The organism is Cellulomonas fimi (genome assembly GCF_028527925.1).
GTDB classification, from domain to species: Bacteria; Actinomycetota; Actinomycetes; order Actinomycetales; family Cellulomonadaceae; genus Cellulomonas; species Cellulomonas fimi_C.
In genome coordinates this window covers 1-57,671 of record NZ_JAPESW010000011.1, presented here as the reverse complement: position 1 = coordinate 57,671, position 57,671 = coordinate 1, and the positions used below count along the sequence as shown (strand labels likewise).

46 protein-coding genes, 1 tRNA gene and 1 pseudogene (1 of these 48 running past the window's edge) are annotated in these 57,671 nt (G+C 75.0%); 31 read left to right on the top strand and 17 right to left on the bottom strand.

The window, feature by feature from the left end; genetic code table 11:
* Positions 1-837, top strand: the 3' portion of a protein-coding gene (locus OMK64_RS07475) for a dihydrodipicolinate synthase family protein (protein WP_272727450.1). 48 nt of this gene lie to the left of the window's left edge; the window shows 837 of its 885 coding nt (coding positions 49-885); its start codon lies beyond the left edge, outside the window; it ends in the stop codon at positions 835-837.
* A 41-nt stretch (positions 838-878) separates the two neighbouring features.
* Here the strand turns inward: OMK64_RS07475 and OMK64_RS07470 are convergent, their stop codons facing one another.
* A complete protein-coding gene (locus OMK64_RS07470) occupies positions 879-2,102 on the bottom strand; it encodes an AI-2E family transporter (protein WP_272727449.1) in 1,224 nt (407 codons plus the stop codon).
* A 154-nt stretch (positions 2,103-2,256) separates the two neighbouring features.
* Between OMK64_RS07470 and OMK64_RS07465 the strand changes: the two genes are divergently transcribed.
* A tRNA-Leu gene (locus tag OMK64_RS07465) sits at positions 2,257-2,339 on the top strand.
* A gap of 91 nt (positions 2,340-2,430) precedes the next feature.
* Here the strand turns inward: OMK64_RS07465 and OMK64_RS07460 are convergent.
* From OMK64_RS07460 to OMK64_RS07440, 5 genes are all read right to left on the bottom strand, one after another.
* A complete protein-coding gene (locus OMK64_RS07460; RefSeq protein ID WP_272727448.1) occupies positions 2,431-4,095 on the bottom strand; it encodes a GH39 family glycosyl hydrolase in 1,665 nt (554 codons plus the stop codon).
* Between the two features lie 16 nt (positions 4,096-4,111).
* Positions 4,112-5,137 (bottom strand): alpha/beta hydrolase fold domain-containing protein, encoded by a 1,026-nt coding sequence (locus OMK64_RS07455; protein WP_272727447.1) that lies wholly within the window; start codon positions 5,135-5,137, stop codon positions 4,112-4,114.
* Entirely contained in the window at positions 5,134-6,768 is a 1,635-nt protein-coding gene (locus OMK64_RS07450; protein ID WP_272727446.1) for a glycoside hydrolase family 43 protein, read from the bottom strand. Before OMK64_RS07450 ends, OMK64_RS07455 begins: the two co-directional genes overlap by 4 nt.
* Positions 6,769-6,785: 17 nt before the next feature.
* Complete coding sequence (locus tag OMK64_RS07445) at positions 6,786-8,330, bottom strand: alpha-N-arabinofuranosidase (protein ID WP_272727445.1); 1,545 nt, start codon at positions 8,328-8,330, stop codon at positions 6,786-6,788.
* 64 nt (positions 8,331-8,394) lie between these two features.
* Entirely contained in the window at positions 8,395-9,399 is a 1,005-nt protein-coding gene (locus OMK64_RS07440; protein ID WP_272727444.1) for a LacI family DNA-binding transcriptional regulator, read from the bottom strand.
* 414 nt (positions 9,400-9,813) lie between these two features.
* Here OMK64_RS07440 and OMK64_RS07435 point away from each other — a divergent pair, with 414 nt between their 5' ends.
* From OMK64_RS07435 to OMK64_RS07400, 8 genes are all read left to right on the top strand, one after another.
* Positions 9,814-11,478 (top strand): extracellular solute-binding protein, encoded by a 1,665-nt coding sequence (locus OMK64_RS07435; RefSeq protein ID WP_272727443.1) that lies wholly within the window; start codon positions 9,814-9,816, stop codon positions 11,476-11,478.
* A gap of 87 nt (positions 11,479-11,565) precedes the next feature.
* Positions 11,566-12,618: an ABC transporter permease gene (locus OMK64_RS07430; RefSeq protein ID WP_272727442.1), complete on the top strand. Its 1,053-nt coding sequence runs from the start codon at positions 11,566-11,568 to the stop codon at positions 12,616-12,618.
* Positions 12,619-12,627: 9 nt separating this feature from the next.
* Entirely contained in the window at positions 12,628-13,590 is a 963-nt protein-coding gene (locus OMK64_RS07425; RefSeq protein WP_272727441.1) for a carbohydrate ABC transporter permease, read from the top strand.
* Positions 13,591-13,730: 140 nt separating this feature from the next.
* Entirely contained in the window at positions 13,731-14,285 is a 555-nt protein-coding gene (locus OMK64_RS07420) for a DUF624 domain-containing protein (RefSeq protein WP_272727439.1), read from the top strand.
* 79 nt (positions 14,286-14,364) lie between these two features.
* On the top strand, positions 14,365-16,404 hold the full coding sequence (locus OMK64_RS07415) for a DUF1565 domain-containing protein (protein WP_272727438.1): 2,040 nt from the start codon (positions 14,365-14,367) through the stop codon (positions 16,402-16,404).
* Positions 16,405-16,539: 135 nt separating this feature from the next.
* Entirely contained in the window at positions 16,540-17,103 is a 564-nt protein-coding gene (locus tag OMK64_RS07410; protein ID WP_272727437.1) for a hypothetical protein, read from the top strand.
* A gap of 181 nt (positions 17,104-17,284) precedes the next feature.
* Complete coding sequence (locus OMK64_RS07405) at positions 17,285-18,409, top strand: flavin-containing monooxygenase (protein ID WP_272727436.1); 1,125 nt, start codon at positions 17,285-17,287, stop codon at positions 18,407-18,409.
* A 67-nt stretch (positions 18,410-18,476) separates the two neighbouring features.
* The gene (locus tag OMK64_RS07400; protein WP_272727435.1) at positions 18,477-19,337 is read left to right on the top strand and encodes an alpha/beta fold hydrolase; all 861 of its coding nucleotides are present in this window, start codon (positions 18,477-18,479) and stop codon (positions 19,335-19,337) included.
* Positions 19,338-19,345: 8 nt separating this feature from the next.
* On the opposite strand, the gene OMK64_RS07395 is transcribed toward OMK64_RS07400, so the two are convergent.
* Positions 19,346-20,872 (bottom strand): hypothetical protein, encoded by a 1,527-nt coding sequence (locus tag OMK64_RS07395; RefSeq protein ID WP_272727434.1) that lies wholly within the window; start codon positions 20,870-20,872, stop codon positions 19,346-19,348.
* A gap of 424 nt (positions 20,873-21,296) precedes the next feature.
* Between OMK64_RS07395 and OMK64_RS07390 the strand changes: the two genes are divergently transcribed.
* From OMK64_RS07390 to OMK64_RS07325, 14 genes are all read left to right on the top strand, one after another.
* Positions 21,297-22,796, top strand: coding sequence for a DUF3375 domain-containing protein (locus OMK64_RS07390; protein ID WP_272727433.1), 1,500 nt, complete (start codon positions 21,297-21,299; stop codon positions 22,794-22,796).
* Between the two features lie 154 nt (positions 22,797-22,950).
* Positions 22,951-23,568, top strand: coding sequence for a DUF4194 domain-containing protein (locus OMK64_RS07385; protein WP_272727491.1), 618 nt, complete (start codon positions 22,951-22,953; stop codon positions 23,566-23,568).
* Entirely contained in the window at positions 23,565-26,933 is a 3,369-nt protein-coding gene (locus OMK64_RS07380; RefSeq protein ID WP_272727432.1) for an ATP-binding protein, read from the top strand. Before OMK64_RS07385 ends, OMK64_RS07380 begins: the two co-directional genes overlap by 4 nt.
* 69 nt (positions 26,934-27,002) lie before the next feature.
* Positions 27,003-27,389, top strand: a complete 387-nt coding sequence (locus OMK64_RS07375; RefSeq protein ID WP_272727431.1) for an iron chaperone — start codon at positions 27,003-27,005, stop codon at positions 27,387-27,389.
* A gap of 10 nt (positions 27,390-27,399) precedes the next feature.
* On the top strand, positions 27,400-27,795 hold the full coding sequence (locus OMK64_RS07370; protein WP_272727430.1) for an MmcQ/YjbR family DNA-binding protein: 396 nt from the start codon (positions 27,400-27,402) through the stop codon (positions 27,793-27,795).
* A 72-nt stretch (positions 27,796-27,867) separates the two neighbouring features.
* Positions 27,868-30,906, top strand: a complete 3,039-nt coding sequence (locus tag OMK64_RS07365; RefSeq protein ID WP_272727429.1) for a hypothetical protein — start codon at positions 27,868-27,870, stop codon at positions 30,904-30,906.
* Positions 30,903-33,650 carry an FtsX-like permease family protein gene (locus tag OMK64_RS07360; RefSeq protein WP_272727428.1) on the top strand — a complete coding sequence of 916 codons (2,748 nt, stop codon included), beginning with the start codon at positions 30,903-30,905 and terminating at the stop codon, positions 33,648-33,650. The genes OMK64_RS07365 and OMK64_RS07360 overlap by 4 nt, the downstream gene beginning before the upstream one ends.
* Entirely contained in the window at positions 33,647-34,603 is a 957-nt protein-coding gene (locus OMK64_RS07355; protein ID WP_272727427.1) for an ABC transporter ATP-binding protein, read from the top strand. The genes OMK64_RS07360 and OMK64_RS07355 overlap by 4 nt, the downstream gene beginning before the upstream one ends.
* Positions 34,600-35,274 carry an ABC transporter ATP-binding protein gene (locus OMK64_RS07350; protein WP_272727426.1) on the top strand — a complete coding sequence of 225 codons (675 nt, stop codon included), beginning with the start codon at positions 34,600-34,602 and terminating at the stop codon, positions 35,272-35,274. The genes OMK64_RS07355 and OMK64_RS07350 overlap by 4 nt, the downstream gene beginning before the upstream one ends.
* A gap of 114 nt (positions 35,275-35,388) precedes the next feature.
* A complete protein-coding gene (locus OMK64_RS07345; RefSeq protein ID WP_272727425.1) occupies positions 35,389-36,855 on the top strand; it encodes an APC family permease in 1,467 nt (488 codons plus the stop codon).
* Positions 36,852-37,742 (top strand): universal stress protein, encoded by an 891-nt coding sequence (locus OMK64_RS07340; RefSeq protein ID WP_272727424.1) that lies wholly within the window; start codon positions 36,852-36,854, stop codon positions 37,740-37,742. The genes OMK64_RS07345 and OMK64_RS07340 overlap by 4 nt, the downstream gene beginning before the upstream one ends.
* A gap of 124 nt (positions 37,743-37,866) precedes the next feature.
* The gene (locus tag OMK64_RS07335; protein ID WP_272727423.1) at positions 37,867-38,370 is read left to right on the top strand and encodes a hypothetical protein; all 504 of its coding nucleotides are present in this window, start codon (positions 37,867-37,869) and stop codon (positions 38,368-38,370) included.
* A 158-nt stretch (positions 38,371-38,528) separates the two neighbouring features.
* Complete coding sequence (locus tag OMK64_RS21050) at positions 38,529-40,034, top strand: sensor histidine kinase (RefSeq protein WP_272727422.1); 1,506 nt, start codon at positions 38,529-38,531, stop codon at positions 40,032-40,034.
* Positions 40,031-40,669, top strand: a complete 639-nt coding sequence (locus OMK64_RS07325) for a response regulator (protein ID WP_272727421.1) — start codon at positions 40,031-40,033, stop codon at positions 40,667-40,669. The genes OMK64_RS21050 and OMK64_RS07325 overlap by 4 nt, the downstream gene beginning before the upstream one ends.
* Positions 40,670-40,685: 16 nt before the next feature.
* Here the strand turns inward: OMK64_RS07325 and OMK64_RS07320 are convergent, their stop codons facing one another.
* The 4 genes from OMK64_RS07320 to OMK64_RS07305 form a co-directional block, all read right to left on the bottom strand.
* On the bottom strand, positions 40,686-42,218 hold the full coding sequence (locus tag OMK64_RS07320) for an ATP-dependent DNA ligase (RefSeq protein WP_272727420.1): 1,533 nt from the start codon (positions 42,216-42,218) through the stop codon (positions 40,686-40,688).
* A gap of 46 nt (positions 42,219-42,264) precedes the next feature.
* Complete coding sequence (locus OMK64_RS07315; protein WP_272727419.1) at positions 42,265-43,026, bottom strand: alpha/beta fold hydrolase; 762 nt, start codon at positions 43,024-43,026, stop codon at positions 42,265-42,267.
* Entirely contained in the window at positions 43,001-44,077 is a 1,077-nt protein-coding gene (locus OMK64_RS21045; RefSeq protein WP_272727418.1) for a matrixin family metalloprotease, read from the bottom strand. The genes OMK64_RS07315 and OMK64_RS21045 overlap by 26 nt, the downstream gene beginning before the upstream one ends.
* 139 nt (positions 44,078-44,216) lie before the next feature.
* On the bottom strand, positions 44,217-45,002 hold the full coding sequence (locus OMK64_RS07305) for a fructosamine kinase family protein (protein WP_272727417.1): 786 nt from the start codon (positions 45,000-45,002) through the stop codon (positions 44,217-44,219).
* Between the two features lie 157 nt (positions 45,003-45,159).
* Here OMK64_RS07305 and ald point away from each other — a divergent pair, with 157 nt between their 5' ends.
* The 3 genes from ald to OMK64_RS07290 are packed head-to-tail and all read left to right on the top strand — an operon-like array spanning position 45,160 to position 49,456.
* The gene (ald, locus tag OMK64_RS07300) at positions 45,160-46,281 is read left to right on the top strand and encodes an alanine dehydrogenase (protein ID WP_272727416.1); all 1,122 of its coding nucleotides are present in this window, start codon (positions 45,160-45,162) and stop codon (positions 46,279-46,281) included.
* 56 nt (positions 46,282-46,337) lie between these two features.
* Entirely contained in the window at positions 46,338-47,363 is a 1,026-nt protein-coding gene (locus OMK64_RS07295; protein WP_272727415.1) for an NAD-dependent epimerase/dehydratase family protein, read from the top strand.
* Positions 47,364-47,371: 8 nt separating this feature from the next.
* Positions 47,372-49,456 carry a M3 family metallopeptidase gene (locus OMK64_RS07290; protein WP_272727414.1) on the top strand — a complete coding sequence of 695 codons (2,085 nt, stop codon included), beginning with the start codon at positions 47,372-47,374 and terminating at the stop codon, positions 49,454-49,456.
* A gap of 78 nt (positions 49,457-49,534) precedes the next feature.
* Here the strand turns inward: OMK64_RS07290 and OMK64_RS07285 are convergent, their stop codons facing one another.
* Entirely contained in the window at positions 49,535-49,939 is a 405-nt protein-coding gene (locus OMK64_RS07285; protein WP_272727413.1) for a VOC family protein, read from the bottom strand.
* Between the two features lie 111 nt (positions 49,940-50,050).
* Here OMK64_RS07285 and OMK64_RS07280 point away from each other — a divergent pair, with 111 nt between their 5' ends.
* Positions 50,051-51,400 (top strand): M20/M25/M40 family metallo-hydrolase, encoded by a 1,350-nt coding sequence (locus tag OMK64_RS07280; RefSeq protein WP_272727412.1) that lies wholly within the window; start codon positions 50,051-50,053, stop codon positions 51,398-51,400.
* Positions 51,401-51,442: 42 nt separating this feature from the next.
* On the opposite strand, the gene OMK64_RS07275 is transcribed toward OMK64_RS07280, so the two are convergent.
* Entirely contained in the window at positions 51,443-51,691 is a 249-nt protein-coding gene (locus tag OMK64_RS07275; RefSeq protein ID WP_168678011.1) for a DUF5703 family protein, read from the bottom strand.
* 101 nt (positions 51,692-51,792) lie between these two features.
* On the opposite strand from OMK64_RS07275, the gene OMK64_RS07270 reads away from it, so the two are divergent.
* Complete coding sequence (locus OMK64_RS07270) at positions 51,793-52,104, top strand: primosomal protein (protein WP_272727411.1); 312 nt, start codon at positions 51,793-51,795, stop codon at positions 52,102-52,104.
* A gap of 54 nt (positions 52,105-52,158) precedes the next feature.
* Here the strand turns inward: OMK64_RS07270 and OMK64_RS07265 are convergent, their stop codons facing one another.
* Positions 52,159-53,121, bottom strand: a complete 963-nt coding sequence (locus OMK64_RS07265; protein WP_272727410.1) for an aldo/keto reductase — start codon at positions 53,119-53,121, stop codon at positions 52,159-52,161.
* Positions 53,122-53,198: 77 nt separating this feature from the next.
* On the opposite strand from OMK64_RS07265, the gene OMK64_RS07260 reads away from it, so the two are divergent.
* The gene (locus OMK64_RS07260; protein ID WP_272727490.1) at positions 53,199-54,086 is read left to right on the top strand and encodes an undecaprenyl-diphosphate phosphatase; all 888 of its coding nucleotides are present in this window, start codon (positions 53,199-53,201) and stop codon (positions 54,084-54,086) included.
* A gap of 3 nt (positions 54,087-54,089) precedes the next feature.
* Here the strand turns inward: OMK64_RS07260 and OMK64_RS07255 are convergent, their stop codons facing one another.
* Positions 54,090-55,100 (bottom strand): magnesium and cobalt transport protein CorA, encoded by a 1,011-nt coding sequence (locus OMK64_RS07255; RefSeq protein WP_272727409.1) that lies wholly within the window; start codon positions 55,098-55,100, stop codon positions 54,090-54,092.
* 57 nt (positions 55,101-55,157) lie between these two features.
* Between OMK64_RS07255 and mshC the strand changes: the two genes are divergently transcribed.
* A complete protein-coding gene (mshC, locus tag OMK64_RS07250; RefSeq protein ID WP_272727408.1) occupies positions 55,158-56,414 on the top strand; it encodes a cysteine--1-D-myo-inosityl 2-amino-2-deoxy-alpha-D-glucopyranoside ligase in 1,257 nt (418 codons plus the stop codon).
* An 86-nt stretch (positions 56,415-56,500) separates the two neighbouring features.
* On the opposite strand, the gene OMK64_RS07245 is transcribed toward mshC, so the two are convergent.
* Together OMK64_RS07245 and OMK64_RS21195 are read right to left on the bottom strand one after the other, a co-directional pair.
* A complete protein-coding gene (locus tag OMK64_RS07245; protein ID WP_272727407.1) occupies positions 56,501-57,358 on the bottom strand; it encodes a PAC2 family protein in 858 nt (285 codons plus the stop codon).
* Between the two features lie 25 nt (positions 57,359-57,383).
* Positions 57,384-57,671, bottom strand: a pseudogene (locus tag OMK64_RS21195) (hypothetical protein); the annotation flags it as partial.

Sequence of the window (57,671 nt, the reverse complement as noted above, 5' to 3'; positions counted from 1 at the left end):
GGCGGCGTCGCCGCCGGCGTGCTGGCCGCGCTCGCGGACCGCGCCGTCACGGCGGGCGCGGACGCCGTCGCGGTGCTCGGCTCGACGGGCGGCTTCGCCTACCTGAGTGGCGGCGACCGGGCGCGGGTCGCGCGCGCCGCGGTCGAGGCGGTCGACCGTCGGGTGCCCGTGGTGTGCGGGATCGGCGCGCTGACGACGAACGACGTGCTCGGGCATGCTGCCGCCGCGCGCGCCGCGGGCGTCGACGCCGTGCTGCTGCCGACGACGTCGTACCTGCCTCTCACCGCCGCCGAGGCGCTCGCGCTGTACCGGGACGTCGCGGCCGTCGCCGAGGTGCCCGTCTGGATCTACCACAACCCCCGCACGACGGGCCTGGAGCTCACGGTCGACGACCTCCTCGCCATCGCCGCGCTGCCCGGCATCGGCGGGCTCAAGGACCGCGGGCTCGACGCGGACGACGTCCGCACCCGCTGCTCCGCGCTCCTCGCCGGCGTCCCTGCGCACGTCGAGGTCGGCTTCAGCGGCGACGCGCTGGGCGTGCAGGCGCTGCTCGCGGGTGCCCGGACGTGGCACAGCGGCCTCGCGGGCGTCCTGCCCCGCCCGTGGGTGGCCACCGCGGCCGCGGCGACGGCCGGTGACACGGCGCTCGTCGAGACCTGGACCGAGCGGCTCGCCCCGCTCACCGCGCTCGGTGCGCGCTGGGGTGCGATGCGCCTCGCGGGTCCGGTCGCCCGGCACGTGGGCCTCGACCTCGGGCCGCTCCCGGCGCCGCTGCTCGACGTTCCTGCGGAGGTGCGCGGCGACCTCGACGCCGCCGTCGAGCGCGCCCTGGCCTGACCGCCGGGTCGTCACCCTGCGACGGCCGTGAGGACGGCGCGTCAGCCGCGCGGTGTGCCTGCCGCCTCCTCGTCGGTCGCCGGCCGCACCTCGTCGTCCGCCTCGTCCTCGTCCATCGGCGGCTCGAGCGTCCGCAGCCGGGAGAAGATCGCCCAGACGACGGACACGAGCGGCACGGCGATGACGGCGCCGAGGATGCCGGCGGTGAGCGTCCCGGCCGTCACGGCGAGGGCGACGACCACGGGGTGCAGGGACACCTGCTTGCCCATGACGAGCGGCTGCAGGATGTGCCCCTCGAACTGCCCGATCAGCGCGATGCCGATGCCGACGATCGCCGCGGACCACAGCCCGTTCGCGGCGAGCGCGACGATCATCGCGACGATCATGGCCGCGGGTGCGCCGACCAGCGGGATGAACGCACCGATCATGACGAGCACCGCGAGGGGCGCCGAGAGCGGCACCCGCAGGATCGTCAGCAGGATGAACGCGAGCAGCCCGTCGGTGACGGCGATGATGACCGTGCCGCGCGTGTAGCCGGAGAACGTGTACCAGCCTGCGCCGCCCGCGACCTTCCAGGTCTCGCGGAACCGCGTGGGCAGCTGGTTGAGGAACCACGTCCACATCTCCTGGCCGCGCGCCAGGAAGAACACCGTGCAGAAGATCGCGAGCGCCAGCGCGGTGAAGATCTCGACCACGGAGCCGGCACCGGCGGCGGCCTGCGACGCGAGGTCGCCCGCGTGGTCCTGCACCCACTGCTGCGCGTTCCCGATCCACTCGGCGATCTGGTCGTTCGTGATCGTGAACGGCAGCGCGCCGCTCTCCAGGAAGTCCGTGATCTGCGAGATGCCGTCGCTGAACTGCTTGGTGAGGTCGTTCCACTGGTTCGCGATCGAGTACCCGATGTAGGTCAGGAGCCCGACGAAGAAGAGGATGCCGCCCAGGATCGCGAGCGCGGTCGCGAGTCCGCGCCACATGAACCGCGACAGGAAGTCCACGATCGGGCGGAGCACCGCGGAGAACACGAACGCGAGGAACACCGCGATGAACAGCAGCTGCACGCGCGACGTGGCGTAGAAGACGAGCGCGACGGCCGCGAGCACGACGAGCAGCCGCCACGACACGCCCGCCATGACGCGCAGCCAGTGCGGCGCGGTGTGCTCGACCCCGTACACGCTGGGGTTGCGCCGCGCCCCTGCCACCTTGCGGGCCGCCGGGTTGCTCGGGCCGGTCAGCCCCTTGCTCCCGGTGCCGGTCGCCTCGGCCATGAACCCCCCGCCACGTCGGACTCGGTCGTGGCGCTGGTGCCCCGCGCCTGTGGCGTCAGTCTGCACCCCGGGGCCGATGCATGCCCGACCGCCGCACCGTGCTATCTTTTCTGCCGCACCTGAGGGAGCCCACGGGCCCCCGGACGGTCCACCTGTCCGGGTGGCGGAATGGCAGACGCGCTAGCTTGAGGTGCTAGTGCCCGAAAGGGCGTGGGGGTTCAAGTCCCCCTCCGGACACTCGTTGAGACAGCGAACACGAACGGCTCCGGGCTTCGGCTCGGAGCCGTTCGTGTGTCTGCGGTGGTTCGGACTGCCCGAGGTCGACGCGTCAGCGTGAGGCGACCTCGGCCGCGGGGGAGAGCTGGGCGACGGAGGCGACGGCCCAGGCCGGGAGGTCGAGGTCGATCTCGAGGACGCCGGACTCCGGGACCGTGACGGTCCACCGGTGCAGGTCGTCCGCGACGGACTTCAGCGCGGCTGTCTGGGCGCGGGTGAGGTTGAGCGGCTCGCCCATCTGGTGCCACGCCTCGGCGGCGTTGCCGTGCTCCCAGTCGAGCACCTCGACCTGGAAGACGGTCCCCGGCTCGAGACCCGCGACGGTGTGGTGGACCCGGCGGGACGTCCCGATCTCCCGGTACGCGCGCGTCGCGGCGTAGGAGTCGTGCTGCTCGACGCCGCGCGTCCCCATCTCGGCGGGGTAGTGGAGGAACACCGCGGACACGCGGCCGTCGGAAGACGAGCGCGTGATGATGCCCTGGTCGTCCTGGTGCACGACGCGGTCGCCCAGGCGGTTCAGCATCGCGACGGCGTGGAACGTGGGCTTGTGGATGCCCTGCTCGTTGACGAACCCGAAGCCGCCGTGGAACGGGCCGAGCCCGGCGCCGCCCTCCTCGAAGATGTCGGTGAACGTCCAGTAGGAGATCGAGTCCGCGAGCGCGGCGCCCTTGAGGAACGCGCGCGTGATGTACGTGGCGGCGAAGAGCGTGTCGTGCGTGCGGTCGCGGCTCGACGGCGAGCTCGACCACTCGGTGATGTGCAGCTCGGCGTCGGGGTACGGGCTCGCGGCGATGAGGTCCTGCATGAGGCGCAGGTCCTGCTCGGTGGCGTCCACGTGGCGGTGGATGGCCGTGAACCCGCTGCCGGTCCCGTCGGCCGCGTAGTCCGTCGGGTAGAGGTGGGTGGAGAGGAAGTCGAGCGGGAGGTCCCGCTCGGCGCAGTACTCGACGAGCTCGCGGACCCAGACCGGCTGCCAGTCGAGCGCGTCGGGGTCGGGCGCCTGGCCGGTGGCGAACTCGGCCGCGCGGTCGTAGGTCTCGCCGGCGTAGCGGGCGTCGGGCACGAAGACGGAGGTCGACGGTCCGCCGACCTTGAGCTGCGGGTCGATCGCCTTCAGGGCGCGCGCGGTGGCCTCGTAGAGCTCGAAGTACTGGGTGCGGGTGCCGGTCCAGAAGTGGGGCACCAGGTTGGGCTCGTTCCACACCTCGAACCGCCACTCCCGCACCTCGTCGAGGCCGTACCGCTCGATCCAGTGCCGGACCGTCTCGGTCACGAGGCGGACCCACTCCGCCATGTCGGTGGGCGGGCTGCAGTGCGCCTTCCACCAGAACAGCGTCTCGGTCTGCGTGGCCAGCTCGCGGGGCATGAACCCGAGCTCGACGAACGGGCGCGCGCCCGCGTCGAGGATCGCGTCGAACACCATGTCGACGTAGCTGAAGGTGATCGGCGGCTCGGGCAGGACCTCGGGCGGCGCGAAGCCGCCGCCGTAGGTGGCGCGGTACACGAACATGTCGTCGTGGAACAGGCCGTGGAAGCGCACGGAGCGCACTCCGAGCACGTCCACGGCCTCGCGGAGGTGCGCTTGCCAGTCGGCGCGCAGCGCCTCGTTGGCCCGGCCGGCACCCACGCACCGGTTCCAGACGTGATGCAGCGGCGCGTCCGACGGGGGCGCGCCATCGACCTGCAGCTCGTCGAGCGCGTGCGCGTCGTGCGGCATGGAGATCTCCTTCGGTTCAGGGGTTCGACGGCCGCGGCCCCGCGGGGACGTGCGTGCGCAGCCGCTGAGCGAGGGCGTCGAGGGTGTCCCGCGCGGGCTCGAACCCCACCCAGTCGAGATGGCCGTGCGGCACGCCCGCCCGCGTCACCTCGACGACGTCGACGCCCGCCGCGCGCAGCCGCGTGCTGAACTGCTCGCCGCTCGCCCGGAACGCGTCGAACTCGGCGTTCTCGACGTAGGTCGGGGGGAAGCCCTCGAGCCGGGCCGCGAGGCCGGGGAAAGCCTCGTCGTCGGACGGCTCCGGGTCGCGGCCGAGCACCGTGCGGTTCGTGGCGTCGATCATCCACGCCGGGAGCTGGAGCGCGTGCGGGGCGGCCTCGAGGGCCTCGGCGACCTCGGCCGAGAGCGCCGGAACCCGGGGATGCAGCATCGGGTACACCAGCAGGGTCTGCCACGGCGGCCCGCCGTCCGCGACGGTGCGCAGGGTCACGGCCGCCGCGAGGAAGGCGCCCGCGCTCGCACCGCCGATCGCGACCCGGGCCGCGTCGGCCCCGAAGCGGGCCGGGTCCGCGCGCACGGCGTCGAGCACGGCGAGGCAGTCGTCCTGCGGGACGGGGAACCGGACCGGGTCGCCGCGCTCGTCGACGCGGTCGCCGACGGTGCCGCCGAGCTCCGGCATCACCGGGCAGAGGCGGTAGTCGACCGACACGACGACGGCGTCCGCGCGGCCGGCGATGCCGCGGGCGGCCTCGTGCGCCTCCGCCATGTCGAGGTCGCCCCACGCGAACGCGCCGCCGTGCATCCACACCAGGCAGGCTCGGCCGCCGTCGGGCGGCGTGCCCACGGGCGTGTAGACGCGCACGGGCACGAGGCCGTGCGGACCGGTGACCTCCTGGTCGACCACGGTCAGGTCCCAGTCCTCGGGCGGCCCGAACGGGGCCTTCCACCGCGCGACGACCGCCTCGGGGATCTGCGTGAAGTCCGCGTGGCCCTCGACGAGGTGGCGACGCGCCTCGAGCTCGGGGACGAGTCGTCGCGTCATGGCTGCATCCCTCCGATGTCGTCGCCGACCCGGAACCAGTCGACGTCCACGTGGCCGCCGGTCTCGGCCGTGGCGTAGCAGAAGATCGCGAACCGGTACCCCGTGAAGTGGTCGAGGCTGTACTCCATCGCCAGGTCGTCGCCGATCGGCGTCCAGGCGGCGCCGTCGAGCGAGTACGCGAACGAGGCGCGGTCGGCGGCGTCGCGGAAGTCCACGTCGACGCGGAGCAGGACGGTCGCGGCCGTCAGCGGCACCGGGGCGCTGGTGAAGGCGACGTCCCCGTCCCGGTCGGCACGGCGCATCACGAGCCGGCGGGCGCCGTCGGCCATCTCGACGCCCACGTACCCGTACTTCTGCTGGTACGCGGACAACCCGGCGACGTCGCCGTCCAACATGGCGGACACGTCGAGCGAGATCGCGGCGGCGCTCGCGGGCCCGCACGTGCGCTGGGTGAGCGTGTTGCGGGCGTCGAGGATGCCCGACGCGATGCTGCCCGTCGTCAGCCGCAGGTGGCCGGGCCGGTCGGTGAGCGACCAGAACCGGTTGTCCGGGTTGTGGTTCCACTGCCACGTCAGCCCGAGGCTCGACCCGTTCCAGGCGTTCTCCTCCGACGTCGTCAGGGCACCGGCGTCCGCCGTGCTCCAGTAGCCGGCCCGCGTCGGCTGGTTGTCGAAGTCGTCGGAGACGAGGAGGTCCGTCGCTCCCGCCGACGCCGCGCCGGCGGGCACCGTCGGCGCGGCGCCGAGCGCGTACACCGGCCACCCGTCCGCGTCCCAGGTGACGCGCGCGAGCTGCGGTGAGCGCCCGAGCGGCCCCTCGTCCTGGAAGAGCATCGCGTACCACTGCCCGTCCGCCGCCTGGACGACGCCACCCTGAGCGACGCCGCCACCCGGGCGCCCCGCGACCGGCACCGCCTGGCTGAGCACGACCCTGCCCTCCCAGGTCCCGCCCTGGGACTGCGGCGTCAGCGAAGGGGATCGCCACACGACCTCCTGGCGGATCCCGCCCGTCGGCCACTGGATCATGAAGACGTAGTAGTGGTCGCCGATCCTGTAGGCGTGCGCGCCCTCCGCGGGGAGCCCGCTGGTCTGGTCGACGCCGGCGTCCTCGACGAGCCGTGTCGGCGGGCCGTCCCAGACGAACGTCCCGTGGTCGTCCCGGGCGAGCCGGCGCAGGTCGATCACCCCGGCGCCGTAGACGACCCACACGGCCCCGTCGTCGAACAGGAGCGACTGGTCGTGGGCGTAGCCGTCGAGCACCGACCTCGTCCACGGGCCGTGCTCGATGCTTGGCGTCGCGTAGACGTACGTCTTCTGCGTGGTCAGGCTCCCGACCGAGACGTAGAAGGTGCCCTCGTGGTGCCGGATGCTCGCGGCCCAGGTGCCCTGCCCGTAGGCGTCCTGCCCGTGGCGCAGGGCGAGCGCGTCAGTGTCGTCGAGGATCGGGGCGGTGTAGCCGGCGATCGACCAGTGCACCAGGTCGCTCGAGCGCATGATCGGCACGCTCGGCGCGAAGTACATGGTCGTGCTGACCATGTAGTAGTGCCGCCCGTCGAAGACGACGTCCGGGTCGGGGACGTCCGCGAAGATGACCGGCTCGGCGCCGGTGAGCGCCTGCTGGCCAGGTGCCATCAACTGACCAGGTGCCATCAACGAAGCCCGAGACCGACGGTGACGTAGGAGTGCGCGGGGAGGTCGACCTCGAGCCCGCGCGCGTGGGGTCGCACGCCGTCGTGCGCGGCCGGTGTGACGGCGTCGAGGTGCTCGGGCGTGTTGTGCGCGTCCAGGGCCGGCGCGGTGAGTACCCGCGCCTCGTGCCCGACGACGTCCCGGCCGCGCAGGTCGAGCACGACCGTGCGGTCGGTCTCGGTGTCGAGGTTCGACAGCGAGACCAGCGCGGTGTCGCCCTTGACAGACGCCGACGCCGAGACCAGCGGCAGCTCGGTCCCGTCGACGGTCCGGGTTTCCACGTCGCGCAGGTGCACGGCGAGCGCGGCGGCGTCGTGGTGCCCGCGGTTCATCGCGAACACGTGGTACGTCGGGGTGAGCACGAGCGCGCCCGTGTCGGGATCGGTCAGGATCATCGCCTGGAGCACGTTGACGGTCTGCGCGATGTTCGCCATCACGACCCGCTCGGCGTGCCGGTGGAACGCGTCGAGGTGCACGGACGCGACCAGCGCGTCGCGCAGCGTGTTCTGCTGGTACAGGAACCCCGGGTTCGTGCCCTTCTCGACGTTCCACCAGGTGCCCCACTCGTCGACGACCAGGCCGACCTTGCGGTGCGGGTCGTACCGGTCCATCACCGTCGAATGGCGCGTGAGCAGCTCCTCCATGCGGCGGGCCCGGGCCATCGTCGTGTACCACTCGTCCGTGCTGAAGCCGGTGGCGTCACCCTTGTCGCCCCACGATCCGGACATCGTGTAGTAGTGCAGCGACACGGCCTGGAACGGCCGGGGCGGCTCGGTCGGGTCGGCGGCCAGGTCGTCGAACGAGCGCATCAGCGTCTCGGTCCAGTGCAGGTCCGACTCGTTCGCGCCGGCCGCGATCCGGTAGAGCGCGTTGCCGCCGTGGTCGCGCGAGTACGTGGCGTACTGCCGGGCCAACGACGCGAACTGCTCCGCACGCAGGTGCCCGCCGCACCCCCACGCCTCGTTCCCCAGCCCCCAGAACGGCACGCGCCACGGCTCGTCGCGACCGTTCGCCCGGCGCAGGGCCGCCATCGGGGAGTCGTCGGCCCGGGTGAGGTACTCGACCCAGTCCGACATCTCCGCCACGCTGCCGGACCCGACGTTCCCGGACACGTACGGGTCGGCCCCGAGCAGCTCGCACAGGTCCATGAACTCGTGGGTGCCGAACGCGTTGTCCTCGACGACGTCGCCCCAGTGCGAGTTGACCATCCGGGGCCGCTGGTCGCGCGGGCCGATCCCGTCCCGCCAGTGGTAGTCGTCGGCGAAGCAGCCCCCCGGCCAGCGCAGGTTCGGGATGCGCAGGTCCCGCAGCGCCGCCACGACGTCGGACCGGATGCCGCGCACGTTCGGCACGGGCGAGTCCTCGCCCACCCAGAACCCGCCGTAGATGCATCGGCCCAGGTGCTCCGCGAAGTGCCCGTACACGTGCCGGCTGATCGTCGCACCGGGCAGGTCGAGGTCGATGATCGCGGTCGTGCGGGCGGGCGCAGGCGCAGGGGTGCTCACAGGTGGGTCTCCTTTGACCGGGTGGCGACGTGGGTGACGCGGAGGGCCGCTCGCGCGGGTGCGGCTAGGCGCCGGCGCGGGTGGATCCCCGCACCACGAGGCGGACGGGTGCGACGACGTGCTCGGCGGGGCCGGTCCAGCCCGCCATCTGGCGGTGCAGCAGGCCGACCGCCGCCTCGGCCACGCCCTCGTGGTTGGCGTCGACCGACGTGATGCCCGGCGGGATGAAGCGGGACATGTCGAGGTTGTCGAACCCGGCGAGCTGGACGTCGCCGGGGACCTGCAGCCCACGGTCGGCGAGGGCTGACAGCGCCCCGAGGGCGACGATGTCGGTGACGGCGAAGACCCCGTCGAAGGGCAGCCCCGAGTCGATGAACTCGAGCATCGCGTCGCGACCACCGAGCGACGTGTAGTCGCTGACGGGCACGACGTAGGCCGGGTCGGCGGCGAGGCCGGCGTCGTGGCACGCGTGCTCCCACCCGACGCGGCGGTCCGTGGTCATCATGTGGGCGCCGTCGAACGAGCACCCGAGCGCGAGGATGCGGCGAGATCCGCGCTCGATCATGTGGGCCGTGGCCAGGCGTGCGCCCGACTCGTTCGCCAGGCGCACGTGGTTGAGGTGGTCGGGGACGTCGCGCTCGCCCAGCAGCACGATGGGCTTGGAGGTCCGCACGCGCGCCAGCTGCTCCAGGTCGAGACCGGCGACGGACAGCAGCACGCCGTCGTACATCTGGAGCCGCGCGACGCTCAGCGCCTCCATCTCCTGCTCCGCGTTGGCGCTCGTCCGCTCGAGCACGAGGTGACGCCCCTCGGCCTCGACGAGCGGGGCCAGGTGGTCGGCGAGCTCCCCGAAGTAGTCGTGGAAGCTCGGGACGACGAAGGCGACGGTGTCGGTCCGGCCGGCCCGCAGGTGCCGCGCGGTCAGGTTGACCTCGTACCCGAGGGCTTCGACGGCCGCCATGACGCGGGCGCGCGTCGGCTCGCCGACGGGGAGGCGCTCGTTGAGGACGTTCGACACGGTCATGACCGAGACGCCGGCCGCGCGGGCCACGTCCGCCATGCGCACCATGGGCATCCTCCTGTCCGCGACGTTGCCAGTCCAGCGTGCCCCTCATCGGACCCGGAGGGCCCGGCCACGCCGCCGAGCGCGCTCAATATATCGATAAAAGCGGTGACCGCAAGGCCCGCTTCCCGAGGCCGCGGACGGGCAGGACGGGGGAGGGGGTCGCCGTCCCGCGTCGACGCGCGCAGCTCCGCACACCGGACGCGGCCGTGACCATCTCGAGATGTTCGAGGTCTTGACGGCTCGGGACCGCGTCTCTACTTTAACGCTAAAATCCCGCTCGGGATGAGGACGCCAAGCCCGAACACCGCGTCCGATGTGCACGCGTTCCAGTCAAGGACGACCGGAACTGTTCTCAAGGGAGAGACCTCGGTGCGTACCGCTAGAACGAAGTTGTCAGCTCTTGTCCTGGTCGCCGCAGTGTCAGCAGGACTGGTCGGATGTACCTCGGGCGACGCCCCCGAAGAGGACCCGAAGGACGTCGTCATCCCCGAGGGCGAGCTCGCGGACCAGTCGGGGACGCTCACCCCCAGCAACCCGACGACGCTCACGACGTGGATCACGACGGCCTCGCAGGCCCCGGCCCCCGACAACAAGATCACCAAGCTGCTCGAGGAGAACCTCGGCGTCACCCTCAAGTACGAGATCGTCACGCCGGACGCCGTGGACCAGAAGATCGGCGTCATGCTCGCGGGCGGCGAGTACCCCGACCTCATCGGGACCACCGACCTCAAGATGCGTCTCCTCGAGGGCGGCGCCCTCCTGCGGCTGGACGACATGCTGGAGAGCGGCGACTACCCGAACCTCGCCACGCACGTCGAGGACGACATCAAGAAGATGAGCTACTCGGGCGAGGAGGTGGACCCGGGCCTGTACATCTTCCCGAACTACAACCGCTTCTACGGCGAGGTCACGGGCGGCACCTACTACGGTCCCGCGTTCTGGATCCAGAAGCGTGTGCTCGAGGACGCCGGCTGGCCGGACCTCAGCAACATGACGCTCGAGCGCTACTTCGAGCTCATCGCGAACTACAAGGCGAAGAACCCGCAGACCGACGGCGCCCCGACCGTCGGCTTCGAGGTGCTCGCGTCGACGGGCCGTGAGTGGGGCATGACCAACCCGCCGGCGCTGCTGGCAGGGTCGCCGAACAACGGTGGCGTCATCGTCGACGAGAACGACAAGGCGGAGATCTACGCCGACAAGGACATCGCCAAGGACTTCTACAAGGTCCTCAACGAGCAGTACGACGCGGGTCTCGTCGACCGCGAGTCCTTCACGCTGACGTTCGACCAGTACACCGCGAAGCTCGCCACCGGCGCGGTCCTCGGCATGCACGACCAGGGCTGGAACTTCCAGACCGCGACCGACTCGCTGCGGAGCGCCGGCAAGGACGAGTACACGTACGTGCCGCTCATGCCCGTCTACGACGGGGCCGAGCCGTGGTACGCCGACCGCCCCGTGATGAACACCAACCAGGGCTTCGGCATCTCCGTCTCCAGCAAGCAGCCGGAGAAGGCGATGAAGTTCCTCGACCTCATGCTCAGCGAGCCCTGGCAGAAGGTGCTCTCGTGGGGCGTCGAGGGCGAGGACTACCAGGTGGGCGAGGACGGCATGTTCACACGCACCGAGGAGCAGCGGGCCAACGCCCGCGACCTCACCTGGCGTGCCTCCAACCGTCTCGAGGCGCTGCTCGACGTGCTGCCCAAGCACAACGGCCAGTTCTCCGACGGCAACGCCTACAGCCCCGACGACCAGCCCGCCGAGTTCTTCGCGACGCTGACCGAGTACGACCGCAACGTCATGGAGCAGTACGGCAAGAAGACCTGGCTCGAGTTCATGAACCCGCAGCCGGAGAACCCCAAGTACTACCCGGCGTGGAACATCACGCTCTCCGACGAGGCCAACGAGGTCAACCAGCAGCTGACCGACGCCAACGTGCAGAACCTGCCGAAGATCATCGCCGGTGCCCCTGCCGACTTCGAGGCGAGCTGGAAGGCCTACGTCGACGCCATCAAGAAGATCGACGTCAAGGTGTACGAGGACGCCATCAACGCCGGCATCCAGGACCGTCTGGAGAACTGGTAACAGTCCGCGAGGACGCGTGGTGGGGGTTCGCCCCCACCACGCGTCCTCGACGACGACCCACCGCTCCGCGACGACGAGGTTGGACAGATGACGGACACCACGGTCACCACGCTTGTGGCCGCCACCGGGCGCGAACCGGCCCCGGAGCCCGCGAGCGGCTCGCGTGGTCCACGCCGCAAGGCCCGGACGCGAGCAGCCAAGGAGCCCCGGCGCAAGATCACCTGGGACAGGATCTGGGCGCAGCGGGTCCTGCTCGCGATGGCCGTCCCGCTGCTGATGTACCAGATCCTCTTCAAGTACGTCCCGGTCTACGGCTGGGCGATCGCCTTCCAGGACTACAAGCCGGGTCGCGGCAGCATCTGGAACCAGGAGTGGGTCGGCTTCGAGAACTTCGTCGACCTGTTCACCGGTGTCAACGGCGAACGGTTCCGCCGGGTCGTGATCAACACGGTGGGGCAGTCCGTCCTGACGCTGGTCGTCGGGACGCTGGGGGCCATCGTCCTGGCGCTGCTGCTGAACGAGGTCAAGAACGCCCCGTTCAAGCGGATCATGCAGAACATCACGTACATGCCCCACTTCCTCAGCTGGGTGATCGTGGCGAGCCTGGCGTCGGTGGCGCTGTCACTGCCCTCGTCCGGCGGGTTCATCAACCAGGCCCTCATGGCCGTGGGCCTGGTCCAGGAACCGGTCCTGTTCCTGACCGAGCCGAACCACTTCTGGGGGATCGTCGCCGGGACGAGCCTGTGGAAGGAGCTCGGCTGGAACACGATCCTCTACCTGGCCGCGATCACCGCGATCGACCCGAGCCTGTACGAGGCCGCCGAGGTCGACGGAGCAGGCCGGTACCGCAAGATGTGGAACATCACGCTGCCCGGGATCCGGCCCACGATCGTCGTGCTGCTCATCATCAACGCCGGCTGGATCCTGTCGACGAACTTCGAGCTGCCGTACTTCCTCGGCAACGGCCTGATCTCCGAGCGGGCCGAGACCATCGACGTCTTCGTGCTGCGCTACGGCTACCAGCTCGGCAACTACGACCTCGCCGTCGTCGCGGGCATCTTCAAGACGATCGTCGCCATCATCCTGGTGGGCTCGGCCAACCTGGCGGCCAAGCGCCTCAACCAAGAGACGCTGGTCTAGGAGGACTTCATGTCAAGCACCATCGCCCCGAAGTCCCTGACGCGGCGCGTGCCGCGGAGCCGGTCACCGCGTCACCGGTGGACGGCCGAGCGGATCATCTTCACGACGCTGAACACCACGTTCCTGCTGGCGCTCGCGACGCTCATGATCTACCCGCTGCTCAACACGCTCGCCATCTCCCTGAACGACGGCATGGACGCCGTCCGTGGCGGGATCGGCATCTGGCCGCGGGTCTTCTCGTTGAAGAACTACGAGGTCGTGCTCAACATGAACACGATCTACCAGGCGTTCTTCATGAGCGTCTTCAAGACGGTCGTCGTGGTGGTGACGAACCTGTTCTTCACGTCGATGCTCGCCTACGCGCTCAGCCGCAAGGAGTTCATCTTCCGCCGCCCGATCACGATCATCTTCGTCCTGACGCTGTACTTCGACGCCGGGCTGATCCCCAACTACCTGCTCATCAAGGACCTGGGCATGCTGAACAGCTTCCAGGCGTACTGGGTGCCGGTGATCATCAGCGCGTTCAACCTGATCATCCTGCGCACGTACATGAAGTCGATCCCCGAGGAGATCACCGAGTCGGCACGGGTCGACGGCGCGGGCGAGTTCCGCACGTGGTGGCAGATCATCATGCCGCTGTGCAAGCCCGCGCTGGCCGTCGTGGGGCTGTTCGTGGCCGTCGGCAGCTGGAACGCCTGGTTGGACACGCTCCTGTACAACTCGGGCGACCAGGCGTTGTCCACGCTCCAGTACGAGCTGCAGAAGCTCCTCGCGAGCTCGATGAACGCCGGCGCGAACTCCGCGAACACCGCGGGCAACGCGGCGTCCGTGGGGAGCGGCGGGCAGCTCACCACCCCGATCGCGCTGCGGTCGGCGATCACGATGGTGGCGGCCGTCCCCATCCTGTTCGTCTACCCGTTCCTGCAGAAGCACTTCGTGTCCGGTCTCATGATCGGGTCCGTCAAGGGCTGACGGCGTCGGCCTCCCGCGCACCCGCGGGGGGCCGGCCGTCGCAGGACCGCCACCCCGTCACACCGAGAGGCACGACCATCTTCCGCTTCAACCCTGCGTCGCGGCTGTGGCGCGCCCTCGACTCGCTCGGCTCGGTCATCGTGGTCAGCCTGTTCTGGCTCGTGAGCGTCGGCCTCGTCGTGACGGCGGGAGCGGGGACGGTCGTCGCCTACGAGCTCTGCCGACGGTACGTCCTGGGCAAGGACGCAGGCCTGCTCGCCGTCGCGGCGAAGGCCTGGCGGCAGAGCTGGCGGCAGGCGACCGTCGTCGGGCTGCTGGCCGTCCCGGTCGCGGCCGTCGGCATCGTGACGCTCTCGTACCTGCCCACGTCCGGGCTCGCCGAGGTCCTGGTGCCGCTCGTGGTCGTCGGGCTCTTCCTCCTGCTCCTCGTCTTCTGGTGCCTCCCGCTCGTCGCCCGCTTCACCAACCCCACCTGGCGGCAGGTGCGCAACGGGTTCACGTTGGGGCTGACGACGCCCAGCCTGACGTTCCTGCTCGGGATCGCCCTCGTGCTCGGAGGCCTCGCCGTCTGGAATTTCCCGCCCGCGGCGTTCGTGCTCCCCGGCCTGATCCTCCTGTGGTGGTGCTACCTGCTCGAGCGGTTCTTCGTGGCCCGCGGGTACGTGCGACCCGAGCCGGAGGCGGCGGAGATCTGACGCCCCACGCCCTGCCGGCGCGGTCCTGGAGAAACCCCCACCACCCACACGACCCCCGTGGTCGACGAAAGGCGCTGTCGTGACCATCCTGCACGTCGCCGTCACCGGCTCGGACCGTGCCGACGGGTCGGCCGAGACCCCGTTCCGGACCATCGGCCGGGCCGCGCAGGCCGCCATGCCGGGCGACACCGTCGCGGTGCACGAAGGCGTGTACCGGGAGTGGGTGAACCCGCCGCGCGGCGGCACGGTCGACGCGCCGATCACCTACCAGGCCGCGGAGGGCCCGGACGGTCGCTTCGAGCCCGTCACGATCTCGGGCGCCGAGGTGGTCACCGACTGGCGCCCCCACCCCGGTGCCGAGGGCCGCGTCTGGGTCACGGAGGTGCCGAACGCCCTGTTCGGGGAGCGCAACCCGTACGCCGAGCGCATCGGCGGGGACTGGTTCTTCGACCGGGTCAACACCTGGCACACGGGCGAGGTGTACCTCGACGGGAAGTCGATGTACGAGTCGCTGACGCTCGGCGGCGTCGAGCACCCCGAGGTCACGCCGGACTCGTCCGACCCGGAGGGCTCGCTGCTGACCTGGTACTGCGAGGTGGGCGACGACGTCACGACGATCTGGGCGAACTTCGGCGGCGCGGACCCGGCGGCGCACGAGGTCGAGATCAACGCGCGCACCTTCGTCTTCTGGCCCGCGGCGACGGGCATCGACCACATCACGGTGCGCGGCTTCACCCTGACGAAGGCCGCCACCCAGTGGGCCCCGCCCACCGCGCTGCAGGAGGGCCTGATCGGCCCGCACTGGTCGACGGGCTGGGTCATCGAGGACAACACGATCACCGACTCGAAGAACGTCGGCGTCTCGCTCGGCAAGGAGGCCAGCACCGGGCAGAACGAGTGGGCCACCGGGGCGGAGGGTGCCAAGGGCGGCACGCAGCGCGAGCGCGAGGTCATCCAGCGGGCGCTCGCCCTCGGCGGGCCGGGAGCGGGCGAGCCGCAGCCGTGGCACCGCGACCACGTCGGCTCCCACATCGTGCGCCGCAACACCATCCGGGACTGCGAGCAGGCCGGCGTCGTCGGGCACCTGGGGGCGGCGTTCTCGACCATCGCGGACAACCACATCTCGCGCATCCACGTGAAGCGGCAGTGGCACGGCGCCGAGGTGGCCGGGATCAAGCTGCACGCCGCGATCGACACCGTGATCAGCGGCAACACGATCCATCACACGCACCGCGCGCTGTGGCTCGACTGGCAGGCCCAGGGCACCCTGGTGCGCCGCAACGTCTTCTACGCCTCGACCGCGGAGGACTTCATGGTCGAGGTCTGCCACGGCCCGTACCTCGTGGACTCGAACCTGTTCCTGTCCCCGTGGTCCGTGAAGGACATGTCCACCGGCGGCGCGTACGTGCACAACTACGTCGCGGGGCGCATCGCCAACTGCACCGAGCACCAGCGGTACACCCCGTACCACCTGCCGCACTCGACGGCCGTCTACGGCGTCTCGAACATCCTCGGCGGCGACGACCGGTTCTACAACAACGTCTTCGTCGGTGACGGCGCCACCAGCGACGCCACCGGGTCGGACGCGCAGGCGGAACCGGCGCTCGCCAGCTTCTGGTCGGGCGCGGTCGACATGGACGGCGTGCCCGGCCGCGCGACGTTCGTGCCGACCCCCGTGGGCACCTCGCAGTACGACGCCTACCCGACGTCGCAGGAGTACCCGGCCGAGCAGGGCAGCGACCTGGCCGGGCCACGACTCCCCGTGTGGAGCGAGGGCAACCTCTACGCGGAGGGCGCCGAGCCGTTCCGCGCGGAGCCCGCGGCCCTCGTGGTCGGCGTGTCACCGGTGCGGGTCGAGGTGGTCGACGCCGAGGCGGGGACGGTCCGCGTCGACGTGGACGACGTGCGCGCCTTCGACGTCGTCGCCCCGGTGACGACCGCGCGCCTCGGGACGAGCTACCAGGCCGAGATGCCGTACACCCGTCCCGACGGGTCCGACCTCGACCTGGGCGTCGACGTCTTCGGGATCCCGCGGGACCCGGTCGTGCCCGGGCCGTTCGCCGCGTCGGCGCCCGTGACGCGGTTCCTCTCCGCACCGGGCCCGGCTCGTCGGCGGTAGACGCCGTGGCGTGCCCCCGCCTGAGGGGGGTCCCGGGCTCGACACCGGGCAGGCGGGGGCGCTCCACGCCACTGCTCGCGGGTCTGATCGGGCCGACTCTCTGGACAGGGCGGTTCGCGGCGGTATGGTCGGGCCATGGGACTGGAGGCGGTCCGTCGTGCAGCAGCCGCGAGCATCCTCCCCGTCGTCGTGACGGCGACGGTGTGCTCCTGTGCCTCCTCCGGGGGCTCGGAGCCCGAGGGCGAGCCGACGAGCAGGTCTCCCTCCCCGACCGCCTCGGCGTCCGCGTCCGCGTCACCGCAGGCGATCCAGGACGCCGTCCTCGAGGCGGGCGTCACCGGGTCAGGCCTGCCGGAGGGTGTGACGCCTCCGGACGACAGCGGCTCGCCGGGTGTCGGCTGGGCGCCTGACGACGGGCTGCTCTACGTCGTGACGTTCGGCTCGAGCACCTGCCCGATCGTCGCGGAGCCCGAGGCGACGCTCGCGGGCGGCACGCTCACCGTGAAGGTCGGGGCGACGTCGACCGGCCCGTGCACCATGGACTTCGTCCCGACGACGTCCGTGGTCGGCGTCCCGGCCGACGTCGACGAGAACGCGCCGGTCACGGTCGACCTCGGTGACCAGGTCGTGCTGGACGTCCAGCCACGTAGCGCGGCAGGGTCGGCCGGCCCCATGGCCTGGGCGCCGACGCCCGGCTGATCGATCCGCCGCACCTCCTGGAGCGCCGGCGAGCCGCGCCGCACAGATCTCCCGTGCCTGCCCGGCTCGTGCGTCACCTGCACGGCCCCACGAACTGGACAACTGTCCGGATTCGCTGGCGGGTCGGGCCGGACGCGTGGAACGCTGGGCGCCGCCCGTGGCTCGAGGAGGAGGTCGGCGGATGGCGTCAGGTCCGGTCCTGGTGGTCGGTGCGGGGCCCGGCGGTCTCGCCGTCGCCGCCGCGCTGCGGTCGCGCGGGGTGGACGCGCTCGTCGTCGAGCGGTCCTCGGCGGTCGGGGCGTCGTGGCGGAGGCACTACGACCGGCTGCACCTGCACACCACGCGCCGCTGGTCGTCGCTCCCGGGGCTGCCGATCCCGCGCGCCTACGGACGGTGGGTCGCCCGCGACGACGTCGTCCGGTACCTCGAGCAGTACGCGGCCCATCACCGGCTCGACGTCCGGACCGGTGTCGACGTGGCCCGCGTCGAGCCCGTGGACGACCGCTGGCGGCTCAGGACGGCCGACGGAGACACGATCGACGGCAGCGCGGTCGTCGTCGCGACCGGCTACAACCACACCCCGGTGCCGCCCGCGTGGCCGGGCGTCGAGGACTTCCCGGGCGAGGTGGTGCACGCGTCGTCGTACCGCAACCCGCGGCCGTACGTGGGCCGTGACGTGCTCGTCGTGGGCGTCGGGAACACGGGCGCGGAGATCGCGGTCGACCTCGTCGAGGGCGGTGCCGGGCGCGTGCGCCTCGCGGTCCGCACGCCGCCGCACATCGTGCGGCGCTCGAACCTCGGCTGGCCCGCGCAGGGGACCGGCATCGTCGTGCGGCACCTGCCCGTCCCGCTCGTCGACGCGACCGCCCGCCTGATCGCGCGCGTCGAGGTGCCCGACCTGGCGGCCCACGGGCTGCCCCGTCCGACGACCGGCCTGTACTCGCGCGTGCTCGAGGGCTCGGTGCCCCTGCAGGACGTCGGGCTGATCGCGGGCGTGCGGTCGGGCGCGATCGAGCCCGTCGCCGCCGTCGAGTCGTTCGAGGGCTCGAAGGTCGTCCTGGCCGACGGCACGCGCGTCGAGCCGGACGTCGTCGTCGCGGCGACCGGCTACCGGCGCGGTCTCGAGCCGCTGGTCGGCCACCTGGGCGTCCTCGACGCGCGCGGTCTGCCGCAGGCCCACGGCCCGCGTGCGGCCCGGCCGGGGCTGTACTTCACCGGCTACACCAACCCGATCAGCGGCATGTTCCGCGAGCTGCGCATCGACGCCGAGCGCATCGCCCGGGCGGTGGCACGCGCGCGCCGCTGAGGTCGTCCTGGCGAGCCGGAGCCGGGTGCCGGTCGACGCGTGCGATGCAGCCCGTCACGATGGGGCGGTGAGCCGCCACGAGCGCGTCGTCGACGTCGGGGGAGTCCCGCTGTGCCTGGACGTCACCGGGCCGCCGGACGCGCCGGTGCTGCTCCTCGCGCACGGCGGCGCGTGCTCGCTCGACGCGTGGCCGGACGAGCTCGTCGAGCGCCTCGCGGAGGAGCGGCGCGTCATCCGGCTCGACTGGCGCGACACCGGCCGGTCGGCGACGTGGCCGCCCGGCGCGCCGGGGTACGGGCTGCCGGACCTCGCGGACGACCTCGTCGGCGTCCTCGACGTCGAGGGTGTGCCGGCCGCGCACCTCGTCGGGCTGTCGATGGGCGGCGCGGCGGCCCAGCGCGTCGCGCTCGACCACCCCGAGCGGGTGCGGACGCTCACGCTGATGAGCGCCACGCCGGGCGTGCCCGGTCGCGAGGCCGACGACCTGCCGGCGTACGACCCGGACCTGTTCGCGGCGTCGCCGCCCGAGCCGGACTGGTCCGACGACGCCGCCGTCGTCGCGTACCTCGTCGAGGAGGAGCGGCCCTTCCAGCGTGGCGGCTTCGACGCCGACGTCGAGCGCGCGATCGCCGAGCGGACCGTCGCGCGGGCCACCGACATCCGGTCGCGCAGCAACCACGGCGTCATGGACGGTGGCCCGTCGTGGCGCGGCCGGCTGGGGGAGGTCCGCGTCCCGACGCTCGTCGTGCACGGCGCCGACGACCCGATGTTCCCCCTGCCGCACGCCCGTGCGCTGGCCGACGAGATCCCCGGCGCCGAGCTCCTCGTGATCCCGGACGCGGGACACGGCGTGCCGCCGCGCCGGGCCTGGCCGGTGCTGGTCGAGCGGCTGCTCCGGCACACGTCCGGACGTCCGGCGGACGGCTGACCCCGAGGTCACGAGCTCCCGGGCAGCGGCCCCCACGGCAGGGGCTCGTCGGGCCACGGCGCCTGCCGCGACGCCGCCCGCCGCACCAGGGCGACACCGCCGGCCGTGGCGCCGACCGCGAGGAGCGCGCAGACCCACGGAGAGCCGACGACGAGCACGGCGATGGCGACGGCGACCCCGACGAGTGCGCCGACCCCGAAGGCGGTGCCCCGCCGCAGCGCACCCGCGGCACCGCCGAGCAGCCCGAGCGCCACGGCGAGCACGCCCACGAGCGCGACGACCCGGCCCACGAGGACGAGCTCGTCGACGCCCGGCAGGCTGCGCCAGGACAGGTCGAGCGCCAGGGCGCCGGCCAGCACGGCGCCCGCGGCGACGAGCAGACCGACCCCGGTCGCCCGGCGCGCCGCGCTCAGGTCGGTGCCGGGCCGTCCGGCCGCGGCGACCACCGTGAGCGCCGCGGCGACGCCGGCGAGCACCCCGAGCGGGAGCGGTGCGCGCGGCGTGTCCGGACGGGTGGGGACCGGCACGACGGGCGCCGGCGCTCCGGTCGTCGGGTGACCGAGGCGCTGCCACACCCCGTCCTCGTCCCGCAGCGCGAGCCCGTCCGCGCCGTTCGCCGCGAGCACCCGGAAGCCGTCCTGCGTCGGGAGGACCGCCACCTGGCGTGTCGCCACGGTGCTGACGGGGGCGTCGTGGCGCGCGGCGAGCGCGGGCAGGACCTCGTCGGGAACGGACCAGTCCACGTCCCAGGTACGGCCGCCGTCGGTGCTGCGCTCGACGCCGAGGTGCCCGCCGGCCGAGTCGCGCGGCAGCGGCCGGTAGCACTCGTCGGGTCGGGCCGGGACGCACGCGACGTCGGCGGGCGTGCCCCGGAGCGCCGCGTCCGCGAGTGCGCGCGCCTCGTCGTCAGTGGCCCGGCGCCACGTCGTGCCGTCGGTCGACCGGAGCCCGCTGCCGTCCTCGAGGCGGACGACGACCGCGTCGTCCACGACGTCGACCGACCGCACCTCGTCCGGCGGCGGGGCCGCGGACGTCGCGACCGTCGCGAGCACGGCCACGGGGAGGACGACGAGCCATCGCGCGGGTGCGCGGTCGCGCGGCGGGGCGCCGGGCGTCGGGCCGCGGGCACCGACCCACCACGCCACGACGAGGACCGGCAGCACGAGCAGGTCGCTCGGGTCGCGTCGCACGACCCCGGGCGCGTCGACGAGCGACCACGCGGCGGAGGCGACCGCCGCGCCGGCCGCCGTGAGCTTCACGACGGCGAACAGGACCCCGACGACGGCGACGGCCGTGGCGGCCCGCGTCCGTGGCGGCCGGTGCTGTCGTCCCACGACGGCGAGGGCGACCGCGACGAGCGGCGGCGCGACGAGGAGCCCCGCCGCGTCGGACAGCTTGCCCGTCCACCAGGCGCCCGACGCGCTCTTGAGCACGTGGTCGTTGACGAGCAGCGCCACGACGGCGACGCACGTCGTCGGGTGCGACAGCCACCGCAGGGCGTCGTCGACGCGTCGACGGTCGCCCACGTCGGTCATGCGTCCTCCAGGTCGTCGTGCCGGCAGCCGCAGCGTGCCGCACGCGCGGCCCCGCGAGGACGCCCGAGACCGAACCGTGACGCGACCGTCACCCGTCTGCCGCGCGGCGGCCGGGCGACGGGGTCGACGTGCGTGGCTCAGGGCGTGCACCCGACCGGTCCGGCGGGCGGCGGGGTGCCCGCGCCGAGAACCCGTCGACCGTCGAGCGTCGCGGTGGGCGTGGGAGTGGGCGAGGGGGTGACCGTCGGCGTCGGGCTGGGCGTCGGTCCGGTGCCCAGCCCTGGCCCGCGCAGGAAGGTCGTGAGCTGTGCCGCGATGACCTCGTGGTTGCCCGGTGAAGCGACTCGACGACGAGGGGGCCCGTCGCGGCGCGCGGGGGACGGTGGTCCGGGCCGGGCGCCCGCGCCACCTACGCTGTGCGGCGATGATCTCTCGTGTCGAAGGTGCGTACCTGGGTGCGGTCCGGGCGTTCCAGAACCCGATGCTGGACCTGCTGCACAAGCGGCACGCCCCGCTGGTCGTCGCGCTGCTCTCGGTGACGTTCACCGCGGAGCGCCCGACGGTCGCGGTCGCGGACGCCCACACCGAGATCGGCGACGCGCTCGAGCAGCTCCGCGTCGCGGGCCACGGCGAGACCCTGCCGACCGGCGGCGCGCGCGAGCTGTGCCGGCAGTGGGCCGAGGCGGGCTGGCTGGTCCGCCAGGTGCTCGACGACGACGTCGAGGTGTACCGGCTCTCGGCGCACGCGGTCGGCGCGCTCGAGGTCGCCGGACGCGCCGGCGGCGCGCGGGCGCGCGTGTCGAAGTCGCGGGTCCGGACGCTGCTCGACGCGGTCGAGCGGCTCGCGCAGGACGCCGACCCGGACGTGCTCGTGCGGATGGCCCGGCTCGACGCCGAGATCGGCCGCCTGCAGGCGGAGCTCGACCGCGTGCAGCGCACCGGCACGGTCGAGACGGTCGACGACGAGGAGCTGCTCGAGGAGGCCGAGAACGTCCTGCACCTCGTGCGCGAGCTCCCCGCGGACTTCGCGCGCGTCGCGGAGTCGATCAAGGCCATGCAGCGCGACGTCGTCACCGCGCTCCGGCAGGACGAGCGCCCGACGGGCGACGTGCTGCGCGAGTACCTCGCACGCGGCGAGCAGGTCATGGAGTCGACCGCGGAGGGCCGGGCGTTCGCCGGGGCGCTGCGGCTCATCGGCGACCCGCACCGGCTCGACGAGCTCGCGGCTCAGCTCGACGTCGTGCTGCGGCACCGGTTCTCCCGCCGCCTGGGGCCGCAGCAGGGCACCGAGCTGCGCGAGGTCGTGCGCCGCATCGAGCAGGGGCTCGACCAGGTGTTCGCCGCGCAGCGCGAGGCGTCGTCCGTCATCACCTCGCAGGTCCGCCACCACGACCCGCTGCGCGACCGGCAGGTCGACGCGCTCCTGCGCGACGTCATGACGGGCCTGCAGGCGTGGATGCCGGACGCCCGCCGGTTCCAGCCCGTCGACCCGCTGCGTCGCCTGCCCATCGCGGAGGTCGAGCACCTGCGGCAGACGACCGGCGCCCTCCAGCCGCCGGAGCCGCCCGCGCCGCTGGCGGACTGGGACGACGACGGCGACGTCGCGAGCGGCGACGCCCTCGCGTGGGGCGGGCCGCACTACGCCGAGCTCGACGCGCACCTGGCGGCCTTCGCGGCGGACCGCCGCGCGCCGGACGCGGACGCCGCAGCCGACGGCGTGGACGTCGCCGCGGTGTTCGACGCCGCCCCGGAGGACCTGCGCCGGCCGGTGGACCTCCTGGGTCTGCTCGAGCTCGCGCACGCCCACGGCATGACCGAGACCGACCGCGTCGCGCTCGTCGACGCGGTCCGGCCCGACGGCGCCCGCCGACGCCTCGCGTTCGGCGGCGTCACGATCCGCACGAAGGACCAGACCGATGACTGACGCCCCGACCGTCGAGACCGACGCGCAGGACGGCGCCGTCGACCTGCCGGACGCCGTCGACGCGCCCGACGCCGCGGACGTGCCGGACACGGCCGACGACGCCGACGTCCTCACGGCGCCCGACGAGCGCGGCGGGTTCATCGCGCCCGTGCCGATGGAGGAGGACCCCGCGGAGCTGTTCGCGGGCGACTCCGGCACGCTCGACGCCGACGTGCGCCGCGTGCTCGTGCGCCTGCTGCAGCGCCGGTTCCTCGTCGCCGACCGCAACCGTGCCCAGTGGCGCACGCTGCTGGAGAACCAGCAGGTCATCGAGTCGCGGCTGCACGACCTGTTCGTGCACCTCGTCGTCGACCACGACCGCGGCATCGCGTACAAGCGGCAGGTCCGGTCGGCGGAGCTCGACGTGCCGGTGCTGCTGCGTGACGACGCGTACTCGCGCGCCGAGACCCTCGTCCTCGTGCACCTGCGCACGGTGTTCCAGCGTGAGCGCGGCGCGGGGGAGACGTCGGTGCGCGTCGACGTCGAGGAGATCGAGCAGACCGCGCTCACGTACTTCGACCCCGACGACACGAACGTCGCGAGCCACCAGCGCGAGATCCGCGCGGCGGTCGCGCGGCTCGCGAAGGAGGGGCTGATCGAGGAGGAGTCGGAGGGGCGGTTCCGCGTGACGCCGCTCGTCGAGGTCGTGCTGAGCAACGAGCGGCTCACCGAGCTGCGCGCGTGGCTCGCTGCCCAGGTCCGCGGCGGCGCGAGCGAGGAGGACGTCCGATGACGATGGTCGACACGCTGTTCGGGCTGATCCCCGAGGCGTCGACGGGGCAGCAGTGGGTCGCGCGCGACCTGCAGCTCGTGAACTGGGGCGGCTACGACGGCCACCACCGCGTGCGGCTCGCGTCGACGGCGACGCTGCTGTCGGGCGGCTCGGGGTCGGGCAAGTCGACCCTCATGGACGCGTACATCGCGCTGCTCATGCCGCACACCACGCCCTTCAACGGCGCGTCGAACGGTGGCGTCGTGGGCCGGCCGCGCGGCAAGGACCAGCGCAACATCCTGTCCTACGCGCGCGGCAAGCTCGACGAGTCGCGCACCGACGAGGGCAGCACGCGGCAGCGCGTGCTGCGCGGCGACGGGCGCGACACGTGGTCGGCGATCGCGATGACGTGGACCGACCAGGGCGGGACCGAGCTCACGGCCGTGCGCGCCTGGTACGTGCCGTCGGCGGCCCGCACGCTCGAGGAGGTCGTCGCGGTGCGCGCGACGCGCGACGGGTCGTTCGACCTGCGCACGCTCGAGGACGCCGCGGCGCACCGGTTCGCCCGGCCCGCGCTCACCGAGGCGGGTCTGACGGTCTTCGACACCGACCGCGACCTCACCGCGCGCCTGCACGCGACGCTCGGCATCGGGGCGTCCGGCGACGGGGCCAAGGCCGTGGCGCTGCTCGGCCGGATCCAGGCGGGGCAGCAGATCACGACCGTCGACGCGCTCTACAAGGCGATGGTGCTCGAGGAGCCCGACACGTTCGCGACGGCCGACGCGGTCGTCGAGCAGTTCGACAAGCTCTCCGGCACGCGCGACCAGATGGTCACCGCGCGCCAGCAGGTCAAGGCGCTCGAGCCGATCCGGTCGCTGCGCGCCGAGATCGACGAGGCCGCCGACCGGCTGCGCGTCATCGACGAGATCGGGACGTTCGACGAGCCCGCGTCGCCCGCCGCGCTGTGGAAGCACGAGCGCCGGCTCGACCTCCTGCGCGACGCCGAGGCCGACCTGCAGCGCCGCCAGCACCGCGCGCGCGACCACGTCGCCGAGACGCAGGCCCGCATCGCCGCCGCGCGGTCGGAGCTCGACGGCGTCAAGGAGACCCTGTGGTCGTCGGGCGGCGACCGCCTCGCGCACGCGCAGCGCGAGCTCGCCGCGACCGAGGCCCGCGCGCAGGAGGTCGCCCGCGCCCGCACGCGGCTCGACGACCTGCTGCGCGCCCTGCCGGGCGAGACCGTGACGACCGAGGCGCAGCTCGCCGACCTCGTCGCCCGCGCGCACAGCGCGCTCGCGGACGGCGGTGCCCGTCGCCGGTCGTTCGACGAGCTCGCGGACGCGCGCTCGGAGCGCAAGGAGGCCGCCGCCGAACTCGCCGACCTGCAGGCCGAGCGCCGCGACGTCGAGCGCCGACGCGACAACATCCCGCGCGACCTGCACGCCGCGCGCGCCGCCCTGGCCCAGGCGGCCGGGCTCACGCCCGAGGACCTGCCGTTCGTCGCGGAGCTCGTCGAGGTGCGCACCGAGCACGAGCCGTGGCGCGACGCGTTCAACCTGGCCCTCGGCGGCTTCGCGACCGTGCTCCTCATCGACGCGGCGCACCTGCGCGCGTTCCGCGCGGCCATCGACGCCGTGCCGACGGCCCGTCGCGTCCAGTTCCAGGGTGTGCCGACCGGCGGCCCGGACGACGTCGCGCTCGACTCGCGCACGCTGCCCGGGCGGCTCGACTTCCGGGCCGGCCCGTTCACCGCGTGGCTGCGCAGCGAGCTCGCCCAGCGGTTCGACTACGTGTGCGTCGACACCCCGGGCGAGCTCGCGCAGCACCCGAAGGCGCTCACCCGCACGGGGCAGGTGTCGCAGGGCACGCGCGGCGCGCACGGCGGGCAGGGGCACGCGAACGTGCTCGGGTTCACCAACACGCGACGCCTCGCGTTCCTCGACCAGCAGATCGCGCGCGCGCAGCAGCGGCTCGACCTCGCGGCCGCTCGCGTGGCCGAGGCGGAGGCGCAGCTCGACGCGGGCGACGCCCGCCGTCGCGCGTACGAGCAGGTCGTCGGCGTGACGTGGGAGCAGGTCGACGTCGCCGCGGTCGAGGCGGCGCGCGCCCGGTGGGCGCAGGTCGTCGACGAGGTCACCGCGGGCAACCCGCAGATCGCGGACCTGCAGCGCCGTGCCGACGAGCTCGACACGACCATCACGGCGCTCACCGAGCTCCTGGGCCGCAGCAAGGCGGACGCGCAGGCGCTCGGCGAGCAGTGGTCGGCGACGACCGACGAGGTCGACGCCGCGCAGCGAGCCCTCGACGGGGCCACCGCCTCCGGGACGACCGTCGGCGCCGCGCAGCGCGCGTACGTCGAGGGGCTGCTCGACGGTGGTACCGACACCGCGGCCCCGGCCGCCGACGCGGTCGCCGCGCTGCGCGCGCTCGACGACGTGCTCGCCCGGGCCAACGCCCTGCTGCTCGCCGACCGGCAGGCCGCGCAGCAGCGCATCGGCGCCGCCCGCGACGCGCTGCGGCGCACGTTCGAGACGTTCGTCGAGCGGTGGCCCGACCCCAACCTCGGCACCGACCCCGACGCGTCGTACGGCGACTTCGCGCGCGTCCTCGTCGACCTCGAGACGAGCGGGCTGCACGAGCTCGAGGCCGAGTGGCGGCGCAGCCTCCTGCGGCTGTCCGGCAACGACCTCGCGGACCTGCACAGCGCGCTCGCGCGGTCGGTCCGGGAGATCAAGGAGCGGATCCGGCCGGTCAACGACATCCTCGCCGACCTCCCGTTCGCCGACGACGACCACCGGCTGCGGATCGACGCGCGCGACACGCAGTCGACCGTCGTCGCCCGGTTCCGCAAGGAGCTGCGCGACCTGCGCGAGGTCCTCGCGACCGACGCGACCGACGCCGAGCGCGAGCGCCGCTACGTGCGGATGGCGAAGGTCGTCGACCGGATCCGCCGCACCGCGCCCGACTTCGCCGACCTCGTCGACGTCCGACGGCACGTACGGCTGTCCGCCGAGAAGGTCGACCTCGACGGCCGGCACATCGCGCTGTACGACCACATCGGCGAGAAGTCCGGTGGCGAGTCGCAGGAGCTCGTCGCGTTCATCGTCGGCGCCGCGCTGCGCTACCAGCTGGGTGACGCGGGTGCCGAGCGCCCGCGGTACGCGCCCGTGTTCCTCGACGAGGCGCTCATCAAGGCCGACGCGCGGTTCACCGGGCGCGCGATCGGCGCGTGGCGCGGGCTCGGGTTCCAGCTCGTCATCGGCGCTCCCAACGACAAGTTCAGCGCGCTCGAGCCGCACGTCGACCTCGCGTACGTCGTGCTCAAGGACGCCTCGGGCCGGTCGCGGACGAAGCCCGTCGTCGGCGTCGCGGACACGACCCCGTGACCTGACTCCCCGACAAGGCCCACGCGGGACCCTGGTCCGTCACGGGTACGCACCCCTACCGTGGGGCGCATGGCCCGTGGTGACGCGCCCGCGTCGAGCGTCGAGGAGTACCTGGACGCGCTGCCGCCCGACGACGCCCGCGCGCTGCGGGCGGTGCGCGACGTGCTCCTCGAGCTCGTGCCCGACGCCGGGCAGGTGATCTCCTACCAGGTCCCCTGCGTGACCTACCGGCGCACCCCGCTCGTGAGCCTGTCGCAGGCGAAGCACCACCTGAGCCTGCACGTGCAGAGCCCGCCGCTGGCCCGCGCGCTCGCCGCGGAGATCACCGACGTCCGCTGGTCGGGCGCGACGCTGCACTTCACCGCCGCGGCCCTGCCGTCGCGCGCGACGCTCGAGCGCGTGGTCGAGGGCCGGATCGCCGAGGTCGACGCGCGCCTCGCGGCCCGTGGACGCTGAGGGGGAGACGATGGCGACGTGGCAGGACGTGGCGGCGGCGGTGACCGCGCTGCCCGACACGGCGGAACCGACGCCACGTCGCTGGACCGCGCACGGACGCGGGCTCGCGTGGGAGCGCCCGTTGCGACGCTCCGACCACGAGGCGCTCGGCCCCGACGCGTGGCCCGGGGAGATCGTCTGCTTCCGCACGCCCGACCTCGACGCCAAGGACGCGCTGCTCGCGTCGACGCCCGACGTCTACTTCACGACGCCGCACTTCCACGGGTACCCCGCGGTGCTCGCCCGGCTCGAGCGCCTCGACGCGGACGAGGCCGCCGAGGTCGTGACCGACGGGTGGCTCTCGCTGGTCCCGAAGCGGACGGCGCGGGCCTGGCTCGACGCCCACCCCGAGGTCGCCTCCGGCTGAGCCCGGCGGGTGCTGCTGGGCGGTCGTCCAGCGCGTGAGAGGATCGCGCGACCGACCCCCGGAGGACCCCGCGTGAGAACGAGCCGCCTGCTGCTGCGCCGTGCGCGCGCGCAGGTCGGGCTCCTCGCGCTCGTCGCCCTCCTCGTCGCCGTCGTCGCTGCCACGGTCGCCGGGACGCTCGCCGCCACGATCGGCGGCGCGCGTGACGGCGCACGTGACGCGCTCGCGGCGGCGGGTCCCGACGGTGCGCTGCAGGTGTCGACGCGGCGCGACGCCGACGACCCGGACGGCCAGCGCGCCGCGGCCGACGACGCGCTGCGCGACGCGCTCGGCGACCGCCCGGTGCACGTGTCCCGGACGCTGCGCTCGCTGTCCCTCGTCGTCGCCGCGCCCGACGGCTCCGACCGCGGCGTGGTGCTCGCGGCCGAGCCGGACCTCGCGGACGTCGCGCACGTCGTCGACGGCGCGTGGCCCGGGGATGCCGCCGGCGCGGCCGGCACGGTCGACGACCCCGACCCGGCGGCGCTGCACGCGGGGGCCGCCGAGGCGCTCGGCGCGCACGTCGGCGACACGCTCGTCGTGACGTCGGACGGGGGAGCGACGCGCGTGCTGCGCGTCGACGCGACCTGGCGTCCCGACGACCCGTCGGACCCGCGCTGGGCGGGCGACGCGCTGGTCGCGACGGGGACCGGCGACGCGGTCGGCCCGGCCGTCGTGGACGAGCGCGTCCTCGCCGCGGTCCCCGGCATCGACCTCGTCCGCTGGACCGTCGTCCCCGCGCTCGACCGCGTCGGTCCCGGTGACCTCGCGCCCGTCGCCGACGGGCTCGAGCGGTTCGTCGCGGACGCGCAGGCGTCGGTCCAGTCCGGCGGTCTGTCGACGTCGGGCGCTCTCGTGGACACGCTGCGCCGCACCGACGCGGCCCTCACGGCGGCGTCCGCCGTCACCGGGGCGGCGCTCGCGCTCGTCGCCGTCGTCGCGGTCGTCGCGCTCGCCCAGGTCGCCCGCCTGCTCGGGGCGGTGCGCGCGACCGAGACGACCGTGCTGCGCTCGCGCGGCACGACCGTGGGCCAGCTCACCGCCGCGGCGGCGGTCGAGGCGGTCGCGGTGTGCGTCCCGCCCGCGGTCGGCGGCGCCCTCGTGGCCGCCGCCGTGGTGGGCGGCGGCACCGAGCCGGCCGTGGTGGTCGCCGCCGTGCTCGCCGTCGCCGTCGCGGGCCTCGCGACCCTCACGCTCGCCGCCCGTGGCGCCGCCGCACGGGCGGGCGACCGCAGCGACCCCGCGGGCCGCCGGTCCCGGACGGTCGCGACGGGCGGCGTCGTGCTGGTCGTGCTCGCCGCCGGGCTCGCGACGTGGCGTCTCGTCCGCGCGCCGGGCGGGACGGCCGTGTCCGACGGCGCCGCGGGCGGTCCGCCGGCCGCCGCCGAGCCCGCGGCCGTCGCCGCGGTCCCGCTGGGCGTCCTCGCCGTCGCGCTGCTCGCGGCGGCCCTGCTGCCATGGGTGACCGGGGCCGTCGCGCGCCTGGTCGGCTCGCGCCCGGGCCTCGTGGTCCCGCTCGCGGCGCGCCAGGTCGCACGGCGTGCGGCCGTCTACTCGGTGCCCGTCGTCCTCGTGACGCTCGCGACGGCGACCGGGGCGCTGGCCGCGGTGCACGTCGGGACGACCGGCGAGCACCGGCGCACCGCGGCGGCCGCGGCGACCGGCGCCGACGTGCGCCTCGTCCTGACGGATGTGCCGCCGCCCGACGTGGACGCGACGCCGCCGACCGCCGGCCTCGGCGCGCTGCCCGGCGCCGACGGCGTGCCGGTGCTGCGCGCGACCGCCGGGTCGGCGTCGCGGGTGGGCACCCTGCTCGCGCTGCCGGCCGACGACACCGCGGCCGTCCGCACCGACGGCGTCCCGGGCCTGCGCGACGCGCTCGCCGACCTCGGACCCGCCGCCGGGTGGCCCGTCCCCGCGGGGACGACGGCCGTGCGCGTCACGGCGGACGTCGACGGTGCCGCGACGGCCGCGCGCGTGTGGTGGGGCGGTCCGGACGGCGTCCTGCGGGCCACGACCGCCACCGGCGCCGCCGGCCGGTGGTCCGCAGCGCCGCCCGGCCCGGGGGCGTGGACGGTGCAGGGCGTCGAGCTCGCCGCCGGCGGGTCGGCCCGGCAGGTCCTGGTCACGGAGGTCGTCGCCGACGGCCCGGACGGTCCGGTCGACCTGCTCGCCACGGGACCGTGGTCCGTCGCCGTGCCCGGCCAGGAGCCGCTCGTCGTGACCGCGGACGGCCCGGCTGTGACGCTGCCGGGGACGGGCGCCGCCGTCACGGTCGTGCGCGTCCTGCCCGGCGCCGCCGCGCCCCTGCCGCTCGTCGTCTCCGCGGACTGGGCGGCGGTCGACGGCCTCGCACCCGGCGCCCCGCTCACCGTCCGCGTGGACGACCACCCGGTCGACGCGGTCGTGGCCTCCGTGCAGCCGGTCGTCCCCGGTGCCCCGGGCCGTGCCGCCCTCGCGGACCTGCGCGCCGCGGGCGCCGCCCTGCTCGCGACCGCACCCGTGCCGCCCACGCCGACCGAGGTCTGGTACGAGGCGGACGACCTGACCGCGACCGCCGACGCCGTCCGGTCCGTCGCCGACGACCGCGGGCTGCGCGCCACCGTCACCACCGCCGCCGCACCGACCGACGACCCGCTGACACGCAGCGCCGGTGCCGCGCTCGTCGTCGCGGCCGCGTGCGCCCTCGCGGTCGCGCTGCCGGGGGTCGCCGCGGCGGTGCTCGCGCTCGGTCGGGCCCGCCGGGCCGAGGTCGGCGTCCTGCACGCGCTCGGCGTCGCACCGCGCACGCAGGCGCGCGGCCGGGGTGCCGAGACCGGGACCGTGCTGGGGCTCGCCGTCGCCGTGGGCGCGCTCGGCGGCCTGCTGCTCGGCGTCGCGCTCGGGCCCGCCCTCGTGCGGGTCGTCGCGACCGGACCCGCCGCGCTCGGCGTCGCACCGGCCGTGCAGCCCGGCGTCCTCGTCGCCCTCGTCGGCGCCGCCGCGCTCGGCTGCGCGCTCGTCGCGCTCGGTGACGGCGCGCGCGTCCGCCGACACGCGCGCACCGCGACCGTGCGGGAGGACGCCCGATGAGCGCCGCCGCGTCGGCACGCACCCGCGGCGGGCGTGCGCCTGCGCTGTCGAGCGCCCGGCTCGCGGCCCGCCAGCTGCGCACCGACCCCACGACCGCCGTGCTCGTCGGCCTCGCGACCTTCGTGGCCGCGTGCGTCCTCGCCGCATGGCCGCGCACCCTCGACCGCGTCGTGGGGACCGACCAGGCGGACGGGGTCGCCCGGCTCGTCGCGACGCAGGTCGACCCGACGCGCGCGTCGTCGTGGCTCGTCGACACCGGCGGCGGCTCGGCCGACGCGCTCGACGACCTCGCCGCGCAGCGGGACACGCTGGCCACCACGGTCGCGTCCGCGGGCCCCGCGCTCCGGCCGCTGCTCGGCGACGCCCGCATCGTGCTGGAGACGGACCGCTGGGTGGCCGACCGCGGGCCGCGCGACGTCGGCATCGCCGAGCTCACGGTCGGCGTCCGCGTCGACCAGCGGCTGCCCGACCTCGTGACCGTGGCCGACGGCCGCCTGCCCGCACCCGCCGACGTCGCCCCGCTCGCCCCGGGCGCGCCACCGCGCACCGGCACCGGTCCGGACGCGCCGCTCGAGGTCGCGCTGTCGGTCGCGTCCGCCGAGCACATCGGCTGGCGGATCGGCGAGCTGCGCACGCTCCAGGGCGGCACCGGCGTCACCGCCGTGCTCGTCGGGACGTTCGAGGCCGCGGACCCCGACGACCCGACCTGGGCGCACCTCGACTCGACGTTCGCCCCGCAGGTCGTCGAGGACCCGGACGCCGGCACCCTCGTCACGGTCTTCCCCTACGCCGACCCCGGCGCGCTGCCCGTCCTCGCGGTGTCCGGGCCGCTCGCGTCGACGACGTGGTTCCCGCTCGACACCGGTCCCGTCGCGACGACCGACCGTGCCGCGCTCCTGGCGGACCTGCGCGCGTTCCGCACCGCGACCGCGACCGACACCGAGCTCGACGCCGCGCTCCAGGCGCTCGAACCCCGGCAGCGGCTCGTCGTGACGGTGCTCGGCGTGCTCGCCGCCGGACCCGCGGGCGTCGCCCTCGGCGTGCTCTGGCTCGCGGTCGCGCTGGGTGTCGAGCGACGACGCGCTGCGCTCGTGCTGCTGCGCGCCCGGGGTGCGTCGACCGTCCTGGTCGGTGGGCTGGGCGCGGGGCAGGGCCTCGTGCTCGGCGTCCCCGCGGCCGCCGCCGGCGTGCTCGCCGCCGTGGCCGTCACCCCGGGCCCGACCACGCCGACCGACCTCGCCGTCCCGCTCGCCACGGGTCTCGCCCCCGCGGTGCTCCTGGGCGTCTGCGGTGCGCGCGTGCGCGCGACGCGGGCGGCGCTCTCGGGTGCCCGGCCCGTCGCCGCGGGTGCGGCACGCACCGCGCGGTGGGTCGCCGAGGCCGTCGTCGTCGGTCTCGCGGTCCTCGCGGTCGTCGCCGTCCGGCAGCGCGGGCTCGCCGGTGACGCGCAGGGCGTCGACCCCGTGCTGCTCGCGCTCCCGGTGCTGCTCGCGCTCGCGGTCTGCGTGGTCGTGCTGCGCGTGCTGCCCGGTCCGCTCGCGGCCCTCGCGCGCGTGCTCGCCCGGCGGCGGGGCCTCGCGGGGTTCGTCGGGGCGGCGGGCGCCTCGCGGTCGCCGGCCGCAGGCCTCGCACCGGTCGCCGCGGTCGCGCTCGGCGTCGCCGTCACGACCGCGTCGCTCGTCGTGCTGGGGACCATGGACGGCGGCGCGCGCCGGGCCGCGGCCGCCGCGGTCGGGGCCGACGTCGCGGTGCAGGCGGGCGGCGCGACCGCGGGCACGGTCGACGCGGTGCGCCGCACGCCCGGGGTCGCGGCGGTCGCCGCCGTCGCCGACGGGGGCGAGGTCGTCCTGCGGGCGGGCCGCGCGGGCGACGCGCTCGCGGTGCACGTCGTGGACCTCGCCGCGCTGCGCGCCGTGCAGGCTGGCCTGCCGGGCGTCGACCCGCTGCCCCTCGCACCGCGCGACGCGGACGACAGCGTCGCCGTCGTGCTCGTCGGCGACGTCGAGGTCGACCTGGACGACGACGCGGTGCTCGACGCGGGCGGCTCGTCGGCGGGCGTCCCGGTCACGGTCCTCGACACGCGGACGGGCGTGCCCGGCGTCACCGGCCCGTCGGCGGTGCTGGTCGACGCCGCGACCGCGCAGCGGCTGGGGCTGCGACCCGTCGTCGAGAGGCTGCTCGTGCGGACCGCCTCCGGTGCCGATCCCGCAGCGGTCGCCGCCGACGTCGCCGACATCGTCGGGGACGCGACCGGCGGGCGGCCGGCCACGGCGACCCGCGCCGGCGCGCTCGAACGCGTCACGGGCGGTGCGCTCGTCGGCGGGGTCCGCACCGCGACGGCCGTCGCGACGGCGGCGTCGCTCGCGCTGAGCGCGCTCGCGCTCGGGCTCGGCGTCACGCTGGGCGCCCGGTCGCGCGGCCGCCTGCTCGCGCTGCTCACGACGCTCGGCGTGCCGACCCGTGACGCGCGTGCGCTCGTGCGGTGGGAGGTCCTCCCGTGGGCGCTCGTCGCCGTCGTCGCGGGGCTCGCGTCGGGCGCGGTGCTCGCCCCCGTGATGCTCGGGACGACCGACGTGTCCGTCCTCACGGGCGGCGCCACGCCGCCGCCACCCACGCCCGGCACGACCGGGCTCCTCGCGCTCGCCGCGACCTACGCGCTGCTCGTCGCGGGTGCGGTGCTCGCGGCCGTCGTCGGCGCGCGCCGCACGTCCGCCGTCACCGTCCTGCGGGAAGGGGAAGCATGACGACCACCACCCCGGAGATCCTGTGCGAGGACCTCGTCCGGATCTTCGTCACCGAGGGTGTCGAGGTGCAGGCGCTGCAGGGGCTCAACCTGCGCGTCGACGCGGGCGAGCTCGTCGCCGTGGTCGGCGCGTCCGGCTCCGGCAAGTCGACGCTGCTCACGATCCTGTCGGGCCTCGACCGGCCGACCGCCGGCACGGCCGTCGTCGCGGGCACGAACCTGGTGTCGATGGACGCGCGCCAGCGGCGCCGTTACCAGCGCGACGTCGTCGGGTTCGTGTGGCAGCAGACGTCGCGCAACCTGCTGCCGTACCTGACGGCGGCGGAGAACGTCGCGGTGCCGCTCGTCGTCGCGCGCACGGGCCGGCGGGCCGAGCGGGCCGCCGAGCTCCTCGACGTCATGGGCGTCGCCGACTGCCGCGACCGGCTTCCCGCGCAGATGTCGGGCGGCCAGCAGCAGCGCGTCGCGATCGCGACCGCGGTCGCCGCGTCCCCGCGCGTCCTGCTGGCCGACGAGCCGACCGGCGAGCTCGACGAGGCGACGTCCGCCGACGTCCTCGACGCGATGCGGCACGTCAACGCCGAGCTCGGCGTCACGACGCTCATCGTCACGCACGACCCCACGGTGTCCGAGCACGTGCACCGCACGGTGCAGATCCGCGACGGCCGCACGTCGACCGAGGTGCTGCGCCGCACCGAGCGCGGCGAAGACGGCGTCGAGCGGCTGCACGCCGAGGAGTTCGCGGTGCTCGACAAGGTCGGACGCCTGCAGCTCCCGCGCGAGGTCGTCGAGCGGCTCGACCTGCGCGACCGCGTGCGCCTCGGCCTCGAGCCCGACCACGTGCGCGTCTCGCGCCACGACCACGTGCCGGGCACTCCCGACGACGCCGCACCCGGCGCTGCTGGCGGCGGCGCGGCGGCTGACAGCGCGCGCGACGAGGAGGGACCGCGATGATCCACGGCATCGGTCTGACCCGCACCTACGGCGCGGGCGACGCGGTCGTGCACGCGCTGCGCGACGTCGACGTGCACGCCGCGCCGGGCGAGCTCGTCGTCGTCCGCGGACGCTCCGGGTCGGGCAAGACGTCCCTGCTGCACGTCCTCGGCGGCCTCGAGAAGCCCAGCGCCGGCCGGGTCGTCGTCGACGGCGCCGACCTCACCGCGCTCGACCCCGAGCAGGTCCTCGAGCTGCGGCGCACACGCATCGCGTACGTCTTCCAGGCGTTCGGGCTCATCCCGGTGCTGTCGGCCGCCGAGAACGTCGAGGTCCCGCTGCGGATCCTGCGCACCGACCCCGCCGAGCGCGACCGGCGGGTCGCCGAGGCGCTCGCCGCGGTCGGGCTCGAGCGGCACGCTGCCCAGCGCCCGGCCGAGCTGTCCGGCGGCCAGCAGCAGCGCGTCGCGATCGCCCGCGCGCTCGTCCACCGACCCGCGGTGCTCCTGGCCGACGAGCCGACCGGACAGCTCGACAGCGGCACGGCCGCGGTCGTCATGGACCTGCTGGTCGAGCTCGTCCACGGGCAGGGCGTCGCGGCGGTCGTGACGACGCACGACCCGCTCATGGCCGAGCGGGCGGACCGGCTCGTCGAGCTGCACTCGGGGACGCTCCGCGACGCGACGGTCTGACGGCGTCCGACGCGACGACCGCGCCTCCTGCGCGCCGCCCGCCCTGGTCGGCAGCCGTTGCCGCGGGGGGCCGTGCTCCGTACCGTGGCAGGCCTCGGACCGGGGGAGACGCGCATGACGACGACCCAGCAGCACGCGCTGCGGGCCCAGCTGTGGCGGCGCAAGCCGGTCACCCGCGCCACGCGCGAGTCGTCCGAGGGGCTGCGACGCTCGCTCGGCACGTTCGGGCTCATGATGTTCGGCGTCGGTGCCACGGTCGGCACCGGCGTCTTCTTCGTCATGCACGAGGCGGTGCCCGACGCCGGTCCTGCCGTGGTCGTGTCGTTCGTCCTCGCGGGGATCGCGGCAGGGCTGTCGGCGCTGTCGTACGCGGAGATGGCCTCCGCGGTGCCTGTCTCGGGGTCGACGTACTCGTACGCGTACGCGACGCTCGGCGAGGTGGTCGCGGTCGGCGTCGCGGCGTGCCTGCTGCTGGAGTACGGCGTGTCGACGGCCGCGGTCTCGGTCGGCTGGAGCGGCTACCTCAACCAGCTCCTCGACAACCTGTTCGGGTTCACCGTGCCCGCGGTCCTGTCGGCCGGACCGTTCGACGCCGACCCCGGTGTCGTCAACCTGCCCGCGATCGTGCTCGTCGCGCTGTGCGCGCTCCTGCTGGTCCGCGGGGCGAGCGAGTCGGCGCGCGTCAACGCGATCATGGTCGTCGTCAAGCTCGCCGTGCTCGGCCTGTTCGTCGTCGTCGCGTTCACCGCGTTCGACGCCGACCACTTCGCCGACTTCGCGCCGAACGGCGTCACGGGCATCACGATGGCGGCGGGCACGATCTTCTTCACGTTCATCGGCCTCGACGCGGTGTCCACGGCGGGCGACGAGGTGCGCGACCCGCAGCACTCGATGCCGCGCGCGATCCTCGGCGCGCTCGCGATCGTCACGACGATCTACCTGCTCGTCGCGGTGTCCGCCCTCGGTGCGCAGCCGTGGCAGGCGTTCTCCGACGCCGAGCAGGCCGAGGCGGGCCTTGCGCGTCTGCTGCAGGACGTCACGGGCACCACGTGGCCCGGCACGGTGCTGTCGGCCGGCGCGGTCGTCTCGATCTTCTCCGTGACCCTCGTGACGCTCTACGGGCAGACGCGCATCCTGTTCGCGATCGGCCGCGACGGCCTCCTCCCGCGCGCGTTCGCCCGCGTGAACCCCCGCACGCACACGCCCGTGCAGAACACCGTGATCGTGGCGTGCGTCGTCGCGCTCCTGGCCGGTTTCGTGCCGCTGTCGAATCTGTGGGACCTCGTGTCGATCGGCACGCTGGTCGCATTCATCGTCGTGTCCGTCGGCGTGATCGTGCTCCGGCGGTCGCGCCCCGACCTGCCGCGCGGCTTCCGCGTGCCCGGCTACCCCGTGACCCCGGTCCTCGCGATCGCGGCGTGCGTCTACATCCTGTCCGGCCTGCAGTGGTTCACCTACGCCTGGTTCCTGCTCTGGCTGGCCGTCGCGCTCGCGTTCTACCTGCTGTGGGGCCGCCACCACTCGCTCCTCAACCGGGCGGTCGAGGCCGGTCTGCCCGTCGACGACGGGCGCGTGCGATGACCATCGTCGTGGGCGCCCAGCCGTTCGGGGACGCGCGCAGCGCGCTCGAGCTCGGGGCGAACCTGGCCCGCACGCTGCCCGAGCGCTCCGGGGTCTTCGTGCTCGTGGTCGCGACCGTCGTGCCGCCGCGCGAGGAGGGCCCCGCGGGCGACGAGCGGCTCGCCCGCGCGCAGGACGCCGCCCGGGCCTGGGCTGCGGAGCGCGCGTCGGGGATGCAGGTCGAGTTCGTGACCGTCCCCGCGCGGTCCGTCGCCCGGGCCCTCGTGCAGGTCGCCGTCGAGTCGGACGCGACCGCGCTCGTCCTCGGCTCGTCGCCCGACGGCGGGCTCGGTCACGTCGTCGTCGGGTCGACCGCGGACTACCTGCTGCACTCGTCGCGCGTGCCCGTCGCGCTCGCCCCCCGGGGCTACCGCGCTGCGACGGTCCCCGGCGCCGGACCGCTCGACGTGCCCGTCCGACGCCTCACCGCCGCGTTCGGACCGGGCGCCGCGGGGGAGGAGTCCGTGCGGTGGGCGGCCGCGCTCACGCGCTCGATCGACGTCGGGCTGCGCGTCGCGTCGTTCGGCGTGCGCACCCCGACGATGTACCCGCCGGAGGTCGGCTTCGACGTCGAGGCCGAGGTGTCCGCGCAGTGGCGCGACCAGATGCTCGACGCGCAGCGCGCGCTCGGCCTCGGCCCCGACGTCGAGACCGTCGCGCCCGTCGGGACCAGCTGGGCCGACGCGATGGACCGGCTCGACTGGCAGCCGAACGAGCTGCTCATCGTCGGGTCGTCGAGCGCCGGCGCCCTGCGCGCGGTGTTCCTGGGGACGCGCGCGACCAAGCTCGTCCGGCACTCGCCCGTCCCCGTCCTGGTCGTCCCGCGCGGCACGACGCCACCCTCCTGAGGGCCCGTCGGGCACCGGGGACGCCGCGGTCGGAGGCGGGTACTAGTCCCATCGTCCGATGGTGGGGGCCCACGCCGACGCGGGAGAAAGGTGGCTGTCCGACCACCGACCCCAGGAGCACACCATGAAGCGCGCGGTCCTCTTCTCCGCAGCCGCCGTCGTCGCCGCCGTCCCCGCCGTCGCGGGACTGGTCGGCAACGCGAGCCTCACGCCCTCCGTCGCCGTCGAGCCGCCCGCGCACGCCGTCCTCCTCGACGACGGCCGCACCGACCGCGACGCCCGCACCGAGCCGGGCGACGACCGCGACGCCACGCCCTCCGCGACGCCCTCCGCGTCGCCGTCGAGCACGCCCGAGGCGTCGCCCAGCGCCTCCTCCTCGCCGAGCAGCACCCCCGACGACCACGGCGGCGCGCTCGACCGCGACCTGCGGACCGAGCCCGGCGACGACCGCGACGTCAACGGCACGACGACCACGGGCGGTGCCACCGGGACGGACGACTCCGGCCACCGGTCCGAGAGCGACGACTCGGGCCACCGGTCCGGCGGCGACGACTCCGGCTCCGGCCGCGGCGGGCACGACGACGGTCCCGGCCACGACGCGGGCGACGACCACGGCGGCGACGACTGACCGTGGCCGGCGAGCACGACGACCGCGCCCGGGCGCACCGGTCGGCCGCGCGGCCCGCACGGACCTCCACGGGTCCGTCGGGCGGTGCGGCGCGCGGACGGGCGACCCCGACCGCGGCGCGGACCGGCGCCGCCGCGCCCACACCTAGGGTGAGTGCCGTGCGCCCCACCGACGACCCGACGACCGTCGCGTGGACCACCCTGGCGGCGGGAGGCGGCGCGGGCGCCGCGGGCGAGCCGAGGCCCGTCCGGACCTGGCGCGTGTTCGGCCAGGTCGTCGCCGCCGCCGGGCTGGTGCTGGTCCTCGTCGCGGTGCTCGGCCTCACGGCCAGCCGCCAGATCGCCGAGCGGGAGTCCGTCAACGACGCCGCCCGACGCACCGACCTCCTCGCCGAGGCCGTCGTCCAGCCCGCACTGCGCGACGGCCTCGCCACTGGCGACCCCGACGCGCTCGCGGCGCTCGACCAGGCCGTGCGCGACGGTGTCCTCGACGACCAGGTCGTCCGCGTGAAGGTCTGGGACGCCGACGGCCGCATCGTCTACTCCGACGAGGACCGCCTGGTCGGGCAGCGGTTCCCCCTCGGCGACGACGAGCGCGCGGTCCTCGCCGACCCCGCGACCGAGGCCGAGGTCAGCGACCTCGACAAGCCCGAGAACGCCTTCGAGCGCGGTCAGGGCAAGCTGCTCGAGGTCTACCGCCCGGTGTGGACGCCCGACGGCACGCCCCTGCTGTTCGAGACGTACTCGCGCTACGACGCCGTGACCGAGCGCTCGACGGCCCTGTGGCGCGGGTTCGCGGGCATCACGCTCACCAGCCTGCTCGTGCTGGTCGTGCTCATGCTCCCCGTCCTGTGGACGCTGCTCGACCGGCTCCGCCGCTCCCAGCAGCACCGCGAGGTGCTCCTCCAGCACGCGGTCGAGGCGTCCGACGAGGAGCGCCGCCGCATCGCCGGGACGCTGCACGACGGCGTCGTCCAGGAGCTCGCCGCCGCGTCCTTCGCGCTCGCCGGCGCCGCCGACCGGGCCGACCGCGCAGGCGCCCCCGACGTCGCCACCCCCGTCCGCGACGCCGCCGCGACCGTGCGCGCGAGCATCCAGGGCCTGCGCTCGCTCCTCGTCGACATCTACCCCGCGAGCCTGCGCACCGCAGGGCTGCGCGCGGCGCTCGCGGATCTGGTCGGCGGGCTCGCCGTGCGCGGCGTCGACGTGCGGCTCGACGCGCCCGACGGCGTCGCCGAGGGCCTGCCCGCACCCGTCGAGCGGCTCGTCCACCGCGTCGCGCAGGAGACGCTGCGCAACGCGGTCGCGCACTCCGGCGCCCGGCACGTCGACGTCGTGCTCCGCCGCGGAGACGGGACGGTCGTGCTCGAGGTCGCCGACGACGGCGTCGGCTTCGACGTCGCCGCGACCCTCGCGCGCCCGCCCGAGGGCCACCTCGGCCTGCGCCTGCTCGCCGACCTCGCGTCGTCCGCCGGTGCCCGCCTCGAGGTCGCGTCGGCGCCCGGCACGGGCTGCCGCTGGCGCCTGACGGCACGCACGGACGGGCTGGTCACGGACGGGCTGGGCACGGACGGGCTGGGCACGGACGGCTGGGACGTGGACGAGGTCGACGCGGAGCGCACCGGCGCGCCCGTCTCCGCCACCGACAGGAGCGAGGACGCATGACCGACGACGACGTGACCGTCCTGCTCGTCGACGACCACCACCTCGTGCGGTCCGGCCTCGCGACGCTCGTCGACGCCGCCGACGGGCTGCGCGTCGTCGGCCAGGCCGCCGACGGCGAGGAGGCCGTGGCCCTCGCGCGCGCCCTCGGCCCGCGCGTCGTGCTCATGGACCTGTCGATGCCGGTCCTCGACGGCGTCGAGGCCACACGCCGCATCGCCGCCACGCAGCCCGACGTGCACGTCGTCGTCCTCACGTCCTTCTCCGACGCCGCCCGGGTCGGCGACGCGCTCGCCGCCGGGGCGGTCGGCTACCTGCTCAAGGACTGCGAGCCGCGCGACCTGGTCGCCGCCGTCCGTTCCGCCGCGCAGGGCTACGCGCCGCTCGACCCGCGGGTCGCCCGCACCCTCCTGCCGGGCGGCCCCGCCGCCACGGCGTCACCCGCCGACCGGCTGAGCGCGCGCGAGCGCCAGGTGCTGCGGCTCGTCGCGCAGGGCATGGCGAACAAGCAGGTCGCCCGCGCGCTCGGCATCTCGGAGCGCACGGTCAAGGTCCACGTCGGCAACGTCTTCCGCCAGATCGGCGTCGGCGACCGCACGAGCGCCGCCCTCTGGGCCCGCGAGCACCTCCCGGACTGACCCGGCTGCGGAGACGTCACGACCCCGCGGCGAGCGCCCGGACCGCGTCGATCGTGTCGGCCTCGGACGCGGGCTTGTCGTCGCGGTAGCGCAGCACGCGCGCGAAGCGCAGCGCGACGCCGCCCGGGTAGCGGGTCGAGCGCTGGACGCCGTCGAACGCGATCTCGACGACCTGCTCGGGGCGGACGGTCACGGTCCAGCCGTCGTCGGACACCTCGAGCTCGCGGAAGCGCTGCGTCTGCCACGCGAGCGTCTCGTCGGTCATGCCCTTGAAGGTCTTGCCGAGCATGACGAACCCGCCGTGCCCGTCGCGCGCGCCGAGGTGGATGTTCGACAGCATGCCCTGCCGCCGTCCGGAGCCGCGCTCGACGGCGAGCACGACGAGGTCGAGGGTGTGCCGCGGCTTGACCTTGACCCACGCGGCGCCGCGCCGCCCGGCCTCGTAGGGCGCCTGCGCGGCCTTGACGACGACGCCCTCCTGCCCGGCGGCGACGACGGACGTGAACCAGTCATGCGCGGCGGCGGCGTCCGCGGTGACGAGGCGGGGGACGCCGGTGGCGCCGAGCGCGTCGAGGGCGGCGAGCCGCTCGACGAGCGGGGCGTCGAGCAGGTCGCGCCCGTCGACGTGCAGGGCGTCGAAGAAGAACGGCGTGAGCCGCGTGACGGCCGCGACGTCGGCGTCGCGCGTGGCGGTGCGCGCGGCGGTGTCCTGGAACGGCACGGGCCGGCCGGCGTCGTCGACGACGAGCGCCTCGCCGTCGAGCACGAGCGTGGACGCGGGCAGGGTGCGCACGGCCTCGACGATCTCGGGGACGCGGGACGTGAGGTCGTCGAGGGAGCGCGTGTAGACGCGCACGTCGTCGTCGCGGCGGTGCACCTGGATGCGGATGCCGTCGAGCTTCGTGTCGACGACGACCTCGCCGGGCCCGAGCGACGCGACGGCCTCGGCGACGTCGGCGGCGGACTGCGCGAGCATGGGCCGCACCGGCGTCCCGACGGTGAGCCTGAACGCGTCGAGCGCCGCCCGCGCCGCGTCGGGGTCGGACGCTCCGAGCGCGGCAGCGGCGACCGTCTCCGTCGACCCGGTGAGCATCGCGGCACGCCGGACCGTCTCGGGCGGCACCGCCGCGGCCTCGGCGACCGCGTCGAGCAGCAGCGCGTCGAGCGCCCCCTGGCGGAGCTCGCCGGACACCAGGCCGCGCAGGAGCGTCTGCTCGTCGGAGGTCGCCGCGGCGAACAGCTCCGCCGCCAGACGGGTGCGCTCGGTGGTCGACCCGGCGCCCTGGAGCCCGGCCATGGTCTCGAACGCGGCGTCGACCTCGGCGACGGTCAGCGTGGGGGAGGCGGCCGGCGCGGGCAGCGACGCGAGCGACCGCCAGCCGAGCCCGGTGCGGCGCTGGCGCAGCTCACCCGCGAGGTAGCGGGCGACCACGGGCACGTCGGACGGCTCGGCGCGGCGCAGCACGTCGGCGAGCAGCGCGCGCTTGGCGAGGCGCGAGCGGGTGGCGGCGACGGCGAGGGACGTCGTGGCGACGTCGGCGAGCAGCATGTCCGCATCCTGCCGCCGGGCGCCGACACCGGCACCCGCGCAGGCGTCAGAGGACGACGGCGGGCGAGAGCGCGCGGTCGGGCATCCGCAGCTCGTGCAGCGCGTCGAGCAGCAGACGGTTGAACGCGACGGGCGCGTGGGAGTTCACGTCGTGGCCCGCGCGCGGCACGACCCGTAGACGCGTGCCGGGCCGGGCGGTGAGGTAGCGGCGCTCGTCGAGGCGCAGCGGGTCGCGCGCACCGTTGACGACCCAGACGGGCAGCCGCACGCGGCGCAGGTCGGCGAGCGGGGAGTACCCGGACATCGCGGAGAGCATGTCCTGGACCACGTGCCACGTCCCGCCGCCGATCCGCAGCGCGCGCGTCACGGCCCCGGAGGCGGAGCGGTAGGCGAGCAGCGGCTTGCCCTTGATCTCCGTCGAGCAGCCCGCGAGCACGACGCCGGCGAGCTTGTGCTCGTTCCGCCGCGCGTAGGCGAGGCTCGCGTACCCGCCGAGCGACAGGCCGACGAGCAGGGGCGCGACCGTGAAGGACGCGACGGCGTCGTCGATCGCGCGGATCGCGCCCTCGAGCGTGAACCGTTCGTGCGCACGCGAGCCGTGGCCGGGCAGGTCCAGGGCGAGCGTCGGGTGGCCCGACCGCGTCAGCGCGTCGAGCTGGTGGTGCCAGATCGCGGACGACGTGCGCGTGCCGTGGACGAAGACGATGGGGCGGATGACGGGCTCCTCGGGGGGTGTGCTCCGCGGGAGAGTACCTGTCGTTCCTGGGATTTCCCGGGGAGGGTCACACGTTCGGCGCGCAGGCCCCACGTCCGAGCGTCGCGAGCCCGGCGCGGTCCCCGGCGGCGAACGAGGTCACGGTGAGGTTCGTGCTCGGGTACATGAGCTGCGTCGGGTCGTCGACGTGGCCGAGGCCGACGACGTGGGCGAGCTCGTGCGTCACGACGCCGATCGCGACCGCGGTGCCGTCGCCCGTGGCGACGAGCGGCGCGAGCTCCGCGGTGTCGAGGGTGACCTCGCCCGTGACGTAGACGGACAGCCCGTCGACGGTCACGGACGCCGACCCGCCGGTGCCGGCGACGTCGCCCGCGAGGCCGGGTGTCTCCTGCGCGTCCGACCACGTGAACAGCACGGGCGCCCAGCGGCGTCCGTACCGGTCGGGCTGGTACGCGGGACGGTCCGCGGTCGGGCCCTCGGTCGTGGTGCCGTCCTCGACGAACCGCAGGCCGGTCGCCTCCGAGACGCGCTGGACCGCGGTGCGGATGAGGACGTCCCCACCGGGCGGTGCGCCGTCGGGCCGCACGACGTAGTGGATCGGCCGGCACGGGCTGTACGCGACGGGACCGGAGCCGTCGGGCTGCATCGCGGTGAAGGTGTGCGGGCCGGCATCGAGCGCCGACGCGAGCGGGGGAGTGCCGAGCGGGAGCGCCGCCTCCTCGAACCCGGCGGGCGGCGACAGGCGCGCCACCTGGTCGTTGACCCACCACGCCGCACCGCTGACGAGGGTCGCGACCACCACCGCGGCGACGACGAGGAACGAGGTCCGTCCGCGGCGGTGCCCGCCGACGGCGACGGGTCCGAGGCTCGGCGGCAGGGGCGGCCCGCCCCCGGCCCACGCGCCCGGGCGTGGTCCGCTCCAGGCGGTCGCCGGGTCGGGCGGCGGTGCGGTGAGGGGCGTGCCACCGCCGTCGTACGGTGCGAAGGAGGCGGGGAGCGGGGCGACGTCGGCCCGGTGGGGCGGGAACGACGCGGGCACGCCCGAGTCGGGGAACGCAGCCCCCGCCGCCGAAGGGGCGTGCGCGCGCGGGCCGACGGGCGCCGGCACCCACGTCGGGGGCGCGGCGGCGTCGCGTGCGCTCACGTGCCGTCCTCCCCGTCGCCGGCCGACCGGTCCCGCCGCGGTGCGGCCGGTCCGCCGAGGATCCCACACGCCGCACGGCCCGGCCGTGCCCGCACCGCGCCCGTCACCCGGTCCGCGCAACGCGCCCGGCACCCGCGCGTCACCGTCCCCACCGCCGCACGAGCGCCGCGAGGTGGCCGACGTAGCCGCCGCCGAACAGCAGCGCGTGCACGGCGACGGGGTGGACCTGGTGCAGCCCGGCGCGGTCGGCGTCGCCCGCCCGTCGGGGGTGCACCTCGTCGTAGCCGTCGAGGACGTCGTCGAGGTGGCGGAGCCCGAACAGCCGGAGCATCGCGAGGTCCGTCTCGCGGTGGCCCCCGTGCGCCGCCGGGTCGACGAGCGTCGCGCCCGCGGCGGTCCACACGACGTTCCCGCTCCACAGGTCACCGTGCAGGCGCGCCGGTCGGTCGTCGTCGTCCAGGTCCCCGGAGGCCAACCGCGCCGCGAGCCGGTCGAGCCCGCGCGCGACGACGTCGTCGACGACCCCGGCGTCGACGAGCGCCCGCGTGACGGGGACGACCCGGCATGCGGCGAGGAACTCGCCCCAGCGTGCGAAGCGTCCGGCCGGCATGCGCAGCGGGGCGTCGAGCGGACCGAAGAAGCCGTCGCCCTCCCACCCCGGGGGCGGCACGCCGAACGCGTCGGCGCCCGCGTCGTGCAGCAGCGCGAGACCACGGCCGAACGCGCGGGCGTCGTCGCGGGCCGGCGGCACGGGCACGAGCCGTTCGAGCGTCAGGCCGCGCTCGTCGACGTCGAGCACCTCGACCACGGGCACGGCCCGTGCGGCGCGCAACCACGCCAGACCCGCCGCCTCGCACCGGAAGAACCCCGCGGGCGCGTCGTCGCGCCGCTTGCGGAACGTCGTCGCCGTCAGGCCGTCGCGCACGTCCCCACCTCCCGCGCACCCACCCTGGCGCACGTACGGGGGCCCGGCACCCCGGCGCGCCGCGGCGCGCACGGTTCGCCGCGACGGCGCGCGCGCCCCCGGCGAGACTGGCGGGAGGCGCGCGGCACCGGTCGCGCGGTCGACGGGAGGACGGACCATGCGGGTCGGGGTTCCGCGCGAGGTGAAGAACCGCGAGTACCGCGTGGCGATGACGCCCGCGGGCGTGCACCAGCTGGTCCGTGACGGGCACACCGTGCTCGTCGAGACCGGTGCGGGCCTCGGCTCCCAGATCCCCGACGACGAGTACCGCGCGGCGGGCGCGACGCTGCTGCCCGACGCCGACGACGTGTGGGGCGGCGCCGACCTGGTGTGCAAGGTCAAGGAGCCCGTCGCCGAGGAGTACCACCGGCTGCGCGACGGGCTGGTGCTGTTCACCTACCTGCACCTCGCCGCCGACCGCCCCGGCACCGACGCGCTCCTCGCCGCCGGGACGACGGCTATCGCCTACGAGACGGTCCAGCTGGCCGACGGCTCGCTGCCGCTGCTCGCCCCCATGTCGGAGGTCGCGGGACGGCTCGCGACACAGGTCGGCGCGTACCACCTCATGCGGAACGCGGGCGGCCGCGGGCTGCTGCTCGGCGGCGTGCCGGGCGTCGACGCGGCGAAGGTCGTGATCCTGGGTGCGGGAGTCGTGGGGTCGCACGCCGCGGAGATCGCGGTCGGCATGCGGGCCGACGTCACGGTCCTCGACGTGTCGATGCCGCGCCTGCGCGAGGTCGACGCGGCGTTCGGCGGGCGCGTCCGCACGCTCGCGTCGTCCCCGTGGACGCTCGAGCGCGAGCTCACGGACGCCGACCTCGTCGTCGGGGCCGTGCTGGTCCCGGGCGCCCGCGCGCCGCGCCTCGTGACGAACGAGCTCGTGTCGCGCATGCACGCCGGCGCGGTGCTCGTCGACGTCGCGGTCGACCAGGGCGGCTGCTTCGAGGACACCCGGCCCACGACGCACGACGACCCGACGTTCCGCGTGCACGACACGCTCTTCTACTGCGTCGCGAACATGCCGGGCGCGGTCCCCGTGACGTCGACGCGTGCCCTGACGAACGTCACGCTGCCGTACGTCACAGCGCTCGCCGCGCTCGGGTGGCAGCAGGCCGCCGCGGCGGACCCGGCGCTCGCGCTCGGCCTGACGACGCACGCGGGCGCCCTGCTCAACGACGCGGTCGCGCAGGCGCACGGCTACCCCGCGCAGGACCCCGCGCAGGTCGTCCGTCTGCCCTGAGCGGACCGCGCCGGGGCCCCTGGCCGGTCACGGGCGGCACGGCCTAGCGTCGGCGCATGCGCACCGCTCTCGTCGTCGGAGGCACGGGTCAGGTCGGGCGGGCCGTCGTGCCCGTGCTGGTCGCGGACGGGTGGAGGGTGCGCGTGCTGTCGCGCGGCGGCCGGCAGGACGCTGCGACCGTCGAGGCGTGGGGTGCGACGAGCGTCGTCGGGGACCGCCACGACGCGGACGTGCTCGACCGGGCGCTCGCGGACGGCGTCGACGTCGTCGTGGACGTCGTCGGGTACGACGACCGCGACGCGGCGGCCCTCCTGGCACGCCGCGACCGCATCGGCTCGGCCGTCGTCGTGTCCAGCGCGGCGGTCTACGTGGACGCGTCGGGCGACGGGTTCGAGACGGACAAGTTCGGCACGTTCCCGGTGCCCCTGGACGAGTCGCAGCCGACGGTCGAGGCGGGCCGGGACACGTACGCGACGGGCAAGGTCGCGCTCGAGCGCGCGTGGCTCGACTCCGACGTCCCGACGACCGCGCTGCGCGCCGCGGCGATCCACGGGCCGGGCTGCGTCCAGCCGCGCGAGTGGACGTTCGTGCGGCGGGTCCTCGACGGACGCGACGTGCGGGTCCTCGCGTACGACGGCACGAGCCGCTTCCAGACGGTTGCGACGTCGGTGCTCGCCGACCTCGTGCGCCTCGCCGCCGCGCAGCCCGGCGACCGCGTCCTCAACGCCGCCGACCCGGACGCCCCGACGGTCGCCGAGATCGCCCGCGTCGTCGACGCGACGCTGGGCGCGGAGTCGGCGACCGTGACGTTCGCCGGCCCACCGCGGGGCAACCTCGGCCTGACGCCGTGGTCGGTGCCGCACGACCTGGTGCTCGACATGCGGCGGGCGCAGCGCGAGCTCGGGCACGTCGCCCCCGGCGGGTACGCCGCGACGGCGCCCGCGGCGATCCACTGGCTCGTCGACGAGGCGTCGCGGCGCGACTGGCGCGACGCGTTCCCCGGGTTCGTGCGGATGGAGGCGATGGGCGACTTCTTCGACTACGCCGCCGAGGACGCGTACCTGGCCGACCGTCGGTCATGATGACCGGCATGACCGACGACTCCCTCGACGCGACCAACCCCTTCGCGTCGCCCTCGACGCTGCCCTACGGCCTGCCCGACTACACCGCGATCCGCGAGGAGCACTACCGTCCCGCGCTGCTCGCCGGGATGGCGGAGCACCGCGCGGAGGTCGAGGCGATCGCGACCGACCCGGCCGAGCCGACCGTCGAGAACACGCTCGTCGCGCTCGAGCGCGCCGGCCGGTTGCTGCACCGCGCAGCTGTCGCGTTCTACAACCAGGCGAGCAGCGACTCGACCGCGGGCCTCGACGCGGTCGAGGAGGAGGTGGCGCCGCTGCTGGCCGCCCACCGCGACGCGATCTACCTGGACCGGCGCCTGTTCGCGCGCGTCGAGACGCTCGTCGAGCAGGCCGCGGCCGGCGCGCTCGACCTCCCCGAGGACGCGGCCTGGCTGCTGCACCGGACGCACACGGCGTTCGTGCGCGCGGGCGTCCGCCTCGACGACGCGGCCCAGGCACGGCTGCGCGACCTCAACGCCGAGATCAGCGCGCTCGACGCGACGTTCGGCCGCGAGCTGCTCGCGGCGACCAACGAGGCCGCCGTGCTGGTCACGGACGAGGCCGAGCTCGACGGCCTGTCCGACGACGCCCGTGCCGCCGCCGCGCACGCCGCGACCGAGCGCGGCCACGACGGCGCGTGGCTCGTCGAGCTGCAGCTCCCGACCCAGCAGACGCCGCTCGCCGTCCTGCGCGACCGCGGCCTGCGCGAGCGCATCATGCGCGCGTCGCTCACCCGTGGTGCGGGCGGTGCGCACGACACGCGTCCGGCGCTGCTCGGCCTCGCGCGGCTGCGCGCCGAGAAGGCGCGGCTGCTCGGGTACGAGCACCACGCCGACTACGTCGCGCAGGACGCGACCGCGGGGTCCGCCGACGCCGTCGCCGACCTGCTCGGCCGGCTCGCACCCGTCGCCGTCGCCAACGCACGCGAGGAGGCCGCCGCGCTGCAGGAGGCGCTCGAGCGCGACCACCCGGGCGCGACCCTCGAGCCGTGGGACTGGGCGTACTACGCCGAGCAGGTCCGCCAGGAGCGGCGCGCGCTCGACGACGCCCGTCTGCGCCCCTACCTCGACCTCGAGCGCGTGCTCACCGACGGTGTGTTCCGCGCCGCGACCGCGCTCTACGGGCTCACGTTCGCCGAGCGGCACGACCTCGCCGGCTACCACCCCGACGTGCGCGTGTTCGAGGTGTTCGACGCCGACGGCTCGGGCCTGGGCCTGTTCCTGGGCGACTTCTGGACGCGCGGCTCGAAGCGCGGTGGCGCGTGGATGAACAACCTCGTCGACCAGTCGACGCTGCTCGACCACCCGCCCGTCGTCGTGAACAACCTCAACATCCCCAAGCCGCCGCCGGGCGAGCCGACGCTCCTCGCCTGGGACGAGGTCATCACGCTGTTCCACGAGTTCGGCCACGCGCTGCACGGCCTGCTGTCGGTCGTACGGTTCCCGTCGCAGTCGGGCACCGAGGTGCCGCGCGACTTCGTCGAGTACCCGTCGCAGGTCAACGAGATGTGGGCGTGGGAGCCGCAGGTCCTCGCGTCGTACGCGGTGCACCACGAGACGGGCGAGCCGATGCCCGCCGACTGGGTGCAGACCCTTCTCGACGCCCGCCAGGACGGCGAGGGCTTCGCGACCACCGAGTACCTGGCCGCGGCACTGCTGGACCAGGCCTGGTACCGGCTCGCCCCCGAGGACGTGCCGACCGACCCCGCCGAGGTGGAGCCGTTCGAGGCGGCCGCGCTCGCGGCGGCAGGCGTCGACTTCGCCCCGGTGCCGCCCCGCTACCGGACGACGTACTTCAACCACGTCTTCGCGAGCGGCTACTCGGCCGGGTACTACTCCTACATCTGGTCGGAGGTCCTCGACGCCGACACCGTCGAGTGGTTCCGCGAGAACGGCGGTCTGCGCCGTGAGAACGGCGACGTGTTCCGCGAGCGGCTGCTGTCGCGCGGCGGCTCGCGCGACCCGCTCGCGTCGTTCCGCGACCTGCGCGGCCGCGACGCGGACATCGCACCGCTGCTCGCCCGTCGCGGCCTCCTCGCGGCCGGCGCCGTCTGACGCCGTCGACGCAGGCCCGCCGACGCGCACGTGCGTCGACGGGTCTGCGTCACGCTCGCGGTCGATCGGCCGCCGGTCTCACCACGCGCGGCCGGGCGCGTACGTCCCGAACGACCACTCGCGCCCACCGACGTCGAGCACGCGCGCCCGCCGCGAGCCCCACGCGGTGTCCTCGGGCGCGATCACGGACGTGCCGCCCGCGGCGACGGCCCGCCGGTGCAGGTCGTCGACGTCGGCCGCGCACAGGTAGACCCCTGCCCCGGTCGAGACGCCCACGAGCGGGGCGACGGTGTAGGCGGCGTCGTCGCTCGCGACCATGACGACCGCGTCGCCGAGGCGCAGCTCGGCGTGCTGCACGGCGCCGCCCTCGCCGTCCTGCCGCGTGGTTACCGCGAACCCGAGCGCGACGAGCCAGTCGATCGCCGCGGGTGCGTCGGCGTAGCTGAGGTACGCGTGCAGCGTCGTGGGGGTGTCGTCGGTCACGCCACCACGGTCCCACCGGCCCCCGCCGACGCCAAGGACCCACGGTGTCCGGTCCGTGGGCAGGGCGGCCGGCCCCGGTCGGCGTCCCACCGGGCCAGGTACGGTGGCCGTATGCCCGACACGACCTCCGACCCCGCCCGCACGCCCGCGTCCGTCCCGGACGCCCAGGACGAGGTCGTCGGGATCTGCCGCGACCTCATCCGGTTCGACACGTCGAACTACGGAGACCGCACGGGCCCGGGGGAGCGCGCGGCGGCCGAGCACGTCATGGGGCTGCTGACCGAGGTCGGCCTGGAGCCCGAGCTGTTCGAGAGCGCGCCCGGGCGCGCCAACGTCGTCGTCCGGCTCGAGGGCGAGGACTCCTCGCGCCCGGCGCTGGTCCTGCACGGCCACCTCGACGTCGTGCCGGCGCGCGCCGCCGACTGGTCGGTCGACCCCTTCGAGGCGGTCGAGGCCGACGGGCTCGTGTGGGGACGTGGCGCCGTCGACATGAAGGACATGGACGCGATGATCCTCGCGGTCGTCCGGCAGATGGTCCGTGAGGGCCGCCGCCCGGCGCGCGACGTCGTCGTCGCGATGTTCGCCGACGAGGAGGCGGGCGGCACGTACGGCGCGCGCTGGGCGGTCGACCACCGGCCCGAGCTGTTCGCGGGCGCGACCGAGGCGATCTCCGAGGTCGGCGGCTTCTCGGTCGACGTCGACGGCCGGCGCGCGTACCTGCTGCAGACCGCCGAGAAGGGCCTGTCGTGGCTGCGCCTCGTCGCCGACGGCCGCGCGGGCCACGGCAGCCAGGTCAACACCGACAACGCGGTGACGCACCTCGCGGAGGCCGTCGCCCGGATCGGTCGCCACCCGTGGCCCCTGCAGCCGACGCCGACGGTGCGTGCGCTGCTCGAGGGCGTCGCCGACCTCACCGGCCTGCCGTTCGACCCCGAGGACCCGGAGGGCGTCGACCGGCTCGTCGCCGCGCTCGGGCCGGCGTCGCGGTTCGTCGGCGCGACGCTGCGGCACACCACGAACCCCACCCAGCTCGAGGCCGGCTACAAGGCGAACGTCATCCCCGGCCGCGCCGAGGCGACGATCGACGGCCGCTTCCTGCCGGGGTTCGAGGACGAGTTCGTCGAGACCGTCACCGCGCTCGCGGGCGAGCACGTGCAGATCGAGCGGATCCACCACGACACCGCGCTCGAGGTGCCCTTCTCGGGTGACCTCGTCGACGCGATGGTCGACGCGCTGCTCGCGGAGGACCCGGGCGCGACCGTCCTGCCGTACACGCTGTCGGGCGGCACGGACAACAAGTCGCTGTCCCGTCTCGGCATCACGGGCTACGGGTTCGCGCCGCTGCGGCTGCCCGTCGACCTCGACTTCTCGGGCATGTTCCACGGCGTCGACGAGCGGGTCCCGGTGGACGCGCTGCGGTTCGGCACGCGCGTGCTCGACCGGCTGCTGCGGACCTGCTGACCGCCTCCCGGGCGCAGCGGCCACGGCGCGGTCGGGCGGATCTCAGTCCTCGAACCCCGTGAGGGTGCTGCGCACGCGGATGATCTTGCGGCGGAGCCACACACGCCGCTCGCCGCCCGCGTACAGGACCGTGCGGGCGAGCTCCCAGCGGCCGTACTCGGCCTGCTCGGTGAGCAGCCGACGTGCGTCGTTGCGGCTGGTCGTGCGCGGAAGGGTGAGGACCCGGTACTCGTACTGGCCGCCCTGGGCGACCCATGCGTCACGCTTCGTCCCGGTGCGCCCGACTGCCATCCGCCACCCCGTCCCGACTGCTCGTGCGTCGCCTCGTCCGACCTCGTGCCGAAAGACCCTACGCGGTGCCATTGTGCCCCGCGCGGCGCTACGGTCGTCGCATGACCGTCGACCCGCGTGCCGCGCTGGACCGCCTGATCGCAGCCCTCGAGGCCCACTACAACGCCGTCGTCTCCCGCAAGGGCGAGGACGACCCGGCGGTCGACGACGCGTACGACGTCCTGGCGGACGCCTTCGAGGTCTACGACGACGCCCTCGGCACGGTCCACGGCGAGGCCACCCCGTTCTACCTCGCCGAGGAGGAGGACGACGAGGACGACGAGGAGGACGACGACTGGTCGGCCGAGGAGGACGACGAGTACGACGACGCGGACGACCTCGCGGACGAGCCGACGGGTCTCGGCACCCGCTGACGACCGGCGCCGGCGGGACCGGACGACGCGACGCGGATCTCGCGGTCGGCGACGTCAGAACCGCTCGGGGTAGCCGACCTCGGGCGAGCTGACCTCGTCGAGCGCGCGTCGCAGCTCCTCGGGGAGCTCGAGGTCGAGCGCGCCGAGCGACGCCCTTAGCTGCGCCGCCGTCCGGGCACCGACCACCGCGGAGCTGACCCCCGGCCGCCCGGTCAGCCACGCGAGCGCGACCTCGAGCGGCAGCCGCTCGAGCCCCGACGCGGCGGTCGCGACGGCCTCGACGACGGACGCCGCCTCGCGCGACAGGTACGGCTCCACGAAGCCCGCGAGGTGCGGCGACGCGGCGCGCGAGTCGGCAGGGATCGTGCGGCGGTACTTCCCGGTCAGCACGCCGCGCCCGAGCGGCGACCACGCGAGCACGCCCAGCCCGAGCGCGGCGGCCGCGGGCACGACCTCCCGCTCGACGCCCCGCTGCAGCAGCGAGTACTCGACCTCGACCGCCGCGAGCCCCGGATCGCGCTCGAGCAGCGACGCGACGCGGGCGACCTGCCAGCCCGCGTGGTTCGCGAGGCCCACGTACCGGGCGCGCCCGCTGCTCACGGCGAGCCGCAGCGCCGTCGCCGTCTCGTCGAGCGGGGTCCGCGGGTCGGGCGTCTGCACGAGCCAGAGGTCCACGTGGTCGGTGCGCAGGCGACGCAGGGACGCGTCGAGGGAGTCCAGCAGTCCGCCGCGCGACGCGTCGACCACGCCGCCGGCCGACGTGCGGCGCACGCCCGCCTTGGTGCACAGGACCACCTCGTCGCGCGGCACCACGTCGCCCAGCAGGCTGCCGATGAGCTCCTCCGCGCCGCCGTCCGCGTACGACGCCGACGTGTCGAGCAGCGTGCCGCCCGCGTCGACGAAGTCGCGCAGCTGCTCCGACGCCTCGTGCTCGTCGGTGTCGCGGCTCCACGTCATGGTCCCGAGGCCGAGCCGGGACACCCGCAGACCCGTGCGACCGAGGTGGAGCTGTTCCATGGTGCGCCACCCTAACGTCGCGCACGTGCCCGTCGGGGGAGGCTCCGCGGCTATCGTTGCGCCTCGTGGCTGACGCGATGGGTGCAGGTGAGGCGATCTTCCTGGGGCTGGTCCAGGGTCTGACGGAGTTCCTGCCGGTGTCGTCGAGCGCGCACCTGCGGATCGTCGGCGACCTGCTCGGCAGCGGCGACCCGGGCGCCACCTTCACCGCGATCACGCAGCTCGGCACCGAGTCGGCCGTGCTGCTCTACTTCCGCCGCGACATCGCGCGGATCTGCACCTCCTGGTGGCGGCACGTGCGCGGCGACCGCGGCACCGACCTGCGCGCCCGCCTGGGCATGCCCGCGGGGGAGCCGTCGGACCACGACGCGCTCATGGCGTGGTTCATCGCGCTCGGCTCGGTCCCCATCGTGGTCCTCGGCCTGCTGTTCCAGGACTCGATCGAGCACGCGTTCCGCAACCTGTGGCTCATCGTCCTGACCCTCGCCGGGTTCGCGCTCGTCCTCGGGTGGGCGGACCGGCGCGGCGCGCACCGGCGCACGCTCGAGGAGCTCACGCCACGCGACGCGCTCAAGTTCGGCCTGTGGCAGGCCCTCGCGCTCGTGCCCGGCGTCTCCCGCTCGGGCGGCACCATCACGGGCGGGCTCCTCATGGGCTACACGCGCGAGGCCGCCGCGCGGTACTCGTTCCTGCTCGCCATCCCGGCGGTGTTCGGCTCGGGCCTCTACCAGCTCGCCAAGGCGCTCGCGGGGGACGCGTCGCCCGGCACCGCGGGCTTCGGGGCCACGCTGCTCGCGACGCTCGTCGCGTTCGTCGTCGGGTACCTCGTCATCATCGTGTTCCTCAAGATCGTCTCGACGTTCAGCTACACGCCGTTCGTCGTCTACCGCCTCGGCCTGGCCGCGCTCGTCGTGCTGCTGCTGCTCACGGGCGTGCTCGACCCGATGCCCGCCGCGACGCCCTGACGCTCACAGCCACCCGGACCGGCGGAAGGCGCGGTGCAGCACCCAGCACACGACGCCCATGCCGACCAGGACCGCCGGGTAGCCGTACGTCCACGTGAGCTCGGGCATGTACCGGAAGTTCATGCCGTAGATCCCCGCGACCAGCGTGGGCACGGCCGCGATGGCCGCCCAGGCCGAGATCTTGCGCATGTCCTCGTTCTGCCGGACCGACACGCGCGACAGGTGCGCCGAGAGCATGTCGCCCAGCAGCCGGTCGTGCGCGTCCAGGTGCTCGTCCACGCGGTCCGCCGTGGTCTGGACGCGACGCAGCCACCGCTGCGTCCGCCCCCCGGCGCCGGCCGCCTCGTCGGCCGCGTCCGCGACGAGCTCCGCCAGGACCGACGTCACCGGGCCGAGCGCCCGCCGTGCCTCCGCGATCTCGCGCTTGAGGTCGTAGATGCGCTGCACCGGGTCGCCCGTCGGCGCGGCCGCGAACACGACCGACTCGGTCGCGACGACCGCGTCGCCCAGCTCGACCTCGACGTCACCGGCGGTCGCGACGAGCGTGAGCAGCGCACCGGCGAGGACCTGCCGCACCCCCTCGTCGAGCGGGCGTGGTCCCGCGCCGAGCCGTGCCGCGGTCCGGCCGACGACGTCGGCGGTGCCGGTCTCCGCCGTGAGCACCACGTGCTCGGCGACCACCAGCAGGAGCGAGCCCGTGCTGACCTGCCGCGTGCCCGGGTCGAACGACAGCGTCGGTGCCGTCACGAGCAGCGTCCCGTCCGCCGTCCGGTCGATGCGCGCACGCACCGGACGGTCCGGCTGGGGCGGGCGGCTCCCGAGCCCCTTGAGCCGCATGACCGCGACCGCGTCGTCCCCGACGCCGTGCTGCTCGGCGGCCGTCGCGAGGTCCGCCGGGTCGTGCACCAGCACCCACGTGGCGCCCCGGTCGAGCGCGCGGACGTCGGCTGCGCGGGCGGTCGGTGAGGCGTCGGCGGGGGTCGTGCCGGGAGCCGTACCGGCGAGGTCGTCCACGGCTGCATTGTGGTCCCCCGCCCGGTCGCGTGCGTCCCGACGGTTAGGCTGCCGCCCGTGCTCACCTGGCCGGCCCCGCAGATCCCTCGGCTCCCCGGACGGGGCGGGCCCGTCGTCGTCCGCGACTCGTCGACCGGCGAGCGCGTCGTCGCCGCGCCCGGCCCCACCGCGACCCTCTACGTGTGCGGCATCACCCCGTACGACGCGACCCACCTCGGCCACGCCGCGACCTACGTCGCGTTTGACGTGCTCGGCCGCGCGTGGCGCGACGCGGGGCAGGACGTGCGGTACGCGTCGAACGTCACCGACGTCGACGACCCGCTGCTCGAGCGCGCGACCGCGACGGACGTCCACTGGCGCGAGCTCGCCGACGACCAGATCGCCCTCTACGCGGAGGACATGACGGCGCTCGGCGTCGTCCCGCCTGACGCCTGGACGGGCGTCGTCGAGTCGATCCCGGCGGTCGTCGACGCGGTCGTCGCCCTCGTCGAGCGCGGCGCCGCCTACACCGTCCCCACGCCCGACGCGGTCGACGACGGCCCGGGCGACGTCTACGCCGACCTCTCCGTCGACGGCTCCTTCGGCACCGTCGCGTCCCTCGGGCTCGACGAGATGCTCGCGCTGTCCGCCGAGCGCGGCGGCGACCCCGAGCGCGCGGGCAAGCGCCACCCGCTCGACCCGCTGCTGTGGCGCCGCGAGCGGGCGGGCGAACCCGCGTGGGACGGCGGCACCCTCGGGCGCGGGCGACCCGGTTGGCACATCGAGTGCGCCGTGATCGCGCGCGACTCGCTCGGCCTGCCGTTCGACGTCGAGGGCGGCGGCTCCGACCTGCGGTTCCCGCACCACGAGATGAGCACCTCGCACGCGCGCCTGCTCGACGCGGGCCACGGCGCGCGCGTGCACGTGCACACCGGCATGGTCGGGCTCGACGGCGAGAAGATGAGCAAGTCGCGCGGCAACCTCGTGCTCGTGTCCGCGCTGCGCGCCGCGGGCGTCGACCCGATGGCCGTGCGGCTCGCGATCCTCGCGCACCGGTACTCCGACGACTGGGACTGGACCGACGCGGGCCTCGTCGAGGCGCAGGAGCGGCTCGCGCGGTGGCGGCGGGCCCTGTCCGGCAACGGCGGCCCCGACGCGGCGTCGACGATCGCCGGCCTGCGGGCCGCCGTCGCGGACGACCTCGACACCCCGCAGGCGCTCGCGGTCGTGGACGCGTGGGTCAAGACGGCGCTGCACGGCGACCACGAGCCCGTCGAGGGTGCCCCGGGGCTCGTCGCCCGCGCGGTCGACGCGCTGCTCGGCGTCCGGCTCTGACCCTCGGTCCGCAGCGTCCGCTTGGGCGGTCGCCCCGACGGCTCAGCCGAGGTTGACGCCGGCACGTCGTCCGCCCGTGCCGGCGGTCAGCCGCCCGTGCCCTTGTCCCGCCGGCGCAGGTAGCGCTCGAACTCGCGCGCGATCGCCTCGCCGCTCGCCTCGGGCAGGTCGGCCGTGTCCTTGGCCTCCTCGAGCTGACGGACGTACTCGCCGATCTCGTTGTCCTCGCCCGCGAGCTCGTCGACCCCGTCCTGCCAGGCGGCCGCGTCGTCGGGCAGCTCGCCCAGCGGCACGGGCTCGCCGAGGAGCTGCTCCACGCGGTGCAGGATCGCGAGCGTCGCCTTGGGCGACGGCGGGTGCGCGACGTAGTGGGGGACCGCCGCCCACAGGGACAGCGCCTGCATCCCGCGGGCCGCGGCCTCGTGCTGCAGCACGCCCACGATGCCCGTCGGACCCTCGTACGTGTTCGGCTCGAGGCCCACGGCGTCGCGCAGGTCCGCGTCCTCGCTCGTCGCGTTCACGGGGATGGGCCGCGTGTGCGGCACGTCCGCGAGCAGCGCCCCGACGGTCACGACCGTCCGCACCCCGAGCCCGGCCGCGATGTCGAGGAGCTCCGCGCAGTACCGCCGCCAGCGCATCGACGGCTCGATGCCGTGCACCAGCACGACGCGGCGGCCGGAGCGCGGCGTCTCGACGACCGCGACCGACGTCGTCGGCCACGTGATCTCGCGCCGCCCGTGCGGCCCGACGCCCACCACGGGCCGGTTGACCTGGAAGTCGTGGTACTCCTCGGGGTCGAGCTCGTCGACCTGCTCCGCGCCCCACGCCTCGTGCAGGTGCTGCAGCGCGTGGGTGGCCGCCGAGCCCGCGTCGTTCCAGCCCTCGAACGCGGCGAGCATGACCGGCTCGTCGTCCGGGAGGTCCGCGGGTGCGTGCTCACTCATCTGCCCAGCGTAGGACGGCTCGTCCTCACCGCCCCGACGGGACGCGCGGCCGGGCGCGCCTCGCGATCTCCTCCGCGGACAGGTCGACCCCCCGCGCCTGCAGCGCGACGACGGCGACCGACATGGGGTTGCCGACCATCGCGGCGCCGTCCTCGTGCGTCCACACGCCGCCGTGCGCCTCGACGAGCTCGATGCCGTGCACCAGCACGACGCGGCGGCCGGAGCGCGGCGTATCGACGACCGCGACCGACGTCGTCGGCCACGTGATCTCGCGCCGCCCGTGCGGCCCGACGCCCACCACGGGCCGGTTGAC

What these genes read in the sequence shown, in the direction of transcription:
- OMK64_RS07410 (WP_272727437.1), top strand. Translation starts at nt 16,540, where the DNA reads ATGGGACTGGAGGCGGTCCGTCGTGCAGCAGCCGCGAGCATCCTCCCC.
- OMK64_RS07270 (WP_272727411.1), top strand. Translation starts at nt 51,793, where the DNA reads ATGACCGTCGACCCGCGTGCCGCGCTGGACCGCCTGATCGCAGCCCTC.
- OMK64_RS07405 (WP_272727436.1), top strand. Translation starts at nt 17,285, where the DNA reads ATGGCGTCAGGTCCGGTCCTGGTGGTCGGTGCGGGGCCCGGCGGTCTC.
- OMK64_RS07450 (WP_272727446.1), bottom strand. Translation starts at nt 6,768, where the DNA reads ATGGCACCTGGCCAGCAGGCGCTCACCGGCGCCGAGCCGGTCATCTTC.
- OMK64_RS07460 (WP_272727448.1), bottom strand. Translation starts at nt 4,095, where the DNA reads ATGCCGCACGACGCGCACGCGCTCGACGAGCTGCAGGTCGATGGCGCG.
- OMK64_RS07340 (WP_272727424.1), top strand. Translation starts at nt 36,852, where the DNA reads ATGACCATCGTCGTGGGCGCCCAGCCGTTCGGGGACGCGCGCAGCGCG.
- OMK64_RS07425 (WP_272727441.1), top strand. Translation starts at nt 12,628, where the DNA reads ATGTCAAGCACCATCGCCCCGAAGTCCCTGACGCGGCGCGTGCCGCGG.
- OMK64_RS07335 (WP_272727423.1), top strand. Translation starts at nt 37,867, where the DNA reads ATGAAGCGCGCGGTCCTCTTCTCCGCAGCCGCCGTCGTCGCCGCCGTC.
- OMK64_RS07290 (WP_272727414.1), top strand. Translation starts at nt 47,372, where the DNA reads ATGACCGACGACTCCCTCGACGCGACCAACCCCTTCGCGTCGCCCTCG.
- OMK64_RS07265 (WP_272727410.1), bottom strand. Translation starts at nt 53,121, where the DNA reads ATGGAACAGCTCCACCTCGGTCGCACGGGTCTGCGGGTGTCCCGGCTC.
- OMK64_RS07375 (WP_272727431.1), top strand. Translation starts at nt 27,003, where the DNA reads ATGGCCCGTGGTGACGCGCCCGCGTCGAGCGTCGAGGAGTACCTGGAC.
- OMK64_RS07370 (WP_272727430.1), top strand. Translation starts at nt 27,400, where the DNA reads ATGGCGACGTGGCAGGACGTGGCGGCGGCGGTGACCGCGCTGCCCGAC.
- OMK64_RS07280 (WP_272727412.1), top strand. Translation starts at nt 50,051, where the DNA reads ATGCCCGACACGACCTCCGACCCCGCCCGCACGCCCGCGTCCGTCCCG.
- OMK64_RS07295 (WP_272727415.1), top strand. Translation starts at nt 46,338, where the DNA reads ATGCGCACCGCTCTCGTCGTCGGAGGCACGGGTCAGGTCGGGCGGGCC.
- OMK64_RS07455 (WP_272727447.1), bottom strand. Translation starts at nt 5,137, where the DNA reads ATGACGCGACGACTCGTCCCCGAGCTCGAGGCGCGTCGCCACCTCGTC.
- OMK64_RS07345 (WP_272727425.1), top strand. Translation starts at nt 35,389, where the DNA reads ATGACGACGACCCAGCAGCACGCGCTGCGGGCCCAGCTGTGGCGGCGC.
- OMK64_RS07430 (WP_272727442.1), top strand. Translation starts at nt 11,566, where the DNA reads ATGACGGACACCACGGTCACCACGCTTGTGGCCGCCACCGGGCGCGAA.
- OMK64_RS07245 (WP_272727407.1), bottom strand. Translation starts at nt 57,358, where the DNA reads ATGAGTGAGCACGCACCCGCGGACCTCCCGGACGACGAGCCGGTCATG.
- OMK64_RS07260 (WP_272727490.1), top strand. Translation starts at nt 53,199, where the DNA reads ATGGGTGCAGGTGAGGCGATCTTCCTGGGGCTGGTCCAGGGTCTGACG.
- OMK64_RS07360 (WP_272727428.1), top strand. Translation starts at nt 30,903, where the DNA reads ATGAGCGCCGCCGCGTCGGCACGCACCCGCGGCGGGCGTGCGCCTGCG.
- ald (WP_272727416.1), top strand. Translation starts at nt 45,160, where the DNA reads ATGCGGGTCGGGGTTCCGCGCGAGGTGAAGAACCGCGAGTACCGCGTG.
- OMK64_RS07440 (WP_272727444.1), bottom strand. Translation starts at nt 9,399, where the DNA reads ATGGTGCGCATGGCGGACGTGGCCCGCGCGGCCGGCGTCTCGGTCATG.
- OMK64_RS07390 (WP_272727433.1), top strand. Translation starts at nt 21,297, where the DNA reads ATGATCTCTCGTGTCGAAGGTGCGTACCTGGGTGCGGTCCGGGCGTTC.
- OMK64_RS07320 (WP_272727420.1), bottom strand. Translation starts at nt 42,218, where the DNA reads ATGCTGCTCGCCGACGTCGCCACGACGTCCCTCGCCGTCGCCGCCACC.
- OMK64_RS07350 (WP_272727426.1), top strand. Translation starts at nt 34,600, where the DNA reads ATGATCCACGGCATCGGTCTGACCCGCACCTACGGCGCGGGCGACGCG.
- OMK64_RS07325 (WP_272727421.1), top strand. Translation starts at nt 40,031, where the DNA reads ATGACCGACGACGACGTGACCGTCCTGCTCGTCGACGACCACCACCTC.
- OMK64_RS07385 (WP_272727491.1), top strand. Translation starts at nt 22,951, where the DNA reads ATGGAGGAGGACCCCGCGGAGCTGTTCGCGGGCGACTCCGGCACGCTC.
- OMK64_RS07380 (WP_272727432.1), top strand. Translation starts at nt 23,565, where the DNA reads ATGACGATGGTCGACACGCTGTTCGGGCTGATCCCCGAGGCGTCGACG.
- OMK64_RS07275 (WP_168678011.1), bottom strand. Translation starts at nt 51,691, where the DNA reads ATGGCAGTCGGGCGCACCGGGACGAAGCGTGACGCATGGGTCGCCCAG.
- OMK64_RS07355 (WP_272727427.1), top strand. Translation starts at nt 33,647, where the DNA reads ATGACGACCACCACCCCGGAGATCCTGTGCGAGGACCTCGTCCGGATC.
- OMK64_RS07470 (WP_272727449.1), bottom strand. Translation starts at nt 2,102, where the DNA reads ATGGCCGAGGCGACCGGCACCGGGAGCAAGGGGCTGACCGGCCCGAGC.
- OMK64_RS07395 (WP_272727434.1), bottom strand. Translation starts at nt 20,872, where the DNA reads ATGACCGACGTGGGCGACCGTCGACGCGTCGACGACGCCCTGCGGTGG.